Origin of the sequence: Thauera aminoaromatica S2, assembly GCF_000310185.1 — a bacterium.
Classification (GTDB): Bacteria; Pseudomonadota; Gammaproteobacteria; order Burkholderiales; family Rhodocyclaceae; genus Thauera; species Thauera aminoaromatica.
Genome location: NZ_AMXD01000015.1, coordinates 1 through 44767 on the forward strand (window position 1 = coordinate 1; position 44767 = coordinate 44767).

A 44767-nucleotide genomic window follows, 5' to 3' on the forward strand; every position below is an offset into this window, starting at 1 on the left:
AACATGCGGCGACGCCCGCCGCGCCGCTCGGCGCCGCGAACGCCACCGCGGCCGCAGCGCCTGCCGCACCCGCGGCTGCGGCCGAAGGGGAGCGCAAGATCCTCTATTACCGCAACCCGATGGGTCTGCCCGACACCTCGCCGGTGCCGAAGAAGGACTCGATGGGCATGGACTACATCCCGGTCTATGCCGACGACAAGCCGGACGACAGCGGCACGGTGGTGGTGAGCCCGGCGCGCATCCAGACCCTGGGCGTGAAGACCGCCGCGGTGGAGCTGCGCGCGGTGGATTCGGCCGTGCGTGCCAGCGGCCGCATCGAGATCGACGAGCGCACCCAGGTCGTGGTGGCGCCGCGCTTCGAGGGCTGGATCGAGCGCCTGCATGTGAATGCGGTCGGCGACCCGGTGAAGAAGGGGCAGCCGCTCTTTACCGCCTACAGCCCGGAACTGCAATCGACTGGCGAGGAGTTGCGCATCGCCGAGCGTCTTGCCCGCCAGAGCGCCACTGAGGATCCGGTCGCGAGCGAATCCGCGCGGCGTCTGGCCGAGGCGACGCGTGCGCGCCTGCGCAATCTGGAGGTGGCGGGCCAGGCCGGCGCACGCCAGGTCTTCCACGCACCGGTGAGCGGCGTCGTGCTGGAGAAGGAAGCCATCCAGGGCGGCCGCTTCATGCCCGGCGAGGCGCTGTTCCGCATCGCCGACCTGTCGAAGGTGTGGATCATCGCCGACGTCTATGAACAGGATCTCGCCCGGGTGCAACCCGGCCAGCGTGCGCAGGTCACGCTCGAGGCGTACCCCGGCCGCAGCTTCGAGGCGCGGGTAGGCTATCTGTATCCGACGCTCGACGCCGCCACCCGCAGTACCCGGGTACGGCTCGAACTGGACAACGCTGAGGGCCTGCTGCGCCCGGGGATGTTCGCCCAGGTCGCCCTGGCGGCGGGCGACCCAGCGCCGAAGGCGGTGGTGCCCAGCTCGGCGATCATCGACGATGGCGCGCGTCGGGTCGTGCTGCTCGCGCTTGGCGAAGGGCGCTTCAGGCCGCAGCCGGTGAAGCTGGGCGCGCGCGGCCGGGATGTGGTCGAGGTGCTCGAAGGCGTCGCGGCGGGGGATCGCGTGGTGGTTTCGGCCAACTTCCTGATCGACTCGGAGAGCCAGCTCAAGGCGGCGCTCTCCAATCTGGTCGAACCCGGGGCCGGCGATCAGGCTCGAGCGAGCCCGACCCGTTACGAAACCCAAGGGACGTTCGATGCCCTCGATGCCGAAACGGGCAGCGTGACGATGACGCATGGCGAGATCCCTGCCCTGCAGTGGCCGGCGATGACCATGGACTTCAAGCTTGCCGATCCGGCGCTGGTGAAGGACATCGCCCCAGGCACGCTGGTGCGCTTCGTGTTCGAGGCCGGCGAGCCGGGCGAGTACATCGTCACCGGCATCGAGCCAATTGCGAGCAGCGCGGCGGCACCGGCCGCCGCCGGCCATGCGGGGCACTGAGATGCACGCCCCCGTGATGGAACCTTCAAGCGCTGTGCCCACCGACACGGCCGCCAACCCGACAACGGCCGGCCTGCTCGATCGCGTCATCGACTGGTCGGCACGCAACGTCTTCCTGGTGCTGCTGGCCACGCTGTTCCTGATCGGTGGTGGCGTGTATGCGGTCAAGCACACGCCGCTCGACGCGCTGCCCGACCTGTCCGACGTGCAGGTGATCGTCTACACCGACTATCCCGGCCAGGCGCCGCAGGTGGTCGAGGACCAGGTCACCTATCCGCTCACCACCTCCATGCTGGCGGTGCCGCGCGCCAAGGTGGTGCGCGGCTTCTCGATGTTCGGCGCGTCCTACGTGTATGTGATCTTCGAGGACGGCACCGACATCTACTGGGCGCGCTCGCGCGTGCTCGAGTACCTGAGCACCGCTGCCGGCCGCCTGCCGCAGGGCGTGGCGCCGCAGATCGGCCCGGACGCGACCGGCGTGGGCTGGGTGTACCAGTACGCGGTGCTCGGCAAGGACATGAGCCTGGCCGACACGCGCAGCCTGCAGGACTGGTACGTGCGCTACCAGCTCACCAAGGCGCAGGGCGTGTCGGAGGTCGCCAGCATCGGCGGCTTCGTGCGCGAGTACCAGGTCACGGTCGATCCGCTGCGCCTGGCGGGCTACGGCATCACGCTCGATGCGGTCACGCAGGCGATCCGCGCCTCCAACCGCGACGTCGGCGGCCGCGTGGTGGAGCTCGCCGAGAAGGAATACATGGTGCGCGGGCGTGGTTACCTGCGCAGCGTGGACGACATCGCCGGCATCGTGCTCAAGGCCGAGCGCGGCACCCCGGTGCGGGTGGGCGACGTCGCCCGCGTCGAGCTGGTGCCGGCCGAGCGGCGCGGCATCGCCGAGCTCAACGGCGAGGGCGAGGTGGCCTCGGGCATCGTGATGGCGCGCTTCGGCCAGAACGCGCTCGACGTGATCGCCAACGTCAAGGCCAAGATCGCCGAGATCACGCCGGGCCTGCCGGCGGGCGCCGAGATCGTGCCGGTCTACGACCGCTCGGAGCTCATCGAGCGCGCGATCGGCAACCTGAAATGGACGCTGCTCGAGGAGAGCCTGATCGTCGCCGCGGTGTGCGTGATCTTCCTGCTCCATGTGCGCAGCGCACTGGTGGCGATCATCACGCTGCCGCTGGGCATCCTGTTCGCCTTCATCGCCATGCGCTCGCTCGGGCTGGGCTCGAACATCATGAGCCTGGGCGGCATCGCGATCGCGATCGGAGCGATGGTGGATGCGGCGATCGTGATGATCGAGAACGCGCACAAGCACATCGAACGCCTGCCCGAGGGCGCCACCCAGCCGCAGCGCGCGGCGGCGATCGTGCTCGCGTGCAAGGAGGTCGGGCCGGCGCTGTTCTTCTCGCTGCTGATCATCACCGTGTCCTTCCTGCCGGTGTTCGCGCTCGAAGGCCAGGAGGGCCGGCTGTTCTCGCCGCTCGCCTTCACCAAGACCTTCGCCATGGCCGGGGCCGCGCTGCTGTCGGTGACCCTGGTGCCGGTGCTGATGCTGTTCTTCGTGCGCGGGCGCATCCTGCCCGAGGCGAAGAACCCGGTGAACCGGCTGCTGATCTGGCTGTACCGCCCGATCATCCAGGGCGTGCTGCGTTTCAAGGTCCTCACGCTCGTGCTCGCCGTGCTGGCGATGGCCGCGACCGTCGTCCCCGCGCGCCAGATCGGCTCGGAGTTCATGCCGACCTTGAATGAAGGCACGCTGTTCTACATGCCGGCGGCGCTGCCGGGGATGTCGGTGACCGAGGCCGGGCGCCTGCTCGCCACGACGAACCGCATCATCAAGACCTTCCCCGAGGTGGAATCCGTCTACGGCAAGGCCGGCCGCGCCAACACCGCGACCGACCCGGCGCCGCTGGAGATGTTCGAGACGGTGATCAACCTGAAGCCGCAGGATCAGTGGCGGCCTGGGATGACCACCGACAAGCTGATCGCCGAGATGGACGCTGCGCTCAAGTTCCCGGGGCTGGCCAACTCATGGACCATGCCGATCAAGGCGCGCATCGACATGTTGAGCACCGGCATCCGCACCCCGGTGGGGGTGAAGGTCTTCGGCAAGGACCTGGAGACGCTGGAGAAGGTGGCGCAGGCGGTGGAGGCGGCCGTGCGCAAGTTGCCGGGCGCGAGCAGCGCCTACGCCGAGCGCGTGGCCGGTGGCTACTACGTGGACATCGTGCCGCGCCGCGACCAGCTCGCGCGCTACGGGCTCACCATCGACATGGTGCAGGACGTGATCGCCACCGCGCTCGGCGGCGAGATGGTGACGACCACGGTCGAGGGTCTGGAGCGCTACGGCGTGTCGGTACGCTATGCGCGCGGCTTGCGCGACGACCCGGCGCGGCTCGCGTCCGACGTCTTCGTGCCGACGATGAACGGCCCGATCCCGCTCGGCCAGGTGGCCGAGGTCAAGCTGACGCGTGGCGCCCCGGGCATCCGCACCGAGAACGCGCTGCTCGCGGCCTACGTGTATGTCGACACCCGCGAGGCCGACCTCGGCGCCTTCGTCAAGCGCGCGCAGCAGGCGGTGGCCGAGGAAGTCGCGTTCCCGCAGGGCTATTACGCCACCTGGAGCGGCCAGTTCGAGAACATGGAGCGCGCCAAGGAGAAGATGAAGATCGTCGTGCCGGTGACGCTGGCGCTGATCTTCGTGCTGCTCTACCTCAACTTCCGCCGGCTCACCGAGACCCTGATCGTGATGCTGTCGGTGCCCTTCGCGCTGGTGGGCGGGGTGTGGCTGATGTGGTGGCTGGGCTACCAGATGAGCGTGGCGGTGGCGGTGGGCTTCATCGCGCTCGCCGGGGTGGCGGCGGAGACCGGCGTGATCATGCTGATCTACCTGGACCACGCATGGAAGGCAGTCTGCGCGCGCAGGCAGGCCGAGGGCCGCGCGGCCGGCATCGCTGATCTCTACGCGGCGATCATGGAAGGCGCGGTCGAGCGCGTGCGGCCGAAGATGATGACCGTGGTGGCGATCATGGCCGGCCTGTTGCCCATCATGTGGAGTACCGGCACCGGCGCCGAGGTGATGAGCCGCATCGCCGCGCCGATGGTGGGCGGCATGGTGTCCTCGACCTTGCTGACGCTGGCGGTGATCCCGGCGCTCTATGCGCTGGTCAAGCAGTGGGAGCTGCGCCGCAGCGCCAGGCACGCACCCGCGCAGGCGCTGGCCACGGTGTCGGATCTGTAATGCAGCGGTCAGTGGTGCGACCGCATCATGGGCGCAGGCTGTTTCCAAGGCTCCATCGCCGGGTTACCGCTGAACATCATGAAGACCATGGCGATGCTTGCCCGGCGGAAATCCCTGCGAAGATCCTTCAGTACCCGGTGTCGCCGGACTGCTCGACGCCGCCCGGCCGTTTCAGTCCCGAGCCCGCTTCATAAGGATGCCGATCGACATGAAGACCCTGAAAATCCTCTGGCAGCGACTCGTCACGCCGGAAGGCGACACCTGCGAGCGCTGCGGCAGCACGCACGATGCCATCGTCCAGGTCATGCCCACGCTGCGGGACGTGCTGCGGCCGTTGGGCATCATGCCCGTCCTGGAGACGCGGGAGATCGCGCTCGACGCCTTCAAGGGCATGCCTTCGGAATCGAACCGGATCTGGATCGCCGGGCGCTCGATCGAGGACTGGCTCGACGCGAGCGTCGGCAAGAGCACCTGCTGCTCGGCCTGTGGCGGGGCGGAGTGCCGGACGCTGGAGATCGGCAGCGAGACCTTCGAGGCGATTCCCGAACAACTGATCCTGAAGGCCGCGCTGCTGGCCGCAGCCGCATCCCTCGGCGCTGGCGGCGACGAAGGGTCCGGCTGCTGTGTCCAGCAGCCAGGCTGCCGTCCCGGCGCTTGATCAGCGGACGCCCGAAATGCGGCGACCCGACCCGCTCGGCAGGTTTCTCTTTGCCCTCATCAGTCTCACGGCCGTGGCGGTGGTGGCGTTGGCGGTGATGTCGGAGTACGCGCCGGCGCGGTCGCCCCCGACTTTGACACCACCAAGTCACACGCCCCGCCACATGGCGCGCAGCGCAAGGCGTCCGACGAGGGGCCGGAAACGGGCGTGTATCTATGTGGGAGTCGCGCTCAATCGAGCTTGAGGATGGCCGGCGTCGGCATGATCTTCAATGCTTTCAGTCGGTTGGCTGCTTACGTCGTCGGCTCGGTGATCTGCCAGACGGTGCCGTTGGGGCTGGACAATTGCGCAAGCTGGATGCGCCTGAGATCGTCGCGGATGTTGCGCCAAGTGTCCTGGCAGGCGTGCTCGATCACGCGCTCCAGGAGCAATGCCAGCACCGTGATCGCTATATGGGCGTGGATGCGGTGCGGCGCCCAGTTGAACATGGGGCGCATGCGCAGGCCGCCCTTCATCGTGCGCCAGGCCTCTTCGACTCGCTGCTGCTGCTTGTAGCCGAGCGCCATGTCCTCGGCGGTGAGGGTGTCGTCGTTGCTGTGGACGACGAACTTGCCGTCGAAACGTTCGAGCTCGGCGATGCCCTGGCGGTCGATCGCCAGGCCGTGCTTGGTCTCTTTCAAGAAGCGCCTGTAGCGCGCATACGCGCTTGCTGTGTCCGCCCTCGTCCTGATCGGCCAGGCAGGCGAGTTCGGCCTCGAGCTCAAGGATGCGCTCGGCGCGATAGGTGCGCTGTCGATGGGCCTCCTGTGGGTTGAAGCACACTGCATAGCGCCGCCGCCTACGACGACCTCCTTGACTTCGAGGTTGTCGGCTATCTTGCGGTAGCGGCCCGGGCGCAATAGCACCGCTTCGGTGACCTCGTCGCCACGGCGCATCGGAATCGCCTCAGGTACTTGCCGCCGCCCTTCGCGAGCGCCTGGAAGTTCGCCTGCGAGACCATCCCGGCGTCACCGACGAACAGGCTGCAGGTGAGCTGCCAGCCCTTCAGATCTTCCTTGACCCGGGCCACCGTGGTGACATTGACGGTGTCGCCCTGAAACACCCAGTGGCGCACCGCAAAGCCGTCGCGCGTGACCGCCAAGCCGACCACGATCTGCGGCGCATCGCCCCGCCCGTTTGCTGTAACCGCGCTTGCGGGGCGCCACGTAGCGCTTGGCGCCGGCCGCGACGCTACCCTGCATCTGGCCATCAAGGTCGCCCGCATCCTCGTTGTCGATCTCGAAGTGCAATGAGGTGGTGTCGTAGAACACGATCTCCACGTCTAGGCTCAACAGGTCGGCGACCTGGAAGAAGATCGCCTGCTCGATGGCGGCCTTGTTCGCCTCGAGGAAGTCCATCGCGCGGTAGAGCTGGTGCAGCGCCAGGGCCTGCGTGCCTTCGATATGCACCTCCTCCTCGAGCTACTGTTCATGACAGTAGAGTTTGGAGCCCGGCGCACAGGCGCGATTGGCCACCAGCGCGAACAAGGCCCGCTCCAACTCGAAGCCGAAGCGCCGCCCCTCGGCCTGCGCACGTACGATGGCGTCGATCCCGAGCCGCCGCCAAACTGCCTCAAGCGCATGCACATCGCCATAGGGCCAGGCGCACACCAGCTGCCAGCCCGGATCGTCGGCAACGATGGTCTCGGGCGAGCATCGGCGCAGGATACTCTTGGCAAGACGGCGCAGCCGCTCAATGACCTCCGGATCGTCTGCACGGCCGCAGTTGAACACGATCCGGGCCTGTGAGCGCCCCTTCGAGGCATCCCACACGTTCTCAGCCAGTTGCAGGTAGGTGATCTCCCGTCCGTCGGCCCGCTTCTGTTTGCTCTGTCTCAGGTACATGTGCAGCACAGTAGCGGCTTCACGGCCGAAAAATCAACAATCCATGTATCTAGGATTTTGGCGCATCATCGCCCGGAAACCCGCGCCGTTGCTGGAGGTGGGGCGGAAATGTGCCTTGGAAGTGTCAAAGTCGGGTTCGATCCTGCGGGCGAAAGCGAGTCCACGCGCACTATCCCGTGTCCATACGGAGGAACCCAAGCCGTACTCGCTGTCATTGGCCCAAGCGAGTACCTGCTCCTCGGAATCGTAAGCAACGACCGGGATGATTGGGCCGAATTGCTCACGTGAGGTGGTCTGCGCTTCGTGCGCCACGTCGCTAACGACGTGGGGGAGGACGTAGTAGCCATTGTCCCACTGGTCAGGCTCGAGCCTGCGGCCGAGCTCCACCACCTTTGCGGGGCCGGACTTAGCCCCATCGATAAACTTGCACACACGCTCGTACTGAGCCTTGTTGTTCAAGGGGCCGAGCGTTGCCTCCGGGTTCAACCCATGTCCCACCTTGTACTCGGATACGCGTTGGCACAAAGCGTCTACAAACCTGCGGTAGGACGCACGTGGAACATAGATGCGCTTTACCGCGAAACAAATCTGGCCGCTGCGTGTGAAGATCCCCGGCAACATCCGGTCCAGCGTGGCGTCGAGGTCTGCATCGTCGAGGACGATTGCCGGATCGTTACCACCGAGTTCGAGGGTGATGTTTTTTATCGTGTTGGCTGCGCCGGTCATGATGTGACGTGCGGTCGCTGTTCCGCCGGTGAAGGCTACCTTGCGGACAAGGGGGTGGGTTGTCAGCGCTTGGCCCACTTCGACATCCCCTTGGACTACGTTGATTACGCCTTCGGGGAAAAACATGCTCAATCGCTCGATCAGCAGGGTCAGTGCTCCTGCTGCGAAGGGGGATGGCTTGAGGACCAGCGTGTTTCCTGTCGCAAGCGCAGGAGCGAGCTTCATCATCGTCAGCACCACCGGCATGTTCCAAGGCACGATGGCTGAGACTACGCCACGCGGATCCTTCTCTATGCTGATGAAGCTCTGTTCCTCGTCGTGCGTGACAGGGTTGAAGAAGCGCTCCGCGAGATCGGCGGTGTGACTCAGCACTCCGTATCCCAGCGCAAAATCGGCCTGAGCCTCCCATGACACGCCTCCGTGTTCGCGAACAAGGAGGGGGCCAAGTTCGGCCGAGTTGGCTTGGACAAGCGCAGCAGCCTTCGCAAGTGATGCCGCACGCTGAGCCACCGGCGTGTCTCGCCAGCCCGGGAAGGCTCGATAGGCCTGTTGGACTGCCAGGTCTACATCTGCCGCCGTACCGATAGCAATTCGCGACGCTACCGAGTCCAGGCGGCCCGGGTCATAGTGCGCGCGGTACTGATCTGCAGTGGCTCCACTAAACAGATGGCCTATGGCAGGCGGGGTGAAAGGCTGCATTTTTGTGTTCATCTCGTGTCTCTCCGTCGATGATTGGGGGCGCTGTTTTGCTGGCGGAGCGCTCCTCTTGCAGCCCGGGTGCGTCGAAGCGTGCGGCAGTGAGGTTGGACGGGTTCGGTCCCCGTCGCATCAGGGGGCAGAGGGCATGTTATTGGGGCCTAGGCCGGTCTGGACGCCGGCCTTCAGCTCGGCTTTCCGCCTGTCGCTGAACTCGGCCAAGGCACATGCGAATTCCGTCTGGGCTTCCGCGGAGATCGGTGCTCCACACTCGTAGCATGCGCTCTTGATGCGGTCGACCCAGCGGCAGCCACAGTTGTCGCAGGCGAGCTCTGGAGCGCCGCGGGGATTGGTGAAGATCATCGGCAGGCCCCCATGAATGCAAAGCCCAGCGCTTCAAGCAACTCCTCGTAGCCGAGGGCTTCTAGGTCGCAACGCCTGCGCAGCATGTAGCAAACGACCTCGCCGGAGCGAATTCCAGCACGCAGCACATCGAACAGCCCATTCCGGGCTACGGCAACGATGTCGCCCAAGGCCGAATCGTTGGCAGCCATTAGCAAGTCCACCCCTGCATTGGCGTACCCGGGAAACGTGGCTAGGCAAGCCCCAGGGCCGCCTGCAGCAGCCTCCCACACGAGCATCTGCGCCGGTGCCGAGCGCGCGATAAGGCCGATCCGGGCCCCCTCATCCAGGGCCTGGAACAGCTCTGGTCGAGCCGCTGCGGCAGCCCGCCAAGCCTGCGGATCGGGAAGCGCGGCGCTATTCATATCCGTACACCCAACCGGAATCCTTCCTGGATCGCCTGCTCAAGGCCGCGGGGGACTACTGCATCGCCGATACCGTGGAGTTCATCGACCATCCACTCGAACTCATGGAGTAGATCATGGGCCGGCTTGCGCGATGCGGCGAGTAGCACGGTATCGGCAGGGACAAAGCTTTCTTCGCCCTTGTCATTGAGGACGGTCACTCCATCGGTCGTAATCCGCGTCGGGCGGCTGCTCGTGAGGCAACGGATACCCAACTCGTCGACCCAGGAAGCGTGACGCCACTTGAACGACGGTTTGATATCGCCGGCGATACGTTTTTCGCGCTCGACCACGGTGACCTCTGCCCCGTTCTTGCGGAGGGATTCGCCTACGGTAAGACCTATCTTGCCTCCGCCGACAATCACCACCCTGCTACCGGTCTTTACCCGCCCGTGCGCGACATCGAGCGCATCGATCATCAACTCGTGCCCCTCGACCGTGCAATGGCTGTCGTGGTCGATAGTTGCGCCAGCCGCGACGACGCAAACGTCGTACTGATGCAGGACGCTGCGCATGAACTTTGCGTGGACCTCGGTGTTGAGCCGAATCTCAACCCCGACCCGCTTCGCGACCGCTTCGTAATGCCGGATGATCGAATGAAGATCGTCCGGGCGAGCGAGATCGTTGGCGGCATACGCATAGAGGTTGCCGCCGATGCGCCCAGTCTTCTCGAACACGGTGACTTCGTGCCCCCGCTTGGCTGCCGTGATCGCGCACTCCATGCCCGCCGGCCCCGAGCCGATCACCATGATCTTCTTCTTCACAGTGGTGGGCGTGACGTGATATTCGGGCTCCACTTCGTGCCCAAGAGCCGGATTCATCGTGCAGGTGTAGGGCAAGTCGCGGAACAGACGCGACAGGCAGTTGAGCGAACCGACACAGCGGCGAACCTCGTCCAAGCGATCCTCGGCGGCCTTGTGGATCAACTCCGGGTCGGCCAGCAGGGGCCGACAGACTTCCCAAAAGTCGAAAACGCCGTCACGAATGCAGTCGTTCGCCATGCGAGGATCGGGAAGGCGGTTGCCGAATGTGATCAAGGTATTTGGGAACGTCTTCTTTGCCCGCTCGGACAGATAGTTCCAGTAGCCGGGAGGGATGTCGCGACCGATGGATGACTCGGGCGCTTCCTGCCAGCCTACCGTGACGCTGATCATGTCGACGCCACAGTCCACGGCCTGCTGCATCAACTCGAAGCATTCGTCTTCAGTATTTCCACCCCATTTATCCATCAACTCGGCACCGTTGAGGCGCACGATCAGCGGATTGTCGGGAGTCGCCTGCTTGATGCCGTCGATCAACTCCCGCATGAAGCGGCCTCGATTCTGAATCGAGCCGCCATATTCGTCCGTTCGCTGGTTAGTGAAGCGAGAGTTGAAGTTGGCGAGTAGGTATCCCATGAAACTGGTGATCTCGGTACCGTCAAATCCGGCGCGGATACAGCGCTTCGCAGCGTCAGCGTGCTGGCGCACACAGTCTCGGATCTCCTCCGTCGTCATGATCTTCGGCGGCCTGAAGTGAGGAAGCGTCTGCGGCACGTCGGATGGCTGGACGCAGTAGCCGAGATCGATGCCGCCATAGCGGCCTGCGTGCAGGATCTGTTGAATGGCCATCGCACCCTGATCCTTGATCATGGCGGCGATCTTCTCGAACTGGGGTAAGAACTTATCGTCGTAGATCGCGACTTGGCGGAAATAAGCCTTACCTTCGCCCAGGGGGTCGGGATAGGCACCTTGATTGGTGATGATGCCGCAGCCTGTATCGGCGATTACCTTGACGCGCGCCAACTCACGCTCGGTGATGAAACCATCTCGCGTGTTGTAGTTCGATACGCAGCATGCACCATACTTGATGCGGTTCTTGATCTTGAAGCGCCCGAATTGTCCGGGCTGGAACAGATGGGGAAGTTTTTGTTCTCCGGAACGCATGTGTGCTCTCCTAGAAATCGGGGGTCAGGACTACACGCTTCTTCAGTTCGCCGTGATGCGCCAGTTCGAATACCTGAGCGATCTGGCTCATTGGCCGCTCCTCGACGAATGGAGCGAGTGCAATTCGTCCGTCGAGACACATGCCAAGCACTTCCGGATACTTTTCCGGAGTACAGCCCCATGTGCCAATGATTTCCGCATCGAAGGCCATCAGTCGCGACAACATGTAGGTGGTCTGATCGGTACCGTAGCCAACCACCACCAAGGTTCCGGTGTAGGAGAGGAGCGCCAAGGCAAGCTCTTGCCCCGCTTTCGTTCCCGTCACTTCGAATATTTTCCATCCATAACCCGAAGGAAGCCCGCGTTCGACACAATATTCAGTGATCAGCTTCTTCAAGTCCTTCGGGGAGCGCCCCTTGGGATTTATGGTGAGATCCGCACCATAATCCCTCATCATCTGAAGCTTCTCTTCGTTGATGTCGATCCCCACAACTGCCGCGCAGCCCATGCCTTTTGCCACCTGGGTCATGAACGAGCCCACTCCTCCTGCCGCGCCGATCACGATCGCCCGATCGCCCGGTTGCAGTCGCGCGCGAAGTCCAGCCTGGTAGGGCGTAGTTACAGCATCAGCGACGACCGCCAGATGTTCGAGCGGAACCCCCCCGCGATCAGGCACAACACAAAGGACGTTCGCTGGAACGACGATATGACTCGAGAACCCACCATAAATGCCCATCGAATATCCCGGCATGCGTTGTGACAAGCAGCGATTCCCCCGCCCACTCCGGCAGAGTTCGCATTCACCGCATGGAATGACGGCAGGGACGATGACTTCCTTGCCGATCACCGCCTCGTCGCCGGCAATCACGACACCGCTGATTTCATGCCCGAGCGACAGCGGAGGCTGCTGGATGGTGGGGACACCCATGTAGAAGTAAGACAGGTCGGTGTGACAGACGCCGCAACCCGCAATCTCCACGACTGCATCCCCCGGGCTGAGCTCAGGCATCGGGATCCGAGTGCGCTCCAGAACGCCAGGGGTAGTCATTTGCCATGTATCGATGTGCTTGGGCAGCATCGGAAATCTCCTCATACGAACCGGTGAATACGACTATTTCAGGGGCCTTCCGCATGCTACTCGCGGCAGACGCCTGCTCCAAAATATTGCGCAACGTATTGTTATTGTTGGATTTTTCTCTCAACAGGGGTGGACCTGACGGCCTCTGTAGCGCATCATTACACCTCTATAAAAATTACAAAACGGGCTATCAAAGATAGTATGTATTGCTGGAGACAATAATGCAGGAACTTGAACTGAAGGACCTCGACCTGAACCTGTTGGTGATATTTCTCCAGCTGTTCCGGGATCGACGCGTCACTACTGCCGCTGAGGCGCTTGATCTCTCGCAGCCCGGAGTCAGTAGTGCCCTCAACCGCTTACGTCGACTTCTGGGTGACGAACTGTTCTACCGCACGGGAAGGGGGATGCAACCAACGCCTTATGCAGAAGAGCTAGCTGAGCCCATCGAAGAGGCCTTGGCTCTGATCCGGCAGACCGTAAATCAGCGTTCCGCCTTCGACCCGCTCACGAGCTCCCGCCGGTTCGTGATCGGCATGACGGACGTCGGTGAAATTTACTTTGTTCCTTCCCTGATGCGGATCATCAGCAAGCTGGCTCCCGGGGTAACAATCAGCACCGTTCGGAACAGCAGGGTGAATCTGAAGGTGGAAATGGAGGATGGTCTGGTGGACTTGGCGATCGGTCTTCTGCCCGACTTGAAGAATGATTTTTACCAACGCAGGCTTTTCCGGCAGGGGTACGCATGTCTGTTCCGCGTCGGCCACCCTTTCGACGGTGTTCCTTTCGGCGTCGATGAATTCGCTGCTGCCGAACATGTGGTGGTGGTTTCATCCGGTACGGGACACGGGAAAACCGATGAGCTCATCGAACGCTCCGCCGTTCGGCGCAACGTACGACTACGAGTACCCCACTTCGTCGCGCTACCTTACATCCTTGAAGAAACCGATCTCGTTGCCACTGTCCCCGAGAGAATTGCAATGCGTTTGGCGTCATCCTTCCCGCTGCGCTTCGTACCCCATCCGTTGGACCTTCCGGATATCCAGATTAACCTCTTCTGGCACGCCAAATACCATCGTGACGCAGGGAGCCAGTGGCTACGCACCTTGATTTGCGAAACATTTGGCAATTGAGTCTTGGCTAGGAGCTAATCGGCCTTCCGGGGGTATAAATATGACTAGCTTGTTGATACAAGCCCAGCTACCTTGAAGAGCCCTTTAGCCTGTCATAGGCAGAATACATTATCCTTCGCCAGGCTACGGCTTGGCCGGATGAAACGGGTGGCGCCATCAAGGCCGTCTTGCTCGCGGGCGACCACCCCGCAAGAAGGCGACTCGTGTTTAGCCCGTTTCCCAGATCGAGTTCCAATCCGCCTTTGCGGCGGTGGCGGCCGATGAAGTGCAGGTCGCGCATCTGTTGGCAGACATTCCCCAAACAGACGGCAAGCTGATTCGCATCATCGGGCAGGTGCTGGCGAGCTCCACGAAGACACTGATGGGGCCCTGCTACAAGCTGTGGCAGTTGACCTGCTTCCAGAATATCGGGATCGCAGCCTTCCGGCGCCCAACATGGGCTGAATCTTCGTCATGCGAAGCGATTCAAGGCGAAAGCGAGGCCCCAATGTGCCGGTCGGTGACAGCATCTCGCGGTGAAATGCAGAAACTTCGTGAAGAGGCTGAACCAGGTTCGGCGACCGTCATCACCGTGGGATTCACTGATAACCGCAGGTTATTCGAGGCGCCCGCCTGTCCTTGCAGTTTGTTCGAAGCCCCCCGGGGCCCCCGCGCCACGAGCAGTGCCGTGGCGCGCGGAAGCTCTTCTTGGCGAAATCAATTCATGCGGCAACCGCGCGCAGGGTCGGCAAGCTTGGGAACCGCAATCTCCACGATCGTGTTCTGTTTACCTTCGGCCCTGCGTAGGTAAATATCCTGCACCGGGTTGTTGGCTGCCGACAAATTAAAGCTGCCGCGTGGACTTTCAATCTTCGCCGCGCTCATCGCCTTCATAACGGCCTCTTTGTCAAACTTGCCTGAAGGAGAGCCCGCCAGACCCGCCGCCAACAACTGGGCTGCATCATATCCCTGCACGGCGTAGACGTCAGGCTGCACCTTGTGGGCTGAGACGTACCCGGCTCGGAACGCCTTGTCTACCGGATTTTCGAGGCCGTCAGCGTAGTGCAGCGTGGTCAGTAGTCCTTCACCCGCGCCACCCATTGCCTCCAGCGTCCCGTCAGTCAGGAAGCCCGTTCCGTAAAGCGGAAGATTTGCCTTGAGTCCTGCGGCTTCATAGTCCTTAACAAACTTGGCAGCTCCGCTGCCGGCAAAAAAAACGTACACCGCGTCTGCGCCGAGGCTGCTGATCTGCGTCAGGAAGGGCTGAAACTCCACGCCGGGGAAAGGCAGGTACAACTCGCTAATCACTTGGCCACCTTCCTTTTCGAAAGCTTCCTTGAAGCCCCGCACATATTGCTCGCCAGCCGCGTATTTCCAGGTCAGGGTGACCACCTTTTTGTGCCCTCTTGCAGCCATGACTTTGCCCATGGCAAACGCCGGCTGCCAATTTCCTGAATCCGTGTTCTCTACAGCGCATACCCGCTCCGCGAGCCCCAGCGCATGATTCTTCTGCTGCCTGACTCCCAATCTCAGCTCACCGCAGCCCCGAGCGCCGTCCTTTCATGGCCCGGAGCGCCGGCGAGCCGGGCTTCCGGCGGGTGCGCTATGTCATTTCCCTTCTCCCGCGCGGCCGTCGCCCTTCCGCCGCAGCGAAATGGCCTCGATTCGGAGAATTCGGCCGCCGGATTTGCATCACGGCGAAGCCACCGCGCACAGTCGCGCCTGCACCGTGGTGAACACCTTCACATGCGCGGCCACGCCGCGCCCGAAGTCCAGCACCAGGCGCCGGGCGTGTTCGACGAACTTCGCCGCGCGGTACATCACCTCCTGCAGCACCGTCTTGATGCGCCGGCGCTTGGCCGGGTGGCGGATCGGCGAGAGCTCGCCGGCCAGCCCGAGCTGGCCGATCAGGCGCAGGCAGTTGTAGGCGAATGCGGCCAGATGCACGACCGCGTCGTTGGTGTCGAACTTACCCGAGGGCAGGCGCTCGAGGTCCAGGTCGGTCTTGATCTCGGAGTGGAACTGCTCGTGCGTGCCGTGGTGCTTGTAGAGCTCGATCACCTCGGCCATCGCCCCATCGAGGCTGGTCCACCAGCCTTCGATCTCGATCTCGGGCGCCAGCAGGTGCTGGCCCTTCTTGTCGATGGTGCGCTCGGTCACCCGCACCACCAGGCGCAGCGTGCGCTTGGCCTTCTTCCAGGCACGATCGATCTTCAGGTCCAGCAGCCCCACCCGCTTGCCCACGCGCGCTTCTTCGAACGCACCGGCGGCCTCGGCCCGATCCACCCAGGCGGTCTTGTCCTGGCGGCGCGGGTTCCACTTGGTGAGGTAATCGAACGAACGCCCGAGTTCGGCCCAGCGATCGCGCTCGTCGGCCAGCGCGAACAGCAGCCGCGCGCTATCGAAGCCGCTATCGGCGCGCCACAGCAGCTTCGCATCGGCGGCGCACACCCGGCGCAGGCGCGGGAGCGCGCGCTCGAAGAAATACTCCGTCTCCAGCGCCGAGTGGTGCGAACCCGCGCGCAGTTCCAGGCCGAGGTTCCAGCCCTCGTTGCCCAGGTACAGCGCGATCGGCGTGTAGCCGTCGACACCCTGGTAGGTGCGGCTGACCGCTTCCTTCTTGGTGTCGGAGTTGTCCATCACGAAGGTGTCCAGGTCGGCGCAGACGTAGCCCTTGTGCGCCGTGATCGGCGCCTCGGTGCGCTCGAGCAGGCGCAGGCTCAGCTCGTCGGTCAGCTCGCGCAGCTCGGCCGCGCGGGCATCGAGCCGTTGGCGCATCCACACGCTGCCGGGCACCTTGGCGAGCCCGAGCGCTTCCTTGAAGAAGCGGTCGCCGCGAAACGGCTCGATCGCCTCGAAGTCGCTCTTGCCCAGGCTCAGCAGCCCGACCACCGACTTGACCAGATCCGAGCTCAGCATGCCCTGCGACACTGGCAGCCTCGGGTCGATCACCGCCTGAACCTGTGCCGCCTGGCAGCACTGCCCGATCAGCGCCAGGCCCGAGTACGAGGTCAGGTTGAGCTTGGCGGATTGCTTGACTTCGAAGCGCGGCATGGTCGGTTGGGTGAATGAGTCGGATGCGTAATTGTACAATTACATCAATGCGTTAGGCTGGATTTCCGGCTAAACGAACACGGATTCAGGAATTTGAAAACGAAGTTCGGAAAACGTTCGGGGCGCACAGCTGGCCAGTGAGTTCGTCGGCGCCCGCATTCGGGATGATGGTCAAGGTCTTGTTGTCGCGGGCTACCTTTGCCATCGCTAGTGCAACACCGGAATGGACTGTTCCTACCAAGACATCGACTTCGTCCCGCTTGACAAGACGATTAGCATTTTCGGTTGCTTTGGCTGGATCGGACTCGTCATCGACCACGAAATACGTTACCTCGCGTCCAGCGAGCTTACCACCATGTTCGTTCACATACTGTCTAAAACCGTTGGTGATTGCGGTGCCGAGTGCGGCATAAGTGCCCGTATACGGAAGCATCAAGCCAACTTTGACTTTGTCTTCAGCGTTAGCGCTGCTCAAGGACATTAGCGCCGTCAAGCCAAGACCCAGTGCTGTGGCAGAAAGACGTACCCGTTTGCGATTGTTCATTTTTGTCTCCTCTTGTGCGTGCGAGCGGCTGTTAAGCAAAAGGCGTGAGTGCTTGCAAACTTCACCTGAAAAAATTCGCCGAACTTCTTCAGGCTCATTAAAATAATCTCATCGTGACAATCGGCCTTCTTGAATTCAATCTCCTTGGCTTTTCTGCGGCGACACTGGATGCTTTAATTCTTGGCGGCGATTTTTTCTGTTGTAATTCTTGCGGCGATAATCTCGCGCAACTGTCGCTTTAGAATTTTACCCACGGGGCTTACAGGAAAAGCTTCAATAATCTCGAGGCGCTCGGGAAGCTTGAAGCTTGCAATTTTTTTTGATCGAAGAAAATGGATAATCTCCTCGAATCCAAGGGTCTCATCGGCTCGCGGGCGAACGAATGCGCAAGCCTTCTCACCGAAAGTGTCGTCCGGCATGGCCACCAGCGAAACCTGAAATACCTTTGGGTGCTGCAGAATCAAATTCTCGACTTCCTCGCAACTTATTTTTTCGCCGCCGCGGTTGATAAAATCCTTTTTCCGGCCTTCGGCAAAAACAAAACGGCCCTCTTTGCGAACGATATCGCCCATCAGGTAAAAGCCATCCTTTGTAAAAGCGGCGCTGTTTATTTCCGGTGCATTGAAGTAGCCGCGGATCGTGTAGGGACCACGAGTGGCAAGTTCACCGGCTTCGCCGTCAGGAACTTCGTCTCCGAATTCGTCAACGACCTTGATCTCGTCGTCCTCGCACACCGGAGAGCCTGAGCTTTCGATAACCGCCCGCTCCGCGTCTCCAAGGCGCGTCATGTTGATCAACCCCTCAGCAGTACCGTAGATCTCCTGTGGGAAACAGCCAAGTTGTTGCAAGATTCGCTTACGCAGTTCTGGCGCAAGTCGTGCGCCGCCATTCTGAATGATTCGGAGCGAGGACAGGTCATAGCGTTCGTATGTATTCGAGTTCAGCCAAGTTGTAATTAGCGGAACCGCCGCCGCGATGACCGTGACCTTTTCCCTTTCGATCAAGGAGAACACTTCATTGGCGTCACCGGAGGGAGCAAGCACCACCGTGCCGCCGTAATAGAACGTACCAAGAAAGCCAGGGCAGGCTAGATTGTAGTTATGGCCCAATGGCAGGATTGCCATGAAAACAGTCTGTTCGTCGAGGCTTGCGGCTTCTCCGCAGAGGCGGGCATTTAGCACGTAGTCGTTATGCGTGCGTGGGATCAACTTGGAGATTGAGGTGGTGCCGCCCGACAGGAGCATAGTCGCGACGTCGGTCGGATCGACCCTGATTGAACCCAGTGCAGCCGCGATTTGAGGCGCGGTTCGTTCCTCATTGATCATTTCACTGAGTGAGGCTTGCCCATCTCTCGGGGTGCCAGCGACGAAGATGTACCGAAGGCTAGAGCACTCTTCGCGTAATGTATCGGCCATCACGCGATAGTCGAAATGATTGACCTGATCGGGGATCACATACGCCACTGCCCCGGAAGCATTTATGAAATGCCTGATTTCGGTTTCGCGATGTGCCCGCAACGCCATGACGGGAATCGCGCCGATGCGCGTGAGTGCAAGATATGCATAGATGAGTTCAGGCGTATTGGGTAACTGGAGGATAACCCGATCAAGCGGGCGCAAACCTGCTTCAGTAAATCTACAGGCCAGACGCTCAATGGCCTGATACAAGAATTGGTAGGTAATGCGATTTATCCCCGCCACTAGGGCCACTTTATTTGAATGCCGCTCGACCGTGCGCTTGACCATCTCCGTGACGCCGATGTTTTCCCAGTAGCCTTTCTTGCGATAAAGCTCTGCAAAATCCTGCGGTAGAGGCACATGTCCCGAAAGCATATTTTTTGTCTCCTTCAGTGGCGGCGAAACCGATGGGCTTCGACTAGTGCGCACGGTAAGAGGCTATGGGAGCTACTTCAACGCGTTGGCTGCATTGTGCGTATTGCGCGCATCAATATCTCGCGTAATTTCTGAGGAACTTGGCAAGCGCTACCCCAACCCCATCCTCACGTAGCCACAGGGGAGCCCCCATGCTTCGGCTTTCGTTTTTCAGGGCGCGCGAGCATGTCGGAGCGCAGCAGGTGCTGGTTGTCGCACCTGTCGGCGATCGAAGCCGAGGGCATCACCACAAAGACGTACTCCGAGCGTGATGGGCTGTCGCCGCAAGCACGCAACCGGTGGCGCAAGCGCCTATTGGCCGACGGCAGTCGCAGTCGCGCCAAGCTTGCCCTTGGCGGGTTCCTTCTGATCCAGATCGAGCAGGAAGCACGGCATCGGCGCGGGGCATCTGGGACAGTTCACGCTGAAATTGCACACGGTTGATGGCCATGGCACACCTTCCAGCAAGAGCATATATATGCACAGCAGATGCCTGTGGCAGCCGCCCGTGACCTTGGCTGAACATCATTTCTAATTAGGTTTCGCCTTGGGTCGCCGACTGGCCGGGTGGGCGATGTCGCTCGAGGACAGCCTCCAGGCGGAGCACGCCGTCGTCAGCACCGAGGGGGGAGCACGCGCGTATCGATAAGATCATCGAAGAGCGGGGCTGGAGGTGGAAGGTGATGCTCAGGGTGCTCAGTCATACGAGCCTGGAGCACTTGCTGCAGCGCACCAATCTTGTCGCGACCGTCCCTGAAGTGCTTGTTCACCCCAAGGTCCATCCCTTGAACCTCGCATATTCGAAGCATCCAGTCTGGCGACCGCGGCTGTCGATCAACGAGTTCTGACATGCCTGCTTTCATCGCGATCGGGCGCAACTAGTGGTTGCGCAACCTGATCGCCGACCAGTGCGAGCCTCCCGAAATCGACAGCATCACGTGAGCACTCCGCTCGGCCATCGGCGGGATGATCAGTCCGCGCTGGCGGCGCGGGCTGTTCGCCATGTGCACCGGCCGCTAGCCAGCAGGCGAAATCGTCGCGTCTCGGGCCGTATTATTACTTTCAGTCATACCAAGTATCTCAAATAGTCCATTGAGTCCTGGTAATCACCTCCCTAAGCTGTGTTTGTCGGTTTTACGCAGGAATCTCGAGACCAAGGCCGCCTGAGGGCTCATTGACCCTGGCGGTGAAAGTGTCGAGTTCGACTCAATTCTTGCGATGACGAACTGCTGTGCGCAACGGGCGCTGAATTTCGGATGCCCGTTGCGCACGGTGACCCACGACTGGAAGGAGAACTGGAATGACAACGAGTGACTGGAAGATTGCCGTCGTCGGTGCAGGTATCGGTGGCCTGACCCTCGCCCTTGCCCTGCGCCAGCATGGCATCGAAGTTGAACTCTATGAGCAGACGCCGGAGTTGAGGGAGGTCGGTGCGGCCGTGGCGCTGTCGGCTAATGCGACACGCTTTTATGACCGGATCGGCTTGCGGAGCCAGTTCGACGAGGTCTGCTACTCCATCTCGACCCTGATCTACCGCGATGGACGCGACGGCCGTGTCATCGGCCGCCACAGTGGTGAGCCGGACTACGAGGGCCAGTTCGGCGCCCGCTACTGGGGCATTCACCGCGCCGACCTGCAAGCCATCCTGTCGCGCGCCGTCGGCATAGAGCACATTCACCTTGGCAAGCGCGTCAGCAACCTCAAGGATGACGGCAACGAGGTCGTGCTCGAGTTCGAGGACGGCAGCTCCGTGCGTGCTGACCTGGTAATTGGCGGCGACGGCGCGCGTTCCGTCGTGCGCCGCTGGATGCTCGGGTATGACGATGCGCTGTATTCCGGGTGCTCGGGCTTTCGCGGCATTGTCCCGCCGGCGATGCTCGACCTGTTGCCCGATCCCGAGGCCATCCAGTTCTGGATCGGCCCGGGCGCCCATCTGCTGCATTACCCGATCGGCAACGGCGACCAGAACTTCCTGCTGGTCGAGCGCAGCCCCTCGCCGTGGCCGGTGCGCGAGTGGGTGACCGGCGCCGAGCAGGGCGAACAGCTGCAGCGCTTCGCCGACTGGCACCCGGCGGTAGTACAGATGATCAGCGCCGTACCCACCAGCCAGCGCTGGGCCTTGTTCCACCGGCCGCCGCTGGGGCGCTGGACGCGCGGCCGGGTGACCCTGCTCGGCGATGCCGCGCATGCACTGGTGCCGCACCATGGCCAGGGCGCCAACCAGTCCATCGAGGACTCGGTGGTGCTGGCGGCGCAACTCGCCGAAAAGGGCCCGGCACGCTTCGAGCAGGCGCTGGAGGATTACGAGCACCTGCGCCGCGGCCGTACCCGCAAGGTGCAGTTCGCCTCGATCTCGACCGCCGATGTCCTGCACCTGCCCGACGGCCCCGCCGCCGACCTGCGCAATGCCCGCTTCGCGGATCGCGAGGAGATGATGAATCACCTCGGCTGGATCCATGACTTCGATCCGGCCACCCAGATTCCGAGCGAGCGGCAAGGCGGCACCTGGCTGTAAGCGAAGTGCTGTGTTCGCGCGCTCACCCTCGGGTCGGCGCGCGAACGCGGCCCTTGCCGCGCCAGGCGCGCGCTTCAAACCAACAAGAAGAAGAGAGAGGAGACAGGCTGGTTGCTTGCGCAACCGAGCTCTCGACCGCTGCTGCGCTGTCGGCGCGCGGGTCCGTCGCCAGCCGCTCGCTGCGGCGCCGCGAATTGCGGGCCGCACACTCATTCGAGGCGCGTGCAACGGCAGCGAGCCTCTCCGGGCAGCAAGACTTGCCGGCATTCGCGGCCACGGGCGTCGTCCTCCGAGGCGTCGCACCGCCGCGTCCGGCCCGACAGACGAATGGCTCACGAGAGATCGATAAAATGCGTCAGTTAGATGTTCACAAGATCGCCGACGAGGCGAAGTTCAATGGTTTTCATGGCGTCATCCTGGCATGGTGCGCCCTGATCATCATTTTTGACGGCTACGACCTTGCCGTCGCAGGCATTGCGATGCCGGCAATCATGCAGGAGATGGGCGTCAGCGCCACCCAGGCCGGATTCATGGCGAGCTCGGCGTTGTTCGGCATGATGTTCGGCGCCATCTTCCTGGGCACGCTTGCCGACCGCATCGGCCGGCGCCGGGTGATCGCGATCTGCATCGTGCTGTTCAGTGTCTTTACCGCCGCCGCGGGGCTGACCACCGATCCCGTCACATTCGGAGTGCTGCGCTTCATCGCCGGACTCGGCATCGGTGGGGTCATGCCGAACGTGGTTGCAGAGATGAGCGAATACGCCCCGCGCCGCATGCGGGCCACGCTCGTGGCGCTGATGTTCAGCGGCTACGCGGTGGGCGGCATGCTGGCGGCCCTGCTGGGCAAGGCCATGATCGCCAGTTACGGCTGGCAGTCGGTCTTCTACGCGGCGCTGGCGCCGGTCGTCCTCATCCCCTTCATCCTGCGCTCGCTGCCGGAGTCCATGCCCTTCCTGCTGCGCGTCGGTCGCTTCGAGGAACTGAAGGCGATCGTCGCTCGCATCGATCCGAGCTATCGACCGCTCGCGACCGACCGCTTCGCGCTCCCGGCCGAGGATCGCTCGGACAAGGCGCCCGTCCATCATCTGTTCTCCGAGGGCCGTGGCTTCAGCACCGTGATGCTTTGGCTGGCCTTCTTCATGTGCCTGTTCATGATCTACGCCCTGAGTACCTGGCTCACCAAGCTGATGGCCACGGCTGGCTACAGCCTGGGGTCGGCGATGAGCTTCGTCTTGGTACTCAATTTCGGCGCGATCGTCGGCGCCCTGGGTGGAGGCTGGCTTGCCGACCGGTTCAGGATCAAGCGGGTGCTGATCGGCATGTATCTGCTCGCCGCAGCCTCGATCAGCCTGCTCGGCCAGCCGATGCCTGCGCTGTTGCTGTTCATCGTCGTCGGCCTGGCCGGGGCTAGCACCATCGGCACGCAAATCGTGACCAATGCCTTCACGGCACAGTTCTATCCGCTCGCGATCCGCTCCACCGGCTTGGGTTGGGCGCTCGGCATCGGGCGCACCGGTGCCATCCTCGCGCCGATCCTGCTTGGCGTCCTCGTCGGCATGGCCCTGCCCCTGGAACTGAACTTCGTGGCGATCGCGCTACCTGCCCTGTTTGCGGCACTGGCCATCGCACTGGTCGATAATAAGGTGTCCGCATACGAGCACCACGAAGACGTCTCAGCTATTCTTCCGGATAACGCGGAAGCGCTCAGGAAGGCTTGAGGGCGATCTTTACCTGTTGTGGTCGGTTATTGCCCTTCCTGCCAGCATATTCCCCAGTCAACCCTTCATCGCAAAAGGTCTGATCGTCGAGACGCGCTCCGGAGCCCGCTTTTTAAGTATGCCGATCGACATGAAGACCCTGAAAATCCTCTGGCAGCGACTCGTCACGCCGGAAGGCGACACCTGCGAGCGCTGCGGCAGCGCGCACGATGCCATCGTCCAGGTCATGCCCACGCTGCGGGACGTGCTGCGGCCGCTGGGCATCATGCCCGTCCTGGAGACGCGGGAGATCGCGCTCGACGCCTTCAAGGGCATGCCTTCGGAATCGAACCGGATCTGGATCGCCGGGCGCTCGATCGAGGACTGGCTCGACGCGAGCGTCGGCAAGAGCACCTGCTGCTCGGTCTGTGGCGGGGCGGAGTGCCGGACGCTGGAGATCGGCAGCGAGACCTTCGAGGCGATTCCCGAACAACTGATCCTGAAGGCTGCACTGCTGGCCGCGGCCGCATCCCTCGGCGCTGGCGGCGACGAAGGGTCCGGCTGCTGTGTCCAGCAGCCAGGGTGCCGTCCCGGCGCTTGATCAGCGGACGCCCGAAATGCGGCGACCCGACCCGCTCGGCAGGTTTCTCTTTGCCCTCATCAGTCTCCCGTGGCAGCAACGTCTCTTCGTCCTCTGTCCGCGGGGCCACCGGTCTCAATCCGCTCGCCAGGGGTCGATCACGGCCAAGCCCTCGATCTCGGCAAAATCCAGGGTGTTGCGGGTGGCAAGCGCCATCGCGTGCGTCAACGCGATCGCGGCGATCTGGGCATCCTCGACACTGATTGGCTGGCCGCGCCGGGTGCGGCCAGACACGATCCGTGCGTAGTGGCTGGCAGAGACTTCGTCGAACGGAAGGCAACGGCCAGCGAAGTCCTCCTCGAACATGGCCTGTGCTGCCATGCTCAGCCCGGCCTGCCGCTTGCCGGGTGGCATCAGGGCCAGACCCAGCTCGATCTCGGCACGGCTGATGGCGCTGGTATGCAGCTCGTGGGCGGATTGCTGGTCGAGCCAGGCAACGACTTGACCCGATGGCTGTGGGCGCATGAACTCGGAGAGGACATTGGTGTCGAGCAGGATCATGCCCCTGCATCCCAGTCGGGTGGCGTGCGTGGCCGCTGGCGATGCGGTAGCTCGAATTCCGCGCCGGCCACGCCGGCGAAGCGCTCGAGCAAGCGCTGCCCGAGTGGCGAGGGTGTGCTGGTGCGCGAGAGGGCCTCGCGCAGGATGCGCCGTGCCTCTTCTTCCATCGACACCCCATGCTGGGCTGCACGGATGCGCAGCGCCGCTTTGGTGGCATCGTCGACATTACGAATCGTCAGTGCGGCCACGTCGGACTCCGTTTGCATGCAATGAATGCAGTGTCAGCAGTGCGTGCAGCCCTGTCAATCCAGTGCGCTCGGCATGGCGGGGTTCGTTCAGTCCTTTAGAAACCCCTGCAGCAACTCGTTCAGAAACCGCCGACCCTGCAGCGTCGGCCGCAGTTTTCCGTCCGCAGTGTCCAGCAGCCCGCGTTCGCGCGCCCGCGCCAGTTCGTCGGTGATGGCCTCGATCGGCACCCCCGTGCGCGCCGCGAACAGCTTCGCCGGAACGCCCTCGGTGAGCCGCAGCGCGTTCATCATGAACTCGAAGGGCAACTCGGCCACCGACACCTCGCGCGCTTCCTGGATGAAGTCGCTGCGCGCCGCGCCTTCGAGGTAACGCCCCGGGTGCTTGTGGCGCATCTCGCGGCGGATGCCCTCGTGGCTGGAGAGCTTGCCGTGCGCGCCCGGGCCGAGGCCGAGATAGTCGCCGAAGGTCCAGTAGTTGAGGTTGTGCCGGCTCTGCTCGTGCGGGCGGGCGAAGGCGGAGGTCTCGTAGTGCGTGAAGCCGGCGGCGGCGAGGCGGGCCTCGATGGCCTCCTGCATGTCGGCGGCGGTGTCGTCGTCGGGCAGCGGCGGCGGGTCGTGGGCGAAGGGGGTGTTGGGTTCGAGGGTGAGGTGGTAGCACGACAGGTGCTGCACGCCGAAGCCGATCGCGGTCTCCAGGTCGGCGAGCGCCATGTCGAGGGTCTGGCCGGGCAGGGCATACATGAGATCGAGGTTGACGCGCTCGAAGTGGGTGCGCGCGGCCTCGATCGCGCGCCGCGCCTCCTCGCCGCCGTGGATGCGGCCGATCTTCGCCAGCATGGCGTCGTCGAAGCTCTGGATGCCGAGCGACAGGCGATTGACGCCGGCGGCGCGGTAGTCGCGGAAGCGTCCGGCCTCGACCGTGCCCGGGTTGGCCTCGAGCGTGATCTCGGCGAGCGGGTCGAGCGGCAGCAGCATGCGGATGCCGGTGAGCAGGCCGTCGAGCGTGGTCGCGGACATCAGGCTGGGCGTGCCGCCGCCGATGAAGACGCTATGCACCCGCCGGCCCCAGACCTGGGGCAGGGCGTGCTGCAGGTCGGCGAGCACCGCGCCTAGCCAGGCCTGCTCGGGGATGCCGCCCTCGCGTGGGGCGTGGGAGTTGAAGTCGCAGTAGGGGCACTTCTTCACGCACCACGGGAAATGCACGTACAGGGAGAGCGGCGGCGGGGCCTCGAGCTGCGGGCGTTCGGGCAGGGGCAGGGCGCGCGCGGCCCCGGTGGCCGGCGTCAGCGGGATGATGCGGCGGGTGGTCACGGCGGAATCCGTTCCGTTGCGGCTGCGCTGCAGCTCAAAGAGGGTGCTCGGCGAGGCGGTCGAGCAGGTGGCGCATCGCGGCGCCGCGGTGGCTGAGCGTGTTCTTGAGCGCCGAATCCAGCTCGGCGGCGGTCTGCTCCAGTTCGGGAACCCAGAACAGCGGGTCGTAGCCGAAGCCGCCTTCGCCGCGCGCGGCGGGGAGGATCTCGCCGTGCCATTCGCCGTCGGCGATCAGCGGGCGCGGGTCGTCGGCGTGGCGCACCAGCACCACGGCCGAATAGAAATAGGCGCGGCGCTGCGCGGGCTCTGGGAGGTGGGCGAGCCTTTCCAGCAGCAGGGCGTTGTTGCGCGCGTCGGATCTGGGTTCGCCGGCGAAGCGGGCGGAGATGACCCCCGGCGCGCCGCCGAGCGCCTCGACGCACAGGCCGGAGTCGTCGGCGACCGCCGGAAGGCCGGTGGCGGCGGAGGCGTGGCGGGCCTTGGCGAGGGCGTTCTCGACGAAGCTCGGGTGGGGCTCCTCGGCTTCGCCGACGCCGAACACGGACTGCGGGATCACCTCGATGCCGAGCGGGGCGAGCAGGGCCTGCATCTCGGCGGCCTTCTTGGCGTTGTTGCTGGCGAGGACGAGTCGTTTGCTCATGCTTGTTCTCCTGGCGAAGCCTGGCGCGGGCCGGGCTCAGGCCGTGAAGATGGCCGAGCGCACCGCGCCACGCTGCAATTCGAACAGCTGCCGGCCCCCGAGTTCGGCGAGGTCGAGCAGGGCGTCCAGCTCGGCGCGCGAGAACGGGGTGCCCTCGGCCGTGCCCTGGACCTCGATCAGGCCGCCGCCCTCGGTCATCACCACGTTCATGTCGGTGTCGCAGTCGGAGTCCTCGGCGTAGTCGAGGTCGAGCACCGGCACGCCCTGGTGGATGCCGACCGACACCGCGGCGACGAACTCGCGCATCGGATTGTGGGCGAGCTTGCCCGCGGCGACCAGGCCGACCAGCGCGTCATGCACGGCGACGCAGGCGCCGGTGATGGCGGCGGTGCGCGTGCCGCCGTCGGCCTGCAGCACGTCGCAGTCGACGACGATCTGGCGCTCACCGAGCGCGCCGAGGTCGACCACCGCGCGCAGGCTGCGCCCGATCAGGCGCTGGATCTCCTGGGTGCGCCCGCTCTGCTTGCCCTTGGCAGCCTCGCGCGCGCTGCGCGTGTGAGTGGCGCGCGGCAGCATGCCATATTCGGCGGTCACCCATCCCTGGCCTTTGCCGCGCAGGAAGCCGGGTACCGTCTCCTCGACACTGGCGGTGCACAGCACGCGGGTGGCGCCGAATTCGACCAGCACCGAGCCTTCGGCATGGCAGGTGAAGCCGCGGGTGAGGCGGATGGCGCGGAGTTGGTCGGGCTGGCGCAGGCTGGGTCGCATCGTGAGGTCCTAGGAGCGGGAGTCGAATTTGTGGATGGCGGCGTTGATCTCGCGGATGGCGCGCTCGATCTCGTCCTCGTCGAGTTCGGCGACGGCCGTCGGACCCGGGCCGGAGAGGTCCAGGCGGGACTCGAAGCCGTCCAGTTCCATGGTGCGGGTGGAGATCGATTCGACGGTCGCGGCGCCGACGGCGTTCTCGTCGTGCCAGCACATCGCCACCATCGACAGGTTGTCGGCGCTGGCGCCGGCCTTGCGCTCGGCGACGTCCATCAGCCGCGGCACCGCCCGGCTGAGCACGCCGGCGGTGAGGTTCACCACCAGGCCGTCGTCGTCGATCGGGCCCCACACGCCGTCCGTGCAGAGCGCGAGCAGGTCGCCGTCGCGCAGCGGGGTGCGCGGAGAATACTCCACCTGCGGGTTGTAGTTGCCGCCGAGGCAGGAATAGATGCGGTTGCGCCCGGGGTGGAGGTGGGCCTCCTCCGGCTTGATCACGCCTTGGTCGATCATCAGCTGGGTGCGCGAATGGTCGCGCGTGCGCGTGACCAGGTGGCCGCGACGCAGCAGGTAGAGTCGCGAATCGCCGGCGTGCGCCCAGTACGCCGCGCCGCGCTGGATCACGCACGCGACCAGGGTGGTGCGCGGCGCCTCCGGCAGCTGGCGGTCGAGCGCATGGTCGAGGATGGCGTGGTGGGCGCGTTCGATCGCGCGCGCGAGGAACAGCTGGGGGTCGGGCAGCAGCGGCCGCGCCTCCGCCTGGAAGCGCTCGGCGATGCACTGCACCGCGATCTGCGCCGCCACCTCGCCGTGCAGGTGGCCGCCCATGCCGTCGGCGACCAGCATCAGCAGGGCGTCGCGCGAGTAGCAGTGGGCGATGCGGTCCTGGTTGTCGCGTCGTTTGCCGGGGCGGCTTTCCTGGTAGATGGTGAAGCGCATGGCGGGTCCTCAGCTGCGGCCGATGAAGGAGCGCAGCCGGCTGCCCAAGTCCGAGAACCAGTGTTCCGGACGCTCGGGGGCGTTTTCTTGATGGATCAGCGCCTTCTGCAGCGCATACACGCTGGGCGGGCGCTGCTGCGGGTCGAGGTGAAGGCACCAGTCGACGAGCTCGAGCAGCTGCCGGCTGTAGCGCCCGGCCTGGGTCCTCGCCAGGGGCTGGAGCGTGTCTTCCTGCGCGCGTTCGTCCGCGCGCGGCGGCGGGCTGCCGACGATGCAGGCGTGCAGGCTCGCACCCACGCTGTAGATGTCGGTCCACGGACCGAGCTGGGCGCCCTTCTCGTATTGTTCCGGCGCGGCGTATCCGGGCGTGTACATCGGCTTGAGCACCGGCTGGTCGCTCATCAGGGTCTGGCGCGCGGCGCCGAAGTCGAGCAGCACCGGGGTGCCGTCGTTGCGCAGGTAGATGTTGGACGGCTTGATGTCGAGGTGCATGAGCTTGTGCGCGTGCACCTCGCGCAGGCCATTGAGCATGCGCGCGAACACCGCGCGGATCAGCATCTCCTTGACCTCGCCGCGGTGCTTGCGGATGTAGTCGTGCAGGGTGCGGCCGCGCTCGAACTGCATGACCATGTACACCGTGCCGTTGGCGCGGAAGAAGTTGAGCACCCGCACCACGTTCGGATGCATCAGCTTGGCGAGCGAGCGGCCTTCCTCGAAGAAGCACTTCATGCCGTAGCGGAAGGCGAGGCGGTGCTCCTCGCTGACCTGCGGTTCGGTCTCGCCTTCCTTGCGCAGGGCGAGCGAGTTGGGCAGGTATTCCTTGATCGCCACGGCCATGCCATGCGCGTCGCGCGCGAGATAGACGATCGAGAAGCCGCCCAGCGACAGTTGCCGCTCGATGCGGTACTGGTCGAGCTGAAACCCCGGTGGCAGCGCGCAGTTGGCTTGAGACGGCATCTTCGAGAGCGCTAGAATCGCTGTTTTCGCGGTTTCATTCCTGATCCAGGCGCCCAGTTTATCCGATCGGGCGCGGTCCCCGGAGCGCCCCATGGTCCAGAGCATGACAGGTTTCGCGGTTCAGACGCGAGACCTGGGTAGTGTCAGCCTTCATCTCGAGCTGCGCAGCGTCAACTCGCGCTATCTCGATCTCGGTTTCCGCATCGTCGACGACCTGCGTGCCGCGGAGCCCGCGATCCGCGAGCGCATCTCCGCGCGCCTCGGCCGCGGCAAGGTCGAATGTCGCCTCAACCTGCAGGCCGGCCACGCCGCGCCGCGCAGCATGGCGCTCAACGGCGCGCTGCTCGACCAGCTCGCCGCTGCGCAGGACGGCTTGCGTGCGCGCTTCCCCGACGCCGCGCCGCTGTCGGTCAACGAGCTGCTGCGTTGGCCGGGCATGCTCACCGACGACAGCCTCGGCTTCGACGAGATGCTGCCGGCGATCGTCGAGCTGACCAACACCGCGCTCGACGAGCTCGTCGCCACCCGCCAGCGCGAGGGCGACAAGCTCGCCGACATGATCCGCGAGCGCGTCGCACGCATGCGCGAGCTCGTCGCCCAGGCGGCCCCGCGCATGCCGGCGGTGGTGCTCGAGTACCAGGAGCGCCTGACCGCCAAGCTGCGCGACGCCGTCGCCAGCCTGGACGAGGACCGCGTCCGCCAGGAGGTCGCGCTCTACGCTCAGCGCATCGACGTGGACGAGGAGCTCACCCGCCTGTCCGCCCACCTCGACGAGGTCGAGCGCATCCTCAAGAGTGCCGGCGCCGCCGGCAAGCGGCTCGACTTCCTCATGCAGGAGCTCAACCGCGAGGCCAACACCCTGGCCTCCAAGTCGCCCGCCACCGACATTACCGCGATCGCGATGGAGATGAAGGTGCTGATCGAGCAGATGCGCGAGCAGGTGCAGAATATTGAGTAGACTTTCCGCTGAAGTCACTGAGCACCACGTCCCCGAGAACCCCGCTGAATACGCGGGGTTTTTTGTTTCTTGCGATGTCGTGTCGTATCATCACATCACACTCAAGCCGTGCACCTAGCTGTGCACCTTGGGTGCAAGTACGGCGATGCGCTGAGTGCACGGGGGTGATATGGGAAAACTGTCGGACATTCAAATCCGCAACTGGATCAAGAGCGGCGAGCACTTCGAGCAAAAGGGGGACGGTGACGGCTTGTACATGCGGTTCCGCGCCGCCGACAAGTCGCCGGTCTGGCTGTTTCGGTACCGCATCAAGGGCAAGCAGCGAATCATGCAGATTGGCCGCTACAGCACCATGTCCCTGGCGGATGCGCGCCAAGAGGCGAAGAACATGTCGGCGCGGGTGCAACTCGGTCACGACGTGGCGGCGGAGAAGCAAGACAGGAAAGCTGAGGCCGTCGCAAAGATCGAGGCTGAGGCGAACGCTATCACCGTGGCGAAGCTGGCCGACGATTACTTCGAACGCAAGATCATGGGGCGGTGGAAGCACCCCAACATCGTGCGCAGCAGAATCGAGAAGGACATCAAGCCGCGCATCGGGCGCATGAAGGTGGAGGACGTTCGGCCTGCTGACGTTGATGGCGTGCTTCAGGCGGTCATCAAACGTGGCGCTCCAACGATAGCCAACGACGTGCTGCGCTGGATGCGGCGCATGTTCGACTTCGCCATCACGCGCCACATCATCCAGCACAACCCTGCTGCCGCATTCGATTTGTCAGACGCGGGCGGCAAAGAGCTTGCGCGTGAGCGTGCGCTGTCTCGGTCAGAGTTGGTGCGGTTCTTCGAGGCCATGCGCGAGGCTAAGGGCTTCAGCGTGGAAAACGAACTCACGATTAAGCTGCTGCTGGTGCTGGCGGTGCGCAAGCAGGAACTGACGGCGGCGCGGTGGAGCGAGTTCGATCTAGGCAAGGGTGTGTGGAGCCTGCCAGCCGAGCGCACCAAGACCAACAAATCCATCCGCATACCGCTACCTGCCGTGGCGGTGGGGTGGCTGACGACGCTGCACCGGCTGGCCTGCGGCTCAGACTATGTGCTGCCTGCCCGGAAGATGCAGGCCAGGATGCTGCCGCACATCAACGAGAGCACGCTCAATGTGGCGCTGGGCAAGGTCAAGCATGGGCTGGAATCCTTCACCATCCACGATCTACGACGCACGGCGCGCACTCACCTGGGTGAATTGGGTGCGCCTCCACACATTGCGGAAATGTGCCTCAACCATGCCATCAAGGGCGTAGAGGGGCGGTACGACCGCTACGACTACTTCGAGGAGCGGAAGGTCGCACTGGATAAGTGGGCGGCGCTGCTGATGCAGCTAGAGAACGGCGGCGCTGAAGTAGTGGAGATCCACGAGCGGCGTGGCGGCGCTGCGTGACGGACCCTTCAGATGTGCAGCGAAAACGTCCAGAAGGCCGTCGCCGTAGGCGCTACGATCCAGCCAGATGCAGCTCGATGCGTAGTGGCGCGACACCTTCGGCGGACGCGGACACACCACCGTGCTGCAAGGCGCTGATACGCTGTGACTAGGCAATGCGCCGAATGAGGCGAAATGCTTTAACCCAAAAAATCTAGTCAGTCAATAAAAATTTTTGGGACACCCTGTGGATAACTTTCTGCATGTATGGCTAGAATTGACCCCGGATGACCTCTGATGAGGCCGTCCAAAAGGAAAGCCCGATGAGAGCGCCAACTCTCACCGGGCCTGTTTGAAGCAGCAAAACGAAGCAACTCCCAAGTTACAACGTCATCAACAACGCTTCGGCCCCGCTAGGACGGGGGCGTTGATCGTCTAGGAAACGGCCAACGCCATAGGAGTATGTGACACCAACGTACACGACGCAATACCCTTGGGCCGCATCATGGGGGCTTGTTTCGTTGCAAGCAGTGTCAGTAGCGCCCTCCTACCCTGTCAGACGGAGCCGGGGCATTCCTGCAAGGAATCCCAGCAATGGCTCAACGAGTCACCCCTGAAGCACTCGAAAACTTCAAAGCTGCTCCCGACGAAGCCTTCGTCAAAATCCCCGTCGTCCAGGCGCTGTTCGCGTGCAGCGCGGCAACGGTCTGGAGGCGCGTCCGCGACGGCAAGTTGCCATCCCCTGTGAAGCTGTCCGAACGCTCGACCGCATGGCGCGTGGGCGATCTGCGCGCTGCGCTCGCCAGCCTGTCGCAGTGAGGTGCAGCCATGTCGAATATCGAACATCGCCTGAGCGGCGAGGGTGGCGCTCAACCTGAAAAAGAAAACGCCCCGGCGGGCAACCAGGGCGCAGAGCACAACAATCAGACTGACCACGATTCTACCGTGGAACATTCGCGTGAAACAGAGCGCGAGCGTGGCGAATATCTGCCGCTGGCCTGGGCACGCCTGGGCGGCGCGGTGGAGCCGCAGCAGTTCAAAGGCAAGACCAAGCGCAAGTCTCGTCAAGCGGCGATCCAGGCGAAGCGCGGCATGAGCGGCGGCGCGCTGATCGAGGCGCTTGCCTATCTCGCGCTGGGCGCGTGGGCGGCGGCTGTGGTGCTTTGGCTGCTGGAGGTGCTGCCGTGATCCGGGCACTTGTCACCGGCGAGCTGCGCGCCGATCCGCAGCAACGCACCGGCAAGAACGGTAAGCCCTTCGCCCTGGCGCGGCTGTCCGTGCCGATGGGCGATGAAGGCCGCGTGTCCTGCTCGTTGATCGCGTTCGAGGCCGAGGCCGTGGCGCGGCTGCTGCAACTGCGCACCGGGGCATCGGTGGCGGCGGCGGGCACCCTGAAGGTGGGCATCTTCACCGGCAACGACGGCACCGCACGTCCGAGCCTCGATCTGGTGGCTGACGAGATCGCCAGCACGACGCCGAGGCCGAAGAAGCCGAAGCCTGCGCCAGCGCACCGAGCGCACCAGGGCGGCGCGGCGGCGGGTGATCCGTTCGAGGGTGACGTGAGCTGGATGGAGGCGTGACGATGAGCATTCACGACACCATTGACCAGTTCCGCGACGCCATGCGTGACGCGGGCATCACGCCGCCTGACGTGATCGAAGCGGACGGGCAACTGCGCCGCTTCCACGTCCAGGGCGACAAGCCCGGTTCCCGCAATGGCTACTTCGTCCTGCACCTCGACGGGCGACCCGCTGGCATGTTCGGCAACTGGAAAACCGGCCTGCGCTCGACGTGGGCGGCGGACGGCAAGCGCATGTCTGATGCCGAGCGCGAGACGTTCTCCAGGCTGATCGAGGCGGCGCGGCTGAAGGCGCAAGCCGAGCGGCGGGCGGAGCACGAAGCGCGGGCAACTGAGGCGCGGGCCGAATGGGCCGCTGCGGTTCCGGCTGACCCGGCGCACCCGTACCTGATCCGCAAGGGCGTGAGGCCGCACAACCTGCGCCAGCGCGGCGGGCTGCTGATCGTCCCGCTGTTCGACTGCTACGGGCTGCTGTGGAACGTGCAGCGCATCCAGGCGGACGGCGGCAAGCGGTTCAAGCCGGGCCGGGCCGGTGGCCTGTTCTCCCCGCTTGGCGACCTGAGAGACCCGGCAACGATCCTGATCTGCGAAGGCTGGGCGACCGGCGCAACGCTGCACGAGGAAGCCGGGCATCCGGTGCTGTGCGCGATGAACGCGGGCAACTTGCTGCCGATGGCGACGGCGGCACGCTCCGCCTGGGCTGGTGCTGATCTGGTGATCTGCGCGGACAACGACCGCCACACCGAGGGCAATCCGGGCGTGACCTACGCGACCGCTGCGGCGAAGGCGACCGGGGCGAAGCTGATCTTGCCGGAGTTCCCCGAGGGCGTACCTGGGAGCGACTTCAACGACGTGGCGATGCTCCGCCGCAAAGGTGGCCGTCATGAGTGACATTCTCGACACCATGACCGCCGATCTTTTCGGCGCAGACGTTGCAGCCGTTCCGGTGATCGAGCCGAATCCCGCGCCAATACTGGCCGGAACGGCGGAACGGAACGCACATGAACTCAATAGCTCGCTGAAAAATTTCTCCGACCTGGGGGCGAACCAGGGCGCAGCGGCGGATTCCTCCCGCCTTCATCCGTTTGGCGACGTTCCAGACGTTCCAGACGTTCCGCCCAATAACGGCGCGGGTTCCAGCGGAACGGCAGGCGGAACGGCAGACGTTCCAGGCGTTCCGGCGCTGGCCGATCTGATCGAGGCCGCGACCGCTGGCGATGGTGGCGACGCCGAGGAAACGGCGGTTCCGTCCGTGCCAGAGGATGATCGCCCCTGCTTCAAGGTGTACGACCGCTGGACGCTGCTCGAGACCGGGCGGAAGCTGAGGCCGGGCGTGTGGCTGCACGGCATGAGCAAGCCGAAGAAGGAGGAAACGCCGGTTCCCGTCGACACCTGGGTATGCGGGCCGCTGCACATCGAGGCGCAGACCTTCGACGGCACGGAGAACAATTTCGGGCGGCTACTGCGCTTCAAGAACACGGCGGGCCGCTGGCGTTCGTGGGCAATGCCGATGGAGCTGCTGAAGGGCGACGGCTCCGACCTGCGCGGCGAGCTGCTGGCGATGGGGCTGGAGCTTGATCCCCTGGCACGCCAGACGCTCGCACGCTACCTGCAAGAGCGCACGCCGAAGAAGCGCATCCGGTGCGCGTTGCAAGTCGGATGGTGCGGCAACGTGTTCGTACTGCCTGATGCGGTGATCGGGCCGAACGCGGCGGGCGTGATTTTCCAGAGCGGCGAACGCTCGCACGACGAGCATGGGCAGGCCGGAACGCTCGACGGGTGGCAGGCTGAGATCGCGGCGCGGGCGGTGGCGAACCCGCTGTTCCTGCTGGCGCTGTCTGCCGCATTCGCGGGGCCGCTGCTCAAGCGCACCAATACCGAGGGCGGTGGGCTGCATTTCGTGGGCGATTCCTCGACCGGCAAGACGACGATTCTTGAGGCCGCGTGTTCCGTTTGGGGCGGGCCTGGGTATCGACGGAGCTGGCGAGCGACCGCGAACGGCATGGAAGGCGCGGCGGCGCTGTTCAACGATTGTCTGTTGGCGCTGGACGAGATCAGCGAATGCGATCCCCGCGAGGTGGGCGCAATCGTCTATTCCCTGGGCAACGGGCGCGGCAAGCAACGGGCGAGCCGAACCGGCGCTGCGCGATCCGTGACCCGCTGGCAGGCGTTCATCGTATCGACGGGCGAGCGCACCATCGGCACGACGATGATGGAAGGCGGGCACCGGACGAAGGCCGGGCAGGCTGTGCGGCTGCTCGACATCCCTGCGGCGCGGCACTTCGGCTGCTTCGATGAGCTGCACGGCATGGCGAGCGGCACCGCGCTGTCGGATGCGATCAAACGGGCGGCGACGCAACATCATGGCCGGGCCGGGCGGGCGTTCCTCGAACGGCTGACGCGCGACGAGCGCGACATGGCAACACGGCTCGAACTCATCAAGGCGCTGCCTGACTTCAACCCGGCAAAAGCGGAAGGGCAAGACAAGCGCGCCGCCTCCCGCTTTGCGCTGCTGGCGCTGGCGGGCGAACTGGCGACCGAGTACGGCATCACCGGCTGGCCGGAAGGTGCGGCGCTCGACGCTGCGGTGATCGGGTTCCAGGCGTGGCGATCCATGCGCGGCGGCGGCAACGACGAGCGGCGGCAAATCCTCGACAAGCTGGCCGGGTTCCTCGAACGGCATGGGGATAGCCGGTTCTCCGACTGGACGGCAGACGGCGCGGCGATCCGTGACCGGGCGGGCTGGTGGAAGCCTGACGACGCGGGCGGGCGGCTGTTCCTGTTCAACAAGGATGGGCTGCGCGAGGCGCTGAAGGGCTTCGACTTCAAACGGGCGCTCGACGTGCTGGAGGCGGCGGGCGTAGTCCCCAAAGCGAGCGCGACGGGCGAACGCTCGAAAACGGAGAGCATCGGCGGGCGCAAGGTCCGCGTCTATCCCGTCCGGGCTGATGCGCTGCATGGGGTGGGCAATGGGGCTTGATGACCTGCTTGCCAGACGTAGCCGGGCCGCTGGAACGGCTGGAACGGCAGACGTTCCGGCAGACGTTCCAGCGAATCCCTTGCAAACACTGGCTGGAACGGCTGGAACGGCTGGAACGGCAGAAAAAGGCAAAGACGGGAGCGATTCCGCTGAAACGCTGCCGACCGACACCGCGCCGCCGATCCAGGCGACCCGGTGGCTGCTGCACTACGCCGACCGCGATCCGCTGGAGGCGTGGTTCTCGCCTGCCGTAGACCACGACGAGGCGCTGGCCGCGTGCCCCGATGCGGTTGCGGCGGAACCGCTGCTCGACCAAGCCTGTGCGCGTCAAAGTGCACGCGAAAGCGCACATCCTTGTGCACACAAATCGGCCAGCGAATCGGCGGTGCTGGGCTGCTCGACGTGTCGGCACCGCAAGAGGCCGGGCCTGTCGGCGGGCTACTGCGGCGGTGGGCGCGAGGATCTTCCTGGGGCGTATGGAGCGCATCACCCGCTGCGCCGCCTGCCTGACGACATGGGCGCGACCTGCGCCTGCTATCACCCCTTCGAGGAATGACCCATGAGCAAGACCTTTCCCCCTGAGTTCTCCGCGCTGAAGGCGCAGTACCGCGACACGTCGGCGGGCCTGGGCGACGATCATCCGATCACGCGGCGGCTGTGGCTGCTGGCGGTAGCGACCGCGCCTGACTGGTTCCTGGCTGAGATGCACGACATGGCGAGAACCATGAGCCTGATCCCCGAGCCGACCGCCTGCGACGACAGCGGGCAGAGGTTCTACAGCCTCGATGCGCTGGCGGCGAAGCTGGGCATGGACGCGGACGCGGTGGTGCGGCAGATGGCAATGCTCCAGGCCGATGCGGCGACGGCAGGACTGCGTGACGTACTCCAGACGAAGGATGTGCGCGACCTGCATCGCCTGCACTGATCGAGGACCGCACCATGACCAAGAAAAAAGACGCGCCGACGATGCCGAAGCCTCGGAAGGAAATCCAAGTGGTCGTATCGGAGGACCCCGCCGAGTCGCGCCGGAACTACGCGAAGGCGATGGTCGCGCCCGAGGTGAGCACGTTCCGCGTCATGTCTGCTTGCGAACAACCAGGACTGAAGGATCAACTCGACACCCCGAGCATGATCCGGCTGCTGAAAGACCAGGGCGAGGCCATCAACAAGGGCGACATGGCGCACGCCGAACAGATGCTCGCGGCGCAGGCGACGGCGCTGCAAACCTTGTTCGCACGGCTGACCGAACGGGCGATGGAGCAATCACACATGCCGAACGTGGAAGCCTTCATGCGGCTGGCGCTGCGTGCGCAGTCGCAATGCCGGGCAACATTGCAGGCGCTCGCCGAAATCAAGAACCCGCCTGTGATCTACGCCGCCAAGCAGATCAACCAGACGACCGGGCCGCAGCAGATCAACAACGGGGCGGTGGCAACATCGCGCAAGCGGGAAATCGAAGGTGAGCAAAACAAACTATCAGGACACAAAGCGGATGAGCTACTTCAGGACACCCGAGCATCGTGCTCGACAGGCGGCGGCGATCCGGCAATGGCGACCGTGGGAGAACTCAACGGGGCCGCGCACGGATGAAGGTAAGTTGATCGTCAGTCGCAACGCAGACAAGGGCGGCACGAGGGCCATGCTGCGTGATCTACGTCGGGCGCTGCGAGAGCAGGAAGCGGCGCTGAAGATGATCTGAGCCGATGACCGCCAGCCCGGGCTTCAAATCCCGATGGGTGGCGCACTGCTGCGGTTACAGCGTAACCGACTGACCAAGATCAGCGCCAGCAACAAGACCCCCCGCGTGGCGGGTTTGTCGTTTCTGGTGGCGACTGACCAGGGGGCGGGCTGAATCTCTCGACGACACCGGCCTGGGTACCGCGCCCCTGCTCGGATTTTCACGCCCGCGAAATTGAAAGCCGCAGCAGGGGGGGGCCGGAAACTTCTGAGATCGCGGACGGCGGAAACCGCGCCCCACCTCATTCGGAGAAAAAATCCAGGTTCAGGGGCGGTTCAGTCCGAGCCGGGCGACCTCGACGCGCTGGGGCCGCGATGGCGATCCGATCCGGGCCGCGAGAATCGCCAGCAAGATGGGTTTTTTGTATGGCTGCTGCTGCGTACAATTCGCCTTCAAGGTGCAAGAGGCCGGTAGCCGTGCACCCTAGAGTGCACCCAAAAGAGCAGAAAGCCGCAGGCAACCAGTATCGGCAAGGCTTCTAGGCTGCACTGAATATACAGGTGCAGAACCTCGAGTGAGGAATGACCGCCCCCGGGAGCGGGGAGGTGGAAGGGCCGGGTGCCGGTCTATCGAGCACGTGCCGTTCATGGTAACAAGAGGGCCTCCACCCGGCCGCTTCAGGTTTTTTCCGGCTGGCCTGGAGACCCTTGTGCGGGCGGGCACGGCAGCGCTGCAATCGCCAGCGCCCGGCAGCCTCCGCGCATGTTTGTCCCCGGATCAGACGGAGAGAAATGATGACTACATCGACATGGAGTGCTTCCGGCGCCGCAGCATTCGCCGCTTGTGTGGCTGCTGCAGCGACACCGGCCTTCGCCGCGGCTCCCGCTGACTGGGCAGCCATCCCGGTGCAGACGGTGACGCTGTTCTATCCCGGGCAGGTCGATTACGGCTGGCTGCGCAGCGCGGAGCACAAGCGTGCCAATGCCAAGGTCAAGGCGGGCGAAGCCTGTCTGTCCTGCCACGAGGGCGAGGAGGCCGAACTCGGCGCCACCCTCGTCAAGGGCGGGCGGCACGAACCGGTCCCGATCGCCGGCAAGGTCGGTGCGATCGCGCTCCAGGTCCAGGCCGCCCATGACGACGCCAATCTGTACCTCCGCTTCCAGTGGAAGACGCAGATGGCGCGGGCCGGGCAGATGCACGACTACATGATGTACGACGGCGAGAAGTGGGCCTTCATCGGCGGGCCGCGCTCGAAGGAAGCCGTGCGCAGCGGCGCCCAGCCGCCGCTCTACGAGGATCGCCTGTCGGTGATGATCGACGACGGCAAGGTGCCGATGTTCGCCAACCAGGGCTGCTGGCTGACCTGCCACACCGGCATGCGCGACATGCCCGGAGAGCCGACCAAGGAGCAGGTCCAGGCTCATCCGCTGATCGGCCAGACGCACAAGGAAAGCGACGTGCGCAAGTATCTGCCGGCCACGCGCACGGACGAGGCGGCGAGCTGGGGCAAGACCCGCGCGCCGGAGGAGATCGCCCGCCTCAAGGAGGCGGGCGCCTTCGTCGAGCTGATGCAGTGGCGCGGTCATCGCAGCAATCCGGTGGGCATGGCCGACGATGGCTACGTGCTCGACTATCGCCTCGTCGACGCCGGCAAGGGCCCGTTCGGCTGGAACGTCGACCGCAAGACCATGACGCCGAAGTTCATGTTCGACCCTGCGAAAGTCGGTGTGAAGGCGCTTGCGCTCGCGGATGTCGGCAACGCGTCGAAGCCGCACGCGCTGATCCGGGAAGACAACGCCGTGGCCTACGATCCGGCCGCGGGCTGGAAGAAGGGCGACGTCCTTCCCGGGCGCCTGCTCTCACGCGCCGACGCAAGCGGTTCGGCGGCGGACAATGCCGACGTCCGCGGCGAGTGGGCGGACGGCCAGTGGACGGTGCTGTGGACGCGCAAGCTCGACACCGGGCATGCCGACGATGACAAGGCCCTGAAGCCGGGCGGCGTCGTCAACGTGGGCTTTGCCGTTCATGACGACAACGTCACAACGCGTTTCCATCATGTGTCCTTCCCGCTGACCCTGGGGATCGGCACGAAAGCCACCATCTCCTCGGTCGCGCTCGAGTGAGCGCCTTCCGGCAACGCTTGCGGTTGCAGCACGCTGCCGCCCGCCCGGCGGCTCCCCTCGGCGGCCGTTCTGCTGCGTCGGCCGCCTCCCATCCCTCTGCCGGTGCGCTGCACCGGCCCTGAGACAACGACCATGGCCGGAACCCTTTTCATCGTCACCGCGCCCTCGGGCGCCGGCAAGACCACCCTGGTGCGCGGGCTGCTGCAGCGCGACCCGCGCGTGCAGCTGTCGATCTCCTACACCACGCGCGCGCCGCGCCCCGGCGAGCAGGACGGGCGCGAGTACAACTTCGTCGACGTGCCCACCTTCCGTGCCTTGCGCGACCGCGGTGAGTTCCTCGAATGGGCCGAGGTGCACGGCAACTACTACGCCACCTCGCGCGTGTGGCTCAAGCAGCAGGTCGAGGCCGGGCGCGATACCCTGCTCGAGATCGACTGGCAGGGCGCGCAGCAGGTGCGCAAGCACTTCCCGGACGCGGTCGGGGTCTTCATCCTGCCGCCCTCGATGGATGAACTCGAGGCCCGCCTGCGCGGTCGCAATACCGACAGCGACGAGGTCATCAGCCGCAGGTTGCTCGGCGCGCGCGGGGAAATGCGCCATGTCGCGGAATTCGACTACGTTATAATCAACGACGAAATCGATGCCGCACTCGACGACCTCGTCGCCGTGGTGCGCGCCGCGCGTTTGCGCTGCGCCAAGCAGCACCAGCGGCATCCCGAGTACTTCGCCTTTCTCGAACAGGATTGAACATGGCCCGCATCACCGTAGAAGACTGCCTCAAGAGGATCCCGAACCGCTTCCAGCTCACCCTGGCGGCGACCTATCGTGCCCGCCAGCTCACCGCTGGCGGCACGCCGCAGATCGACGTCGATCCGCTCGACCGGGACAAGCCGACCGTGATCGCGCTGCGCGAGATCGAAGCGGGCAAGGTCGGCCTCGAGATGCTCAACCGCGGCCAGGCCTGAAATCGCCCGGGGGTTGCATGAAAGCCGCCGAAGCAGGCCCAGCCCCCGAAGTCTTCCGCCCGCCGGTGTCGAGCGTGCTCGCGCTCGACTTCCAGCAGCTCAAGACCAAGCTGCAGACCTACCTCCGGCCCGAGGACGTGGGCCGCGTCGAGGCGGCCTACCACTTCTCCGCCGATGCCCACGCCGGCCAGTTCCGCGTCAGCGGCGAGCCCTATGTCAGCCACCCGGTGGCGGTGTGTTCGCTGGTCGCCGACTGGCACCTCGACCCGCAGGCGCTGATCGCCGCGCTCCTCCACGACGTGATGGAGGACACCCACATCACAAAGGCGGAGATCGCCGAGCGCTTCGGCAAGGTCTCCGCCGAACTCGTCGACGGCCTCTCCAAGCTCGACAAGATCGAGTTCCGCTCGCAGGAAGAGGCGCAGGCGGAGAACTTCCGCAAGATGCTGCTGGCGATGGCGAGCGACCTGCGCGTCATCCTCATCAAGCTCGCCGACCGTCTGCACAACATGCGCACGCTGGACCACATGCGTCCGGCCAAGCGCCGCCGCATCGCCAACGAGACGCTCGAGATCTACGCGCCGATCGCCAACCGGCTCGGGCTCAACGACCTCTTCCGCGAGCTGCAGGAGCTGTCCTTCCGCAACAAGTACCCGCTGCGCTTCGAGGTGCTCGCCAAGGCGATCCGCTCGGCGCGCGGCAACCGCCGCGAGGTGGTCGGCAAGATCCTCGCCAGCATCGAGGAGCGCCTGCCGCAGTGGGGCATCGCCGCCGAGGTGCAGGGGCGCGAGAAGCACCTCTACGGCATCTACCGCAAGATGGTCGAGAAGCACCTGTCCTTCTCGCAGGTGCTCGACATCTACGGCTTCCGCGTCATCGTCAAGGACGTGCCGAGCTGCTACCTCGCGCTCGGTGCGTTGCACTCGATGTACAAGCCGGTGCCGGGCAAGTTCAAGGACTATCTGGCCATCCCCAAGGCCAACGGCTACCAGAGCCTGCACACCACCCTGATCGGTCCCTTCGGCATGCCGGTCGAGGTGCAGATCCGCACCCGCGAGATGCACCACATCGCCGAGACCGGCGTGGCCTCGCACTGGCTGTACAAGGAAGACGAGAAGACCCTCACCGAGCTGCAGCAGAAGACGCACTCCTGGCTGCAGTCCCTGCTCGAGCTGCAGTCGGCCTCGGGCGAGGCCACCGAGTTCCTCGAGCACGTCAAGATCGACCTCTTCCCCGGCGAGGTCTACGTGTTCTCGCCCAAGGGCAAGATCTTCTCCATGCCCAAGGGCTCGACCCCGGTCGACTTCGCCTACGCGGTGCATACCGACGTCGGCAATCGCTGCGTTGCCTGCCGCATCAACGGCGACCTGATGCCGCTGCGCAGCGAGCTGCGCAATGGCGACCAGGTCGAGATCATCACCGCGGCCCACGCCAACCCCAATCCGGCCTGGCTGTCCTACGCGCGCACCGGCAAGGCGCGCGCGCAGATCCGCCACTTCATGAAGAACGCGCAGCAGGACGAGTCGGTCACGCTCGGCGAGCGCCTGCTCAACCAGGCGCTGCGCCCGCACGGGCTCACCCTCGGGCAGATCTCCAGCTTCGCCTGGGACCGCTTCCTGCGCGACCGCGGCGTGCGCCACAAGAAGGAGGTCTTCTCCGACCTCGGGCTCGGCAAGCGCCTGCCGGTCATCGTCGCGCGCCGCCTCGCCGAGGCACAGGACCTCGAGTCCGGTCGCCCGGACGTGGTCAAGCCCAAGCCGGCGGGGGCGATCAGCATCCGCGGCTCGGAAGGTGTGGCGGTGCAGCTCGCACGCTGCTGCCATCCCATCCCGGGGGACCCGATCATCGGCACCCTGCGCAAGGGCCAGGGCCTCGAAGTCCACACCCACGACTGCCCCAACGTGGCCAAGCTGCGCGGCGACCGCGGGCGCTGGGTGGATGTCGAGTGGGAGCACATGGTCGACGACCGCCTGTTCGACGTCGGCATCCGCGTGCTCAGCCACAACGCCTGCGGCGTGCTGGCGCGGGTGGCGAGTGCGATCGCCGAGGAGGACAGCAACATCCAGAGCGTCAGCATGGATGGCGGACAGGGCGAATACACCGCGCTCAACTTCACCGTGCAGGTGCACGACCGCATGCACCTGGCGCGCGTGATGCGCGGCGTGCGCAGGGTGCAGGAAGTGGTGCGCATCGGACGCGTCAAGGCCGACGGCCGCGTCGGCTGAGGACCCCGCCGTCCGCCGACGCTGCTAGAATGCGCGCCGACCGCGACGCCTCTGTGGCGCCGCACGTGAACCCACGGGGGACCCGACATGGCGATGTACGAATCCGATCACACCAAGTTCATGCGCGAGTGGATGGAGAAGCACCCGGAGCAGCGCGACGAGCAGAAAGAGGGCCGTGCCCTGTGGTGGGACAAGCCGCAGAGCGTCGAGGAGCAGAAGCGCGTCGCCGCCGCCCGCGTGCCGGTCAAGCCCTACTACTACGACATCAACAACTGATCCGGCATGACGCGCCGGGGGTGACGCGGCTGTGCTCGCGCCGCCGCCCGCTCCGGCCGCGGCGCCTCGTCCCTCCGTTGCAAGCTCGCCTCCGGCATCGCGTCAGGCCGACATGAGCCTGCCGAGTCGTCTCGCCTTCATCGATGTCGAGAGCACCGGCGCGCACCCGGTGCGCGACCGCATCACCGAGATCGCCATCCTGCGCGTCGAGGACGGCGAGGTCGTCGCGCGCTGGGAGAGTCTGGTCGCGCCCGGCCAGCCCATCCCGCCGCTGATCGAGGAGGTCACCGGCATCTCCGACGCCATGGTGGCCGAGGCGCCCGCCTTCGAGGTGTTGGCCGATACGGTCGCCGCGCTGCTCGAGGGCTGCGTCTTCGTCGCCCACAGCGCGCGCTTCGACTACGGCTTCATCCGCAACGCCTTCACCCGCATCGGTCGCGAGTTCGAGGCGCCGGTGCTGTGCACCGTCAAGCTGTCGCGCGCCCTCTACCCCGAACACCACCGCCATGGACTGGATGCGCTGATCGAGCGCCACGGCCTCGTCTGCGCCGCGCGCCACCGCGCGATGGGCGACGTCGAGGTGTTGTGGCAGTTCGTGCGCGGGCTGGAGGCCGGCTTCGCGCCCGAGGTGCTGGCGCGCGCAGCCGCACGCGCGATGAAGGCGCCGACGCAGCCGCCCGGCTTGCCCGAAGGCATGCTCGAGGCCCTGCCCGACGCCCCCGGACTCTATCTTTTCCACGCCCAGCCCGAGCCACCGCCTGCGGGCGCGCGCGACCCGGCGCTCTTCGTCGGGCGCGCGCAGAGTCTGCGCGCGCGGGTGCGCGAGCATTTCGGCGCGGGTGCGCGCAAGGGGCGCGACGCCGAGCTGGCGGCGCGGGTGAAGCGGGTGGAGTGGATCGAGACCGCCGGCGAGCTCGACACCTCGCTGCGCGAGAACGCCCTGCTGCGTGCGCTGGCACCGCCGTACAACCGTCCGCAGGAGCCCGCCGAGGCCGCCTTCGCGCTGCGCCTGCTGCCCAGGCGGCGGCGCGCGCCGATCTACGAGACGGTGGCGATCGCCGGCACCGACCCGGCGGACTGGCACGACCTCCATGGCGTGTTCCGCAACCGCCGCGAGGCCGACAACCTGCTGCGCGAGCTGGCGATGCTGTACCGGCTGTGCCCGCGCAGGCTTGGCCTGGAGGGCGGCAACGGCGCCTGCACCGCGTACGCCGCGCGGCGCTGCGCGGGCGTGTGCGCGCGGCGCGAGACGCCCGAGGAGCACGACGCCCGCCTCGCCGG

Annotated in this window: 40 protein-coding genes and 2 pseudogenes; 24 read left to right on the top strand and 18 right to left on the bottom strand. The window is 64.9% G+C overall.

All coding sequences use genetic code 11. The features are described 5' to 3' along the window. From C665_RS04275 to C665_RS04285, 3 genes are all read left to right on the top strand, one after another. A partial coding sequence (locus tag C665_RS04275; protein WP_004301065.1) for an efflux RND transporter periplasmic adaptor subunit occupies positions 1 to 1490 on the top strand: 1490 nt, incomplete at its 5' end. 16 nt (positions 1491 to 1506) lie between these two features. Further along, positions 1507 to 4731 carry an efflux RND transporter permease subunit gene (locus C665_RS04280; protein WP_281054722.1) on the top strand — a complete coding sequence of 1075 codons (3225 nt, stop codon included), beginning with the start codon at positions 1507 to 1509 and terminating at the stop codon, positions 4729 to 4731. A 208-nt stretch (positions 4732 to 4939) separates the two neighbouring features. Then, a complete protein-coding gene (locus tag C665_RS04285) occupies positions 4940 to 5389 on the top strand; it encodes a DUF2703 domain-containing protein (RefSeq protein ID WP_012586301.1) in 450 nt (149 codons plus the stop codon). Positions 5390 to 5682: 293 nt separating this feature from the next. On the opposite strand, the gene C665_RS21450 is transcribed toward C665_RS04285, so the two are convergent. The 7 genes from C665_RS21450 to had all read right to left on the bottom strand — a co-directional run bounded on the left by C665_RS21450 (position 5683) and on the right by had (position 12503). Then, entirely contained in the window at positions 5683 to 6324 is a 642-nt protein-coding gene (locus tag C665_RS21450; protein ID WP_306414994.1) for an IS1634 family transposase, read from the bottom strand. A 72-nt stretch (positions 6325 to 6396) separates the two neighbouring features. Next, positions 6397 to 6837: a hypothetical protein gene (locus C665_RS19850; protein ID WP_004301075.1), complete on the bottom strand. Its 441-nt coding sequence runs from the start codon at positions 6835 to 6837 to the stop codon at positions 6397 to 6399. 12 nt (positions 6838 to 6849) lie between these two features. Continuing rightward, positions 6850 to 7272, bottom strand: a complete 423-nt coding sequence (locus C665_RS19855; RefSeq protein WP_144312191.1) for an IS1634 family transposase N-terminal domain-related protein — start codon at positions 7270 to 7272, stop codon at positions 6850 to 6852. A gap of 33 nt (positions 7273 to 7305) precedes the next feature. Beyond that, on the bottom strand, positions 7306 to 8709 hold the full coding sequence (locus C665_RS04295; RefSeq protein WP_012586300.1) for an aldehyde dehydrogenase family protein: 1404 nt from the start codon (positions 8707 to 8709) through the stop codon (positions 7306 to 7308). A gap of 344 nt (positions 8710 to 9053) precedes the next feature. After that, positions 9054 to 9248, bottom strand: coding sequence for a hypothetical protein (locus C665_RS20620; protein WP_012586298.1), 195 nt, complete (start codon positions 9246 to 9248; stop codon positions 9054 to 9056). A 209-nt stretch (positions 9249 to 9457) separates the two neighbouring features. Further along, the gene (locus tag C665_RS04305) at positions 9458 to 11425 is read right to left on the bottom strand and encodes an NAD(P)/FAD-dependent oxidoreductase (protein WP_004301082.1); all 1968 of its coding nucleotides are present in this window, start codon (positions 11423 to 11425) and stop codon (positions 9458 to 9460) included. Positions 11426 to 11435: 10 nt separating this feature from the next. Next, positions 11436 to 12503, bottom strand: a complete 1068-nt coding sequence (gene had / locus C665_RS04310; protein WP_004301084.1) for a 6-hydroxycyclohex-1-ene-1-carbonyl-CoA dehydrogenase — start codon at positions 12501 to 12503, stop codon at positions 11436 to 11438. Between the two features lie 221 nt (positions 12504 to 12724). Between had and C665_RS04315 the strand changes: the two genes are divergently transcribed. Then, on the top strand, positions 12725 to 13636 hold the full coding sequence (locus C665_RS04315) for a LysR family transcriptional regulator (RefSeq protein ID WP_004301085.1): 912 nt from the start codon (positions 12725 to 12727) through the stop codon (positions 13634 to 13636). Positions 13637 to 14332: 696 nt separating this feature from the next. On the opposite strand, the pseudogene C665_RS04320 reads toward C665_RS04315, so the two are convergent. The 4 genes and pseudogenes from C665_RS04320 to C665_RS20080 form a co-directional block, all read right to left on the bottom strand. Next, positions 14333 to 15070 (bottom strand): annotated as a pseudogene (locus C665_RS04320) (ABC transporter substrate-binding protein); the annotation flags it as partial. Between the two features lie 237 nt (positions 15071 to 15307). Beyond that, entirely contained in the window at positions 15308 to 16669 is a 1362-nt protein-coding gene (locus tag C665_RS04325; RefSeq protein ID WP_004300513.1) for an IS1380 family transposase, read from the bottom strand. Positions 16670 to 16763: 94 nt separating this feature from the next. After that, positions 16764 to 17213, bottom strand: a pseudogene (locus tag C665_RS20075) (ABC transporter substrate-binding protein); the annotation flags it as partial. 173 nt (positions 17214 to 17386) lie between these two features. Then, a complete protein-coding gene (locus C665_RS20080; RefSeq protein ID WP_004301090.1) occupies positions 17387 to 19045 on the bottom strand; it encodes a (2,3-dihydroxybenzoyl)adenylate synthase in 1659 nt (552 codons plus the stop codon). A 249-nt stretch (positions 19046 to 19294) separates the two neighbouring features. Here C665_RS20080 and C665_RS20085 point away from each other — a divergent pair, with 249 nt between their 5' ends. The 4 genes from C665_RS20085 (at position 19295) to C665_RS04345 (ending at position 23897) form a co-directional block, all read left to right on the top strand. Then, on the top strand, positions 19295 to 19528 hold the full coding sequence (locus C665_RS20085) for a cobyrinic acid ac-diamide synthase (RefSeq protein WP_245537139.1): 234 nt from the start codon (positions 19295 to 19297) through the stop codon (positions 19526 to 19528). An 856-nt stretch (positions 19529 to 20384) separates the two neighbouring features. After that, positions 20385 to 21599 (top strand): FAD-dependent monooxygenase, encoded by a 1215-nt coding sequence (locus tag C665_RS04335; protein ID WP_004301092.1) that lies wholly within the window; start codon positions 20385 to 20387, stop codon positions 21597 to 21599. Between the two features lie 350 nt (positions 21600 to 21949). Further along, entirely contained in the window at positions 21950 to 23317 is a 1368-nt protein-coding gene (locus C665_RS04340; protein WP_004301094.1) for an MFS transporter, read from the top strand. Positions 23318 to 23447: 130 nt separating this feature from the next. Then, positions 23448 to 23897, top strand: coding sequence for a DUF2703 domain-containing protein (locus tag C665_RS04345; RefSeq protein ID WP_245537140.1), 450 nt, complete (start codon positions 23448 to 23450; stop codon positions 23895 to 23897). A gap of 114 nt (positions 23898 to 24011) precedes the next feature. Here the strand turns inward: C665_RS04345 and C665_RS04350 are convergent, their stop codons facing one another. From C665_RS04350 to C665_RS04380, 7 genes are all read right to left on the bottom strand, one after another. Then, entirely contained in the window at positions 24012 to 24437 is a 426-nt protein-coding gene (locus C665_RS04350) for a type II toxin-antitoxin system VapC family toxin (RefSeq protein WP_004301098.1), read from the bottom strand. Continuing rightward, entirely contained in the window at positions 24434 to 24685 is a 252-nt protein-coding gene (locus C665_RS04355) for a FitA-like ribbon-helix-helix domain-containing protein (protein WP_231570724.1), read from the bottom strand. Before C665_RS04355 ends, C665_RS04350 begins: the two co-directional genes overlap by 4 nt. An 87-nt stretch (positions 24686 to 24772) precedes the next feature. Beyond that, on the bottom strand, positions 24773 to 25996 hold the full coding sequence (hemW, locus tag C665_RS04360) for a radical SAM family heme chaperone HemW (RefSeq protein ID WP_004301102.1): 1224 nt from the start codon (positions 25994 to 25996) through the stop codon (positions 24773 to 24775). 34 nt (positions 25997 to 26030) lie between these two features. Further along, the gene (rdgB, locus tag C665_RS04365) at positions 26031 to 26636 is read right to left on the bottom strand and encodes an RdgB/HAM1 family non-canonical purine NTP pyrophosphatase (protein WP_004301104.1); all 606 of its coding nucleotides are present in this window, start codon (positions 26634 to 26636) and stop codon (positions 26031 to 26033) included. A 36-nt stretch (positions 26637 to 26672) separates the two neighbouring features. Beyond that, entirely contained in the window at positions 26673 to 27404 is a 732-nt protein-coding gene (gene rph / locus C665_RS04370; RefSeq protein WP_004301106.1) for a ribonuclease PH, read from the bottom strand. Between the two features lie 9 nt (positions 27405 to 27413). Next, positions 27414 to 28337, bottom strand: a complete 924-nt coding sequence (locus tag C665_RS04375) for a PP2C family protein-serine/threonine phosphatase (RefSeq protein ID WP_004301108.1) — start codon at positions 28335 to 28337, stop codon at positions 27414 to 27416. A 9-nt stretch (positions 28338 to 28346) separates the two neighbouring features. Beyond that, positions 28347 to 29294 carry a serine/threonine protein kinase gene (locus tag C665_RS04380; protein ID WP_004301109.1) on the bottom strand — a complete coding sequence of 316 codons (948 nt, stop codon included), beginning with the start codon at positions 29292 to 29294 and terminating at the stop codon, positions 28347 to 28349. A gap of 91 nt (positions 29295 to 29385) precedes the next feature. On the opposite strand from C665_RS04380, the gene C665_RS04385 reads away from it, so the two are divergent. The 16 genes from C665_RS04385 to C665_RS04455 all read left to right on the top strand — a co-directional run. Continuing rightward, positions 29386 to 30252: a YicC/YloC family endoribonuclease gene (locus C665_RS04385; RefSeq protein WP_004301111.1), complete on the top strand. Its 867-nt coding sequence runs from the start codon at positions 29386 to 29388 to the stop codon at positions 30250 to 30252. Between the two features lie 169 nt (positions 30253 to 30421). After that, a complete protein-coding gene (locus C665_RS04390) occupies positions 30422 to 31681 on the top strand; it encodes a tyrosine-type recombinase/integrase (protein WP_004301113.1) in 1260 nt (419 codons plus the stop codon). A gap of 573 nt (positions 31682 to 32254) precedes the next feature. Then, entirely contained in the window at positions 32255 to 32479 is a 225-nt protein-coding gene (locus C665_RS20090) for a helix-turn-helix transcriptional regulator (protein ID WP_004301115.1), read from the top strand. A gap of 9 nt (positions 32480 to 32488) precedes the next feature. Continuing rightward, the gene (locus C665_RS04400; protein ID WP_157277016.1) at positions 32489 to 32848 is read left to right on the top strand and encodes a hypothetical protein; all 360 of its coding nucleotides are present in this window, start codon (positions 32489 to 32491) and stop codon (positions 32846 to 32848) included. Further along, on the top strand, positions 32845 to 33240 hold the full coding sequence (locus C665_RS04405; protein WP_004301118.1) for a single-stranded DNA-binding protein: 396 nt from the start codon (positions 32845 to 32847) through the stop codon (positions 33238 to 33240). Before C665_RS04400 ends, C665_RS04405 begins: the two co-directional genes overlap by 4 nt. Before the next feature lie 2 nt (positions 33241 to 33242). Beyond that, entirely contained in the window at positions 33243 to 34130 is an 888-nt protein-coding gene (locus C665_RS04410) for a toprim domain-containing protein (protein ID WP_004301120.1), read from the top strand. Next, positions 34123 to 36219 (top strand): DUF927 domain-containing protein, encoded by a 2097-nt coding sequence (locus C665_RS04415; protein WP_245537141.1) that lies wholly within the window; start codon positions 34123 to 34125, stop codon positions 36217 to 36219. The genes C665_RS04410 and C665_RS04415 overlap by 8 nt, the downstream gene beginning before the upstream one ends. Before the next feature lie 79 nt (positions 36220 to 36298). Beyond that, the gene (locus C665_RS20625) at positions 36299 to 36775 is read left to right on the top strand and encodes a hypothetical protein (RefSeq protein WP_157277017.1); all 477 of its coding nucleotides are present in this window, start codon (positions 36299 to 36301) and stop codon (positions 36773 to 36775) included. Between the two features lie 3 nt (positions 36776 to 36778). Then, positions 36779 to 37144 (top strand): hypothetical protein, encoded by a 366-nt coding sequence (locus tag C665_RS04420; protein WP_004301123.1) that lies wholly within the window; start codon positions 36779 to 36781, stop codon positions 37142 to 37144. Between the two features lie 14 nt (positions 37145 to 37158). Next, entirely contained in the window at positions 37159 to 37809 is a 651-nt protein-coding gene (locus C665_RS20485) for a hypothetical protein (RefSeq protein ID WP_004301126.1), read from the top strand. 882 nt (positions 37810 to 38691) lie between these two features. Further along, complete coding sequence (locus C665_RS04430; protein WP_040828563.1) at positions 38692 to 40020, top strand: ethylbenzene dehydrogenase-related protein; 1329 nt, start codon at positions 38692 to 38694, stop codon at positions 40018 to 40020. Positions 40021 to 40152: 132 nt separating this feature from the next. Continuing rightward, positions 40153 to 40767, top strand: a complete 615-nt coding sequence (gene gmk, locus C665_RS04435; RefSeq protein WP_004301129.1) for a guanylate kinase — start codon at positions 40153 to 40155, stop codon at positions 40765 to 40767. Positions 40768 to 40769: 2 nt separating this feature from the next. After that, positions 40770 to 40985 carry a DNA-directed RNA polymerase subunit omega gene (gene rpoZ, locus C665_RS04440; RefSeq protein WP_004301130.1) on the top strand — a complete coding sequence of 72 codons (216 nt, stop codon included), beginning with the start codon at positions 40770 to 40772 and terminating at the stop codon, positions 40983 to 40985. 17 nt (positions 40986 to 41002) lie between these two features. Continuing rightward, on the top strand, positions 41003 to 43210 hold the full coding sequence (locus C665_RS04445; protein ID WP_004301131.1) for a RelA/SpoT family protein: 2208 nt from the start codon (positions 41003 to 41005) through the stop codon (positions 43208 to 43210). An 87-nt stretch (positions 43211 to 43297) separates the two neighbouring features. Beyond that, the gene (locus tag C665_RS04450) at positions 43298 to 43486 is read left to right on the top strand and encodes a DUF3460 family protein (RefSeq protein WP_004301132.1); all 189 of its coding nucleotides are present in this window, start codon (positions 43298 to 43300) and stop codon (positions 43484 to 43486) included. Between the two features lie 112 nt (positions 43487 to 43598). Further along, positions 43599 to 44767 (top strand): exonuclease domain-containing protein (locus tag C665_RS04455; protein ID WP_004301133.1); only part of this gene is annotated, 1169 nt, incomplete at its 3' end.

Bases quoted from the DNA above. Each gene is read 5' to 3' on its own strand.
- C665_RS04430 (WP_040828563.1), top strand. From the start codon at position 38,692: ATGACTACATCGACATGGAGTGCTTCCGGCGCCGCAGCATTCGCCGCT.
- rdgB (WP_004301104.1), bottom strand. From the start codon at position 26,636: ATGAGCAAACGACTCGTCCTCGCCAGCAACAACGCCAAGAAGGCCGCC.
- had (WP_004301084.1), bottom strand. From the start codon at position 12,503: ATGCTGCCCAAGCACATCGATACATGGCAAATGACTACCCCTGGCGTT.
- C665_RS04415 (WP_245537141.1), top strand. From the start codon at position 34,123: ATGAGTGACATTCTCGACACCATGACCGCCGATCTTTTCGGCGCAGAC.
- C665_RS04400 (WP_157277016.1), top strand. From the start codon at position 32,489: ATGTCGAATATCGAACATCGCCTGAGCGGCGAGGGTGGCGCTCAACCT.
- C665_RS04450 (WP_004301132.1), top strand. From the start codon at position 43,298: ATGGCGATGTACGAATCCGATCACACCAAGTTCATGCGCGAGTGGATG.
- C665_RS04375 (WP_004301108.1), bottom strand. From the start codon at position 28,337: ATGCGCTTCACCATCTACCAGGAAAGCCGCCCCGGCAAACGACGCGAC.
- C665_RS04410 (WP_004301120.1), top strand. From the start codon at position 33,243: ATGAGCATTCACGACACCATTGACCAGTTCCGCGACGCCATGCGTGAC.
- C665_RS04380 (WP_004301109.1), bottom strand. From the start codon at position 29,294: ATGCCGTCTCAAGCCAACTGCGCGCTGCCACCGGGGTTTCAGCTCGAC.
- C665_RS04280 (WP_281054722.1), top strand. From the start codon at position 1,507: ATGGAACCTTCAAGCGCTGTGCCCACCGACACGGCCGCCAACCCGACA.
- C665_RS04350 (WP_004301098.1), bottom strand. From the start codon at position 24,437: ATGATCCTGCTCGACACCAATGTCCTCTCCGAGTTCATGCGCCCACAG.
- C665_RS21450 (WP_306414994.1), bottom strand. From the start codon at position 6,324: ATGCGCCGTGGCGACGAGGTCACCGAAGCGGTGCTATTGCGCCCGGGC.
- C665_RS19855 (WP_144312191.1), bottom strand. From the start codon at position 7,272: ATGTACCTGAGACAGAGCAAACAGAAGCGGGCCGACGGACGGGAGATC.
- C665_RS04445 (WP_004301131.1), top strand. From the start codon at position 41,003: ATGAAAGCCGCCGAAGCAGGCCCAGCCCCCGAAGTCTTCCGCCCGCCG.
- C665_RS04340 (WP_004301094.1), top strand. From the start codon at position 21,950: ATGCGTCAGTTAGATGTTCACAAGATCGCCGACGAGGCGAAGTTCAAT.
- rph (WP_004301106.1), bottom strand. From the start codon at position 27,404: ATGCGACCCAGCCTGCGCCAGCCCGACCAACTCCGCGCCATCCGCCTC.
- C665_RS04335 (WP_004301092.1), top strand. From the start codon at position 20,385: ATGACAACGAGTGACTGGAAGATTGCCGTCGTCGGTGCAGGTATCGGT.
- C665_RS20485 (WP_004301126.1), top strand. From the start codon at position 37,159: ATGACCAAGAAAAAAGACGCGCCGACGATGCCGAAGCCTCGGAAGGAA.
- C665_RS20080 (WP_004301090.1), bottom strand. From the start codon at position 19,045: ATGCTTTCGGGACATGTGCCTCTACCGCAGGATTTTGCAGAGCTTTAT.
- rpoZ (WP_004301130.1), top strand. From the start codon at position 40,770: ATGGCCCGCATCACCGTAGAAGACTGCCTCAAGAGGATCCCGAACCGC.
- C665_RS04390 (WP_004301113.1), top strand. From the start codon at position 30,422: ATGGGAAAACTGTCGGACATTCAAATCCGCAACTGGATCAAGAGCGGC.
- C665_RS04325 (WP_004300513.1), bottom strand. From the start codon at position 16,669: ATGCCGCGCTTCGAAGTCAAGCAATCCGCCAAGCTCAACCTGACCTCG.
- C665_RS04385 (WP_004301111.1), top strand. From the start codon at position 29,386: ATGGTCCAGAGCATGACAGGTTTCGCGGTTCAGACGCGAGACCTGGGT.
- C665_RS20620 (WP_012586298.1), bottom strand. From the start codon at position 9,248: ATGGCTGCCAACGATTCGGCCTTGGGCGACATCGTTGCCGTAGCCCGG.
- C665_RS04285 (WP_012586301.1), top strand. From the start codon at position 4,940: ATGAAGACCCTGAAAATCCTCTGGCAGCGACTCGTCACGCCGGAAGGC.
- C665_RS04295 (WP_012586300.1), bottom strand. From the start codon at position 8,709: ATGAACACAAAAATGCAGCCTTTCACCCCGCCTGCCATAGGCCATCTG.
- C665_RS04315 (WP_004301085.1), top strand. From the start codon at position 12,725: ATGCAGGAACTTGAACTGAAGGACCTCGACCTGAACCTGTTGGTGATA.
- C665_RS04420 (WP_004301123.1), top strand. From the start codon at position 36,779: ATGAGCAAGACCTTTCCCCCTGAGTTCTCCGCGCTGAAGGCGCAGTAC.
- C665_RS04345 (WP_245537140.1), top strand. From the start codon at position 23,448: ATGAAGACCCTGAAAATCCTCTGGCAGCGACTCGTCACGCCGGAAGGC.
- C665_RS04305 (WP_004301082.1), bottom strand. From the start codon at position 11,425: ATGCGTTCCGGAGAACAAAAACTTCCCCATCTGTTCCAGCCCGGACAA.
- gmk (WP_004301129.1), top strand. From the start codon at position 40,153: ATGGCCGGAACCCTTTTCATCGTCACCGCGCCCTCGGGCGCCGGCAAG.
- C665_RS20090 (WP_004301115.1), top strand. From the start codon at position 32,255: ATGGCTCAACGAGTCACCCCTGAAGCACTCGAAAACTTCAAAGCTGCT.